Source organism: Streptomyces sp. NBC_01197 (genome assembly GCF_036010505.1).
Lineage (GTDB): Bacteria > Actinomycetota > Actinomycetes > Streptomycetales > Streptomycetaceae > Streptomyces.
Genome location: NZ_CP108569.1, coordinates 3,922,074 through 3,979,744, shown reverse-complemented (window position 1 = coordinate 3,979,744; position 57,671 = coordinate 3,922,074). Strand labels below are relative to the sequence as shown.

45 protein-coding genes, 8 tRNA genes, 1 other RNA gene and 2 pseudogenes (1 of these 56 only partly in view) are annotated in these 57,671 nt (G+C 69.7%); 31 read left to right on the top strand and 25 right to left on the bottom strand.

Annotated elements, in window-relative coordinates; all coding sequences use genetic code 11:
- Positions 1 to 509: 509 nt before the first annotated feature.
- Entirely contained in the window at positions 510 to 860 is a 351-nt protein-coding gene (locus OG452_RS18135; protein ID WP_327296617.1) for a metallopeptidase family protein, read from the bottom strand.
- A gap of 75 nt (positions 861 to 935) precedes the next feature.
- Between OG452_RS18135 and OG452_RS18130 the strand changes: the two genes are divergently transcribed.
- The 4 genes from OG452_RS18130 (at position 936) to OG452_RS18115 (ending at position 2,876) form a co-directional block, all read left to right on the top strand.
- Positions 936 to 2,480: a metallophosphoesterase family protein gene (locus OG452_RS18130; RefSeq protein WP_327296616.1), complete on the top strand. Its 1,545-nt coding sequence runs from the start codon at positions 936 to 938 to the stop codon at positions 2,478 to 2,480.
- Between the two features lie 80 nt (positions 2,481 to 2,560).
- A tRNA-Glu gene (locus OG452_RS18125) sits at positions 2,561 to 2,633 on the top strand.
- Positions 2,634 to 2,672: 39 nt separating this feature from the next.
- Positions 2,673 to 2,747, top strand: a tRNA-Asp gene (locus OG452_RS18120).
- A gap of 52 nt (positions 2,748 to 2,799) precedes the next feature.
- Positions 2,800 to 2,876 (top strand) — tRNA-Phe (locus OG452_RS18115).
- A gap of 63 nt (positions 2,877 to 2,939) precedes the next feature.
- On the opposite strand, the pseudogene OG452_RS18110 reads toward OG452_RS18115, so the two are convergent.
- Positions 2,940 to 4,006: pseudogene (locus tag OG452_RS18110) on the bottom strand (ABC transporter permease).
- 100 nt (positions 4,007 to 4,106) lie between these two features.
- On the opposite strand from OG452_RS18110, the gene hrpA reads away from it, so the two are divergent.
- The 3 genes from hrpA (at position 4,107) to OG452_RS18095 (ending at position 8,700) form a co-directional block, all read left to right on the top strand.
- Positions 4,107 to 8,051 (top strand): ATP-dependent RNA helicase HrpA, encoded by a 3,945-nt coding sequence (gene hrpA, locus OG452_RS18105; RefSeq protein WP_327296615.1) that lies wholly within the window; start codon positions 4,107 to 4,109, stop codon positions 8,049 to 8,051.
- Positions 8,052 to 8,208: 157 nt separating this feature from the next.
- Positions 8,209 to 8,283, top strand: a tRNA-Asp gene (locus tag OG452_RS18100).
- 213 nt (positions 8,284 to 8,496) lie between these two features.
- Positions 8,497 to 8,700 (top strand): DUF6274 family protein, encoded by a 204-nt coding sequence (locus tag OG452_RS18095; RefSeq protein WP_327296614.1) that lies wholly within the window; start codon positions 8,497 to 8,499, stop codon positions 8,698 to 8,700.
- A gap of 470 nt (positions 8,701 to 9,170) precedes the next feature.
- Here OG452_RS18095 and bldC read toward each other — a convergent pair whose 3' ends face one another.
- Together bldC and OG452_RS18085 are read right to left on the bottom strand one after the other, a co-directional pair.
- On the bottom strand, positions 9,171 to 9,377 hold the full coding sequence (gene bldC, locus OG452_RS18090) for a developmental transcriptional regulator BldC (protein ID WP_003949541.1): 207 nt from the start codon (positions 9,375 to 9,377) through the stop codon (positions 9,171 to 9,173).
- A 477-nt stretch (positions 9,378 to 9,854) separates the two neighbouring features.
- Positions 9,855 to 10,715: a hypothetical protein gene (locus OG452_RS18085; RefSeq protein WP_327296613.1), complete on the bottom strand. Its 861-nt coding sequence runs from the start codon at positions 10,713 to 10,715 to the stop codon at positions 9,855 to 9,857.
- A 155-nt stretch (positions 10,716 to 10,870) separates the two neighbouring features.
- Here OG452_RS18085 and OG452_RS18080 point away from each other — a divergent pair, with 155 nt between their 5' ends.
- Positions 10,871 to 11,995, top strand: coding sequence for a Leu/Phe/Val dehydrogenase (locus tag OG452_RS18080; protein WP_327299680.1), 1,125 nt, complete (start codon positions 10,871 to 10,873; stop codon positions 11,993 to 11,995).
- 279 nt (positions 11,996 to 12,274) lie between these two features.
- Positions 12,275 to 12,526 (top strand): DUF3073 domain-containing protein, encoded by a 252-nt coding sequence (locus tag OG452_RS18075; RefSeq protein WP_164263978.1) that lies wholly within the window; start codon positions 12,275 to 12,277, stop codon positions 12,524 to 12,526.
- 231 nt (positions 12,527 to 12,757) lie between these two features.
- Here the strand turns inward: OG452_RS18075 and purM are convergent, their stop codons facing one another.
- The 4 genes from purM to OG452_RS18055 form a co-directional block, all read right to left on the bottom strand.
- On the bottom strand, positions 12,758 to 13,858 hold the full coding sequence (gene purM, locus OG452_RS18070) for a phosphoribosylformylglycinamidine cyclo-ligase (RefSeq protein ID WP_327296612.1): 1,101 nt from the start codon (positions 13,856 to 13,858) through the stop codon (positions 12,758 to 12,760).
- A 32-nt stretch (positions 13,859 to 13,890) separates the two neighbouring features.
- Complete coding sequence (gene purF / locus OG452_RS18065) at positions 13,891 to 15,417, bottom strand: amidophosphoribosyltransferase (RefSeq protein WP_327296611.1); 1,527 nt, start codon at positions 15,415 to 15,417, stop codon at positions 13,891 to 13,893.
- A 79-nt stretch (positions 15,418 to 15,496) separates the two neighbouring features.
- Entirely contained in the window at positions 15,497 to 16,291 is a 795-nt protein-coding gene (locus OG452_RS18060) for an META domain-containing protein (RefSeq protein ID WP_327296610.1), read from the bottom strand.
- Between the two features lie 101 nt (positions 16,292 to 16,392).
- The gene (locus OG452_RS18055) at positions 16,393 to 17,184 is read right to left on the bottom strand and encodes a maleylpyruvate isomerase family mycothiol-dependent enzyme (protein ID WP_327296609.1); all 792 of its coding nucleotides are present in this window, start codon (positions 17,182 to 17,184) and stop codon (positions 16,393 to 16,395) included.
- Positions 17,185 to 17,345: 161 nt separating this feature from the next.
- Between OG452_RS18055 and OG452_RS18050 the strand changes: the two genes are divergently transcribed.
- Positions 17,346 to 17,702, top strand: a complete 357-nt coding sequence (locus tag OG452_RS18050; protein ID WP_327296608.1) for a DUF805 domain-containing protein — start codon at positions 17,346 to 17,348, stop codon at positions 17,700 to 17,702.
- 111 nt (positions 17,703 to 17,813) lie between these two features.
- Here OG452_RS18050 and purL read toward each other — a convergent pair whose 3' ends face one another.
- Genes purL through purS form a run of 3 tightly spaced genes read right to left on the bottom strand, consistent with a single transcriptional unit; the run spans position 17,814 to position 21,021 of the window.
- Entirely contained in the window at positions 17,814 to 20,096 is a 2,283-nt protein-coding gene (gene purL / locus OG452_RS18045; RefSeq protein ID WP_327296607.1) for a phosphoribosylformylglycinamidine synthase subunit PurL, read from the bottom strand.
- The gene (gene purQ / locus OG452_RS18040) at positions 20,093 to 20,773 is read right to left on the bottom strand and encodes a phosphoribosylformylglycinamidine synthase subunit PurQ (RefSeq protein WP_327296606.1); all 681 of its coding nucleotides are present in this window, start codon (positions 20,771 to 20,773) and stop codon (positions 20,093 to 20,095) included. The genes purL and purQ overlap by 4 nt, the downstream gene beginning before the upstream one ends.
- Entirely contained in the window at positions 20,770 to 21,021 is a 252-nt protein-coding gene (gene purS, locus OG452_RS18035) for a phosphoribosylformylglycinamidine synthase subunit PurS (protein WP_266855405.1), read from the bottom strand. Before purS ends, purQ begins: the two co-directional genes overlap by 4 nt.
- A 363-nt stretch (positions 21,022 to 21,384) precedes the next feature.
- Between purS and OG452_RS18030 the strand changes: the two genes are divergently transcribed.
- The 8 genes from OG452_RS18030 (at position 21,385) to OG452_RS17995 (ending at position 26,493) form a co-directional block, all read left to right on the top strand.
- Positions 21,385 to 21,702: a histone-like nucleoid-structuring protein Lsr2 gene (locus tag OG452_RS18030; RefSeq protein ID WP_266855404.1), complete on the top strand. Its 318-nt coding sequence runs from the start codon at positions 21,385 to 21,387 to the stop codon at positions 21,700 to 21,702.
- 221 nt (positions 21,703 to 21,923) lie between these two features.
- Positions 21,924 to 21,995: transfer RNA gene (locus OG452_RS18025), tRNA-Gly, on the top strand.
- 86 nt (positions 21,996 to 22,081) lie between these two features.
- A tRNA-Gly gene (locus OG452_RS18020) sits at positions 22,082 to 22,154 on the top strand.
- A 116-nt stretch (positions 22,155 to 22,270) separates the two neighbouring features.
- A complete protein-coding gene (locus OG452_RS18015; protein ID WP_327296605.1) occupies positions 22,271 to 23,179 on the top strand; it encodes an ABC transporter ATP-binding protein in 909 nt (302 codons plus the stop codon).
- Between the two features lie 152 nt (positions 23,180 to 23,331).
- Positions 23,332 to 24,075: an ABC transporter permease gene (locus OG452_RS18010; RefSeq protein ID WP_327299679.1), complete on the top strand. Its 744-nt coding sequence runs from the start codon at positions 23,332 to 23,334 to the stop codon at positions 24,073 to 24,075.
- A 135-nt stretch (positions 24,076 to 24,210) separates the two neighbouring features.
- The gene (locus tag OG452_RS18005) at positions 24,211 to 25,650 is read left to right on the top strand and encodes a sensor histidine kinase (protein ID WP_327296604.1); all 1,440 of its coding nucleotides are present in this window, start codon (positions 24,211 to 24,213) and stop codon (positions 25,648 to 25,650) included.
- On the top strand, positions 25,647 to 26,399 hold the full coding sequence (locus OG452_RS18000) for a response regulator transcription factor (protein WP_327296603.1): 753 nt from the start codon (positions 25,647 to 25,649) through the stop codon (positions 26,397 to 26,399). The genes OG452_RS18005 and OG452_RS18000 overlap by 4 nt, the downstream gene beginning before the upstream one ends.
- 21 nt (positions 26,400 to 26,420) lie before the next feature.
- Positions 26,421 to 26,493 (top strand) — tRNA-Gly (locus tag OG452_RS17995).
- A gap of 237 nt (positions 26,494 to 26,730) precedes the next feature.
- Here OG452_RS17995 and OG452_RS17990 read toward each other — a convergent pair.
- The 6 genes from OG452_RS17990 to ffs all read right to left on the bottom strand — a co-directional run bounded on the left by OG452_RS17990 (position 26,731) and on the right by ffs (position 35,391).
- Positions 26,731 to 27,630, bottom strand: a complete 900-nt coding sequence (locus OG452_RS17990; RefSeq protein WP_327296602.1) for a phosphoribosylaminoimidazolesuccinocarboxamide synthase — start codon at positions 27,628 to 27,630, stop codon at positions 26,731 to 26,733.
- A gap of 195 nt (positions 27,631 to 27,825) precedes the next feature.
- Positions 27,826 to 29,283 carry a N,N-dimethylformamidase beta subunit family domain-containing protein gene (locus OG452_RS17985; protein WP_327296601.1) on the bottom strand — a complete coding sequence of 486 codons (1,458 nt, stop codon included), beginning with the start codon at positions 29,281 to 29,283 and terminating at the stop codon, positions 27,826 to 27,828.
- 339 nt (positions 29,284 to 29,622) lie between these two features.
- Complete coding sequence (locus tag OG452_RS17980; protein WP_327296600.1) at positions 29,623 to 31,299, bottom strand: hypothetical protein; 1,677 nt, start codon at positions 31,297 to 31,299, stop codon at positions 29,623 to 29,625.
- Between the two features lie 233 nt (positions 31,300 to 31,532).
- Positions 31,533 to 32,783: a phosphoribosylamine--glycine ligase gene (gene purD / locus OG452_RS17975; RefSeq protein WP_327296599.1), complete on the bottom strand. Its 1,251-nt coding sequence runs from the start codon at positions 32,781 to 32,783 to the stop codon at positions 31,533 to 31,535.
- 131 nt (positions 32,784 to 32,914) lie between these two features.
- Complete coding sequence (locus tag OG452_RS17970) at positions 32,915 to 35,221, bottom strand: DNA polymerase III subunit gamma and tau (protein WP_327296598.1); 2,307 nt, start codon at positions 35,219 to 35,221, stop codon at positions 32,915 to 32,917.
- Between the two features lie 73 nt (positions 35,222 to 35,294).
- An RNA gene (gene ffs, locus OG452_RS17965) (signal recognition particle sRNA small type) lies at positions 35,295 to 35,391 on the bottom strand.
- Between the two features lie 73 nt (positions 35,392 to 35,464).
- On the opposite strand from ffs, the gene OG452_RS17960 reads away from it, so the two are divergent.
- Positions 35,465 to 35,549: transfer RNA gene (locus tag OG452_RS17960), tRNA-Ser, on the top strand.
- Positions 35,550 to 35,613: 64 nt separating this feature from the next.
- On the opposite strand, the gene OG452_RS17955 is transcribed toward OG452_RS17960, so the two are convergent.
- Complete coding sequence (locus tag OG452_RS17955; RefSeq protein WP_327296597.1) at positions 35,614 to 36,750, bottom strand: tyrosine-type recombinase/integrase; 1,137 nt, start codon at positions 36,748 to 36,750, stop codon at positions 35,614 to 35,616.
- A 264-nt stretch (positions 36,751 to 37,014) separates the two neighbouring features.
- Between OG452_RS17955 and OG452_RS17950 the strand changes: the two genes are divergently transcribed.
- Positions 37,015 to 37,710, top strand: a complete 696-nt coding sequence (locus OG452_RS17950; RefSeq protein WP_327296596.1) for an HAD family hydrolase — start codon at positions 37,015 to 37,017, stop codon at positions 37,708 to 37,710.
- A 444-nt stretch (positions 37,711 to 38,154) separates the two neighbouring features.
- On the opposite strand, the gene OG452_RS17945 is transcribed toward OG452_RS17950, so the two are convergent.
- Positions 38,155 to 39,069, bottom strand: coding sequence for a LysR family transcriptional regulator (locus OG452_RS17945; RefSeq protein ID WP_327296595.1), 915 nt, complete (start codon positions 39,067 to 39,069; stop codon positions 38,155 to 38,157).
- A 74-nt stretch (positions 39,070 to 39,143) separates the two neighbouring features.
- Here OG452_RS17945 and OG452_RS17940 point away from each other — a divergent pair, with 74 nt between their 5' ends.
- Both OG452_RS17940 and OG452_RS17935 read left to right on the top strand, forming a co-directional pair.
- Positions 39,144 to 39,902: a CTP synthase C-terminal region-related (seleno)protein gene (locus tag OG452_RS17940; RefSeq protein ID WP_327296594.1), complete on the top strand. Its 759-nt coding sequence runs from the start codon at positions 39,144 to 39,146 to the stop codon at positions 39,900 to 39,902.
- A gap of 97 nt (positions 39,903 to 39,999) precedes the next feature.
- Positions 40,000 to 41,013: a DMT family transporter gene (locus tag OG452_RS17935; protein ID WP_327296593.1), complete on the top strand. Its 1,014-nt coding sequence runs from the start codon at positions 40,000 to 40,002 to the stop codon at positions 41,011 to 41,013.
- A gap of 17 nt (positions 41,014 to 41,030) precedes the next feature.
- Here the strand turns inward: OG452_RS17935 and OG452_RS17930 are convergent, their stop codons facing one another.
- The 4 genes from OG452_RS17930 to OG452_RS17915 all read right to left on the bottom strand — a co-directional run bounded on the left by OG452_RS17930 (position 41,031) and on the right by OG452_RS17915 (position 44,948).
- Positions 41,031 to 42,149: a pyridoxal phosphate-dependent aminotransferase gene (locus OG452_RS17930; protein WP_327296592.1), complete on the bottom strand. Its 1,119-nt coding sequence runs from the start codon at positions 42,147 to 42,149 to the stop codon at positions 41,031 to 41,033.
- Entirely contained in the window at positions 42,146 to 43,126 is a 981-nt protein-coding gene (gene dapF / locus OG452_RS17925) for a diaminopimelate epimerase (RefSeq protein WP_327296591.1), read from the bottom strand. The genes OG452_RS17930 and dapF overlap by 4 nt, the downstream gene beginning before the upstream one ends.
- A gap of 126 nt (positions 43,127 to 43,252) precedes the next feature.
- Positions 43,253 to 43,957 carry a 2OG-Fe dioxygenase family protein gene (locus OG452_RS17920; RefSeq protein WP_266855370.1) on the bottom strand — a complete coding sequence of 235 codons (705 nt, stop codon included), beginning with the start codon at positions 43,955 to 43,957 and terminating at the stop codon, positions 43,253 to 43,255.
- 97 nt (positions 43,958 to 44,054) lie between these two features.
- Entirely contained in the window at positions 44,055 to 44,948 is an 894-nt protein-coding gene (locus OG452_RS17915; protein WP_266855369.1) for an iron-containing redox enzyme family protein, read from the bottom strand.
- Between the two features lie 436 nt (positions 44,949 to 45,384).
- Here OG452_RS17915 and OG452_RS17910 point away from each other — a divergent pair, with 436 nt between their 5' ends.
- The 4 genes and pseudogenes from OG452_RS17910 to OG452_RS17895 form a co-directional block, all read left to right on the top strand.
- Positions 45,385 to 47,193: an AfsR/SARP family transcriptional regulator gene (locus OG452_RS17910; protein WP_327296590.1), complete on the top strand. Its 1,809-nt coding sequence runs from the start codon at positions 45,385 to 45,387 to the stop codon at positions 47,191 to 47,193.
- Between the two features lie 7 nt (positions 47,194 to 47,200).
- Complete coding sequence (locus tag OG452_RS17905) at positions 47,201 to 47,440, top strand: hypothetical protein (RefSeq protein ID WP_327296589.1); 240 nt, start codon at positions 47,201 to 47,203, stop codon at positions 47,438 to 47,440.
- Between the two features lie 480 nt (positions 47,441 to 47,920).
- Complete coding sequence (locus tag OG452_RS17900) at positions 47,921 to 50,374, top strand: helicase-associated domain-containing protein (RefSeq protein WP_327296588.1); 2,454 nt, start codon at positions 47,921 to 47,923, stop codon at positions 50,372 to 50,374.
- 246 nt (positions 50,375 to 50,620) lie between these two features.
- Positions 50,621 to 50,902, top strand: a pseudogene (locus OG452_RS17895) (ATP-binding protein); the annotation flags it as partial.
- 818 nt (positions 50,903 to 51,720) lie between these two features.
- Here the strand turns inward: OG452_RS17895 and OG452_RS17890 are convergent.
- Entirely contained in the window at positions 51,721 to 52,299 is a 579-nt protein-coding gene (locus OG452_RS17890; protein ID WP_327296587.1) for a TetR/AcrR family transcriptional regulator, read from the bottom strand.
- 94 nt (positions 52,300 to 52,393) lie between these two features.
- Here OG452_RS17890 and OG452_RS17885 point away from each other — a divergent pair, with 94 nt between their 5' ends.
- The 5 genes from OG452_RS17885 to OG452_RS17865 all read left to right on the top strand — a co-directional run bounded on the left by OG452_RS17885 (position 52,394) and on the right by OG452_RS17865 (position 57,570).
- Entirely contained in the window at positions 52,394 to 53,275 is an 882-nt protein-coding gene (locus OG452_RS17885; protein WP_327299678.1) for an SDR family oxidoreductase, read from the top strand.
- A 330-nt stretch (positions 53,276 to 53,605) separates the two neighbouring features.
- The gene (locus tag OG452_RS17880) at positions 53,606 to 54,847 is read left to right on the top strand and encodes a metallophosphoesterase (RefSeq protein ID WP_442810044.1); all 1,242 of its coding nucleotides are present in this window, start codon (positions 53,606 to 53,608) and stop codon (positions 54,845 to 54,847) included.
- Between the two features lie 145 nt (positions 54,848 to 54,992).
- Entirely contained in the window at positions 54,993 to 55,532 is a 540-nt protein-coding gene (locus OG452_RS17875) for an HAD domain-containing protein (protein WP_327296586.1), read from the top strand.
- A gap of 268 nt (positions 55,533 to 55,800) precedes the next feature.
- On the top strand, positions 55,801 to 56,610 hold the full coding sequence (locus OG452_RS17870) for an isocitrate lyase/PEP mutase family protein (RefSeq protein WP_327296585.1): 810 nt from the start codon (positions 55,801 to 55,803) through the stop codon (positions 56,608 to 56,610).
- Between the two features lie 201 nt (positions 56,611 to 56,811).
- The gene (locus OG452_RS17865) at positions 56,812 to 57,570 is read left to right on the top strand and encodes a sensor domain-containing protein (RefSeq protein WP_327296584.1); all 759 of its coding nucleotides are present in this window, start codon (positions 56,812 to 56,814) and stop codon (positions 57,568 to 57,570) included.
- 59 nt (positions 57,571 to 57,629) lie between these two features.
- Here OG452_RS17865 and OG452_RS17860 read toward each other — a convergent pair whose 3' ends face one another.
- Positions 57,630 to 57,671 carry the 3' end of a VOC family protein gene (locus OG452_RS17860; protein ID WP_327296583.1) on the bottom strand. Its footprint extends 378 nt past the window's final position, so 42 of the gene's 420 nt are visible here — the last part of the coding sequence; its start codon lies beyond the right edge, outside the window; its stop codon occupies positions 57,630 to 57,632.

Below are 57,671 nucleotides of genomic sequence, written 5' to 3'. Positions count from 1 at the left end.
CCTCCTTCGCGGCCCTTCCCCGCGGTCACCCCCTTGCTCCCGCTCGCTGCCTTCCGGGCGGAATCCCCCTGCGCCGACTGTCCGTCAGGGTCCTCGTCACTCCCGCCGACCGCGCCACCGTGCACCCGGTCGCGCCCGCCGCTGTCGGGGGCGGCGCCGTCCGGCCGGGCGTCCGTGCGCTGCGTCCCCTTCGTGGCGGACGGCGCGGGCCTGCCGGGGTGGTCGGTGACGCTCATACAGCCCGCCGAAGCCGCCACCGTCATCACGGCGGCGATCAACCGGGCAGGGACAGGCAACTGGCGCACGGGGCGCACCTCCGGAGGGAGCGGACTTACGGGGAACGGACCGGGTGGGGCCGCCCTGCCCAACTCCCCTGCCCCCGGAAGGGACACGCCCGGCGGCGGTCCGTACACACGGTCACCCCCGCCCCCGCCCCCGGTAAGCCGTACCCCCGTGCGTGCAGCCCCTCGTCGCACCCCCGTACCCCCTTGCGCACAGCCCCTCGTCGCTCAGCCGTACCCCAGTGCGTGCAGCCGCTCGTCGTCGATCCCGAAGTGGTGCGCGACCTCGTGCACCACGGTGATCTCCGTCTCGGCCACCGCCGCCTCGCGCGAGGAGCACATCCGCAGCGTCGGCCCCCGGTAGACGGTGATCCGGTCCGGCAGGACACCCGCGTACCACTCGCCGCGCTCCGTCAGCGGTGTCCCCTCGTAGAGACCGAGCACCTCGGGGGCGTCGGACCGGGGCTCGTCCTCGACGAACACCGCGACGTTGTCCATCAGCCGGGTCAGCTCCGGCGGGATGCGGTCCAGCGCCTCGGCGACCAGTTCCTCGAACTCCTCACGCGTCATCTCCAGCACCCGCCCATTGTCCCGTAGTTCCCTCGTATGCGCCGGGTCCGCATGGGACTTGCGCCTCGTGGGCATACCGCACCAATGGCCGCCGCCGACCGACTACGGCAACTCCGGGCGCTGCGCACCGCCCGGGCACTGAGCGCGCGCCGCACCTCCCGCCCCGGCTCAGCGCCGCGCGAACTCTCCCTCGCCCCACGCCCGCGCCCCTGGCTCCGGGGGCCCGCCATGGTGGCCGTCGTGCTGCTCGGCGCCTGGCTGGGACTGCTGGTCGTGGGCAACGTCCGGTCGCAGGTCGGCCCCATGGACACCACCATGACGCTGCGCCCTTCCCTCACCGGTGGCACCAAGATCAATGTCTCGCCGCTGGGCGCGCTCGAACTCGACTCGCACACGGCTCCCATACGGCTCGACGTCGACGTGGACCGTCTCGACCCGGTCCGCTCCCGGGCCCTGGTGGAACACCCCGAGCGGATCTCCGGCCTCCAGACCGAGATCGCCCACGACGTCGAACACAGCACCTTCGACCTGGCCGCACGCTCCTGCGCCGCCGTGGTGATCGGCGCCACCGCGCTCGGCCTGGTCGTCTACCGGAGGCCGCGCCGCGCCCTGGCGGCCGGCGGGCTCGCGCTCGTACTGCTCGCGGCTTCGGGCGCCACCGCGTACGCGACGTGGAACCCCAAGTCTCTCCTTGAGCCGAAGTTCTCCGGGCTGCTCTCGTCCGCCCCGCAAGTGGTCGGCAACGCGCGCTCGATCGTCACCGACTTCAACGTCTACCAGGAGGAGTTGGCGCGCCTCGTCACCAACGTGACGAGGCTGTACGACGCCACGTCGACCCTCCCCGCGTACCAGCCGGACCCCGGCACGATCCGCGTGCTGCACGTCTCCGACATCCATCTCAACCCGGCGTCGTGGCAGATCATCGGCTCGCTCGTGACGCAGTACAAGATCGACGTGATCATCGACTCCGGCGACACGATGGACCACGGGAGCGCCGCCGAGAACACCTTCCTCGACCCGGTACCGGATCTCGGAGCGCCGTACGTATGGGTCCGCGGCAACCACGATTCGGCCACCACGCAGAAGTATCTGAAGCACCTCAGGAACGTGCATGTACTCGACAACGGCAGCGCCGTGAGCGTCGGCGGCCTGCGGATCGCGGGGACCGGTGATCCGCAGTTCACCCCGGACCGCTCAGTCGTACCCGGCGGTGACGCGGCGGAGCGGCTGGCCGGAATCCGGCTCGCCTCCGCCATCGAGGACCAGAAGCGGGCCGGCACCCCGGTCGACATCGCGGTCGCGCACGAGCCGCAGGCGGCCCGCGAGACGGACGGCACGGTCCCGCTGGTGCTCGCCGGGCATGTGCACCACCGCGAGAATCTGATGCTCCCCCTCGGCACCCGGCTGAAGGTGGAGGGCTCGACGGGCGGCGGCGGGCTGCGCGCCGTTCAGAACAAGCACCCCGAGAAGGTGCTCGCATCGGTGCTCTACCTGGACCGGTCGACCCGGCGTCTGCAGGCGTGGGACGAGATCACGCTGGGCGGCCTGGGCCTGACGACGGCCGAGGTCAGCAGGCATCTGCCGGACGGCAACCTGCCCGGAGCGAAGCCCTCGCCCACGTCGCGCTAAACCGTTTTGGCGAACCACGCCGCCATCCCATATGCTTCGGACGTCCCCGACGCGCTGCAAAGCGCCCAGGCGGGCCCTTAGCCCTCATCGTCTAGTGGCCCAGGACGCCGCCCTTTCAAGGCGGTAGCACGGGTTCGAATCCCGTTGGGGGCACGCACAACTGTGTGCGAGAATATTTCTCGCACATTGCTTGGTCCTGTGGAGCAGTTTGGAGTGCTCGCCACCCTGTCAAGGTGGAGGCCGCGGGTTCAAATCCCGTCAGGACCGCTGCAGCGTATGCGCTGCTTTCCCCAAGCTCTTGGAGCAAGGGGTACCGCAAGGCTGGGTAGCTCAGTTGGTACGAGCGATCGCCTGAAAAGCGATAGGTCGCCGGTTCGATCCCGGCCCCAGCCACCACTTCGAGAGCCCCGACCGCGCGTCGGGGCTTTTCGCATGTCAGGACCCGCTCCTGCCCCCTTTTCAAGCCCCCCGGCCGCCCAGCACCGTACGCCCGCCCGGGTGCCGGTGGCGCCAGGTCCAGAAGACGGCACACGACACCAGCGACCATCCTGCGAGCACCAGGAACGGGAAGGCGTGCTGGTAGCCGCGGAAGTAGACGGCGGTGTGCTGGGCGTTGACCGAGGCGCCCGGCGGCAGCCACTGCCCGATATGGCCCAGCGTCGAGGGAAGCAGCGGCCAGGACACCGCGCCGCCCGAGGACGGGTTTCCGAGCAGCACCATCAACCCCCAGGTGGGAAGCATCGCCCAGCGGCCGATGAGGGTGTTGAACATCGTGAAGACCATGCCGGACGTGAACATCGTGAAGGCCAGGATCAGCCACGACTCCACGAACGGCAGACGCAGCGCGCCCAGCAGCCAGTCGACGACGGCCGCGATGGCGAAGCCGCCGAGCAGCGCGTTGGCCACGATGTAGACGATGCGCTCCGCCGGGTTGAGACCGCGGGCGTGCACGGAGAGCTGGATCGCGCCGACGAAGCCGACGATCACCGCGGCCAGCGAGATGTAGAAGAGCGCGAGTCCGCGCGGATCGCCCTTCTGGAGTGGGTTGACGTCCTTCACCCGGACCGGGACACCGGTCGCCTTCGCCACCGCGGGCGCGGACTCCACGAGCACCTGCGCGACCGAGGCGCCGGACGCCCCGGACAGTCGAGCTGCACCTCGCTGCTCCGCACATGCACGATCGCGAAGACCTTCTGCTGGTTCACGGCCCGCCGCGCCTGGGCGTTCGTCTCGTACACCTGCAGCTTCAGGGAAGCGTCGAGTGCCTTCTCCATCCCGCCGATGAACCGCTGCCCGGTGGGCGATGTGTACGAGCCGACGACGGCGGTCGGCACGCGGTGCGGGGTCGGGTTCGCCATGAAGTACGTGTACGAACCGGCGAAGAGCCCGGCGGCGGCCGCCAGGATGAACAGCAGCACGGTCGCCGGCACGAAGGGCGACTTCCGGAACTCCTCCCACCGCTCGGCCCCGGTCGGATGCCTGCCGTGGGCGCCGGTGGCGCCGTGGTGTTCCGTCTCGTCGGGCATGGAACCAAGCTAAACCAAACATCTCGGACATACGCTCCCAGATCCGGGCAGCCAAATCCGTTCGCCAGCGGGTTGCACAGGGTGAGATCCTGGTTCAGGTATGTCTACTTCCTTCGCTGATATCCAGGCCACGCTCAACGAGCTGTCGCTGCGCGACGCGCACCGGCTCGGCCGACGCCTGGAGGGCGCCCGCCGTATACGTAAGCCAGAGGCCCGGCAGGCCGCGCTGGACCAGATCGCCGTCGACGCCGAGAAGTCCACCGCCCGCATGGCGCGCCGGGCTGCCCGGGTGCCCACCGTCAGCTACCCCGAGCAGCTTCCGGTCAGCCGGAAGAAGGACGAGATCGCCGAGGCGATACGGGATCACCAGGTGGTGATCGTCGCCGGTGAGACCGGGTCGGGCAAGACGACCCAGATCCCCAAGATCTGCCTGGAGCTGGGGCGCGGCGTCCGGGGCATGATCGGCCACACCCAGCCCCGCCGGATCGCGGCGCGCACGGTCGCCGAGCGCATCGCGGACGAGATGAGCACCCCGCTCGGCGAGGCGGTCGGCTGGAAGGTCCGCTTCACCGACCAGGTCGACCAGGAAGCCACCTTCATCAAGCTGATGACGGACGGCATCCTCCTCGCCGAGATCCAGACGGACCGCGAGCTGCGCGCGTACGACACGATCATCATCGACGAGGCGCACGAGCGGTCGCTCAACATCGACTTCCTGCTGGGGTACCTGGCCCAGCTGCTCCCCAAGCGGCCGGACCTCAAGGTCGTCATCACCTCGGCCACCATCGATCCGCAGCGCTTCGCCCGGCACTTCGGCGACGCCCCGGTGGTCGAGGTCAGCGGCCGTACGTACCCGGTCGAGGTGCGCTACCGCCCGCTTCTGGAGGAGGAGGGCGACGAAGGCGACCGGGACCAGATCACCGCTATCTGCGAAGCGGTCGACGAGCTCCAGGACGAGGGACCGGGCGATGTGCTGGTCTTCCTCTCCGGCGAGCGCGAGATCCGGGACACCGCCGACGCGCTGAACAAACGGAACCTGCGGCGCACCGAGGTGCTGCCGCTGTACGCGCGGCTTTCGCACGCCGAGCAGCACCGGGTGTTCCAGCGCCCGTCCGGCGGCGGCAGACGGGTGGTGCTTGCCACCAACGTCGCCGAGACCTCACTGACCGTCCCCGGCATCAAGTACGTGATCGACCCGGGCACCGCCCGTATCTCCCGCTACAGCCACCGCACCAAGGTCCAGCGGCTGCCCATCGAGCGGATCTCGCAGGCCAGCGCCAACCAGCGCAAGGGCCGCTGCGGCCGTACGTCGGACGGCATCTGCATCCGGCTGTACGCCGAGGACGACTTCCTCACCCGCCCGGAGTTCACCGACCCCGAGATCCTCCGTACGAACCTGGCGTCCGTCATCCTCCAGATGACCGCGGCCGGCCTCGGCGACATCGAGAAGTTCCCCTTCATCGACCCGCCGGACCACCGCAACATCCGCGACGGCGTCCAGTTGCTCCAGGAACTCGGCGCGCTGGACCCCAAGGAGAAGGACCCCAAGCGGCGGCTCACCCAGGAGGGGCGCAAGCTCAGCCAGCTGCCCGTCGACCCGAGGCTGGCCCGGATGGTCCTGGAGGCCGACCGGAACGGCTGCGTGAGCGAGGTGATGGTCATCGCCGCCGCGCTCTCCATCCAGGACCCGCGCGAGCGCCCGGCCGAGAAGCAGACGCAGGCCGACCAGCAGCACGCCCGCTTCAGGGACGAGACCTCCGACTTCCTGGCCTTCCTCAACCTCTGGCGCTACGTGCGCGACCAGCAGAAGGAGCGCGGCTCCTCCAGCTTCCGCCGGATGTGCAAGCAGGAGTATCTGAACTTCCTGCGGATCCGCGAGTGGCAGGACATCTACGCGCAGCTGCGCTCGGTCGCCAGGACCATGGGCATCCGGCTGAACGAGGAGGACGCGCCCGAACAGGCCGTGCACACCTCGCTCCTGGCCGGGCTGCTCTCGCACATCGGGCTCAAGGACACCGAGAAGAACGAGTATCTGGGCGCACGCAACGCGAAGTTCGCGATCTTCCCCGGCTCGGCGCTCTTCAAGAAGCAGCCGCGCTTCATCATGTCCGCCGAACTGGTGGAGACCTCACGGCTGTGGGCCAGGGTCAACGCCAAGGTCGAGCCGGAGTGGATCGAACCGCTCGCCCAGCACCTGGTGAAGCGCACCTACAGCGAGCCGCACTGGGAGAAGGACCAGGCGGCGGTGATGGCGTACGAGCGGGTCACGCTGTACGGCGTGCCGATCGTCGCCCAGCGCAAGATCAATTACGGCCGGATCGACCCGGAGACCAGCCGGGAGCTTTTCATTCGCAACGCACTGGTCGAGGGCGACTGGCGCACGCACCACAAGTTCTTCGCGGCCAACCGCAAGCTCCTCGCCGAGGTCGAGGAGCTGGAACACCGCGCGCGGCGCCGCGACATCCTGGTGGACGACGAGACGCTCTTCGACTTCTACGACGGACGGATCCCCGAACACGTCGTATCCGGCGCCCACTTCGACTCCTGGTGGAAGCAGAAGCGAGCCACCGAGGGAAGAGAGCCCGAGGCGCTCGACTTCGAGCGCTCGATGCTGATCACCGAGAAGGCCGGGGCCGTCACCAAGGACGACTACCCGGACTCCTGGCGGCAGGGGAAGCTCAAGTTCCGGGTGACGTACCAGTTCGAGCCCGGCGCGGACGCGGACGGCGTCACGGTCCACATCCCGCTCCAGGTGCTCAACCAGGTCACGCCCGAGGGCTTCGACTGGCAGATCCCGGGGCTGCGCGAGGAAGTGGTCACCGAGCTGATCCGCTCACTGCCCAAGCCGATCCGCCGCCACTACGTGCCCGCGCCTAACTACGCGGGCGCCTTCCTGGACCGTGCGGTGCCCCTCCAGGAGCCGCTGCCGCTGACGCTGGCCCGGGAGCTCCAGCGCATGGTCGGCGTCCCGGTCACCGCCGAGGACTTCGATCTCTCGCGGGTGCCGGACCACCTCAAGATCACCTTCCGGATCGTGGACGAGCGGCGCCGCAACGTGGCCGAGGACAAGGACCTCGAAGCGCTCAAGCTCCGGCTGCGCCCCAGGGCCCGCCAGGCGATCTCCAAGGCCGCAGCGGCGACTGCGGGCCCGGCCGGCGAGTCGGTCGAGCGGACCGGACTCACCGACTGGACGGTCGGCACCCTCTCCCGGGTCTTCGAGACCAGGCGGGCCGGCCAGCCGGTGCGCGCCTTCCCGGCGCTGGTCGACGCGGGCGACAGCGTGTCCGTACGGCTCTTCGACACCCAGGCCGAGCAGCAGCAGGCGATGTGGCGGGGCACCCGCAGGCTCATCCTGCTCAACATCCCGGTGAACCCGGCCAAGTTCGCGTCCGACCGGCTCAGCAACCAGGCGAAACTGGCTCTGTCCCGCAACCCGCACGGCTCGGTCCAGGCGCTCTTCGAGGACTGCGCCATGGCGGCGGCGGACCAGCTGATCGCCGACCACGGCGGGCCCGCCTGGGACGAGGAGTCGTACCGCAAGCTGTACGAGAAGGTGCGCGCCGACCTCGTCGAGACGACCATCAGGACAGTCGACCAGGTCCAGCAGATCCTGGCGGCCTGGCAGGCGGCCGAGCGCCGGCTGAAGTCCACCACCAGCCTGGTCCTCGTCGCCAACCTGGCGGATGTGCGGAGCCAGTTGGCGACGCTCGTCAAACCGGGCTTCGTCACCGCCACCGGGCTGCGCAGGCTGCCGGACCTGATGCGCTATCTGGTCGCGGCGGACCGCCGCCTCCAGCAGATGCCGACGGCCGTCCAGCGCGACACCACGCGGATGGAGAAGGTCCACGAGATGCAGGACGAGTACGCGTGGCTGCTTGAGCAGCTGCCGCAGGGGCGGCCGGTACCGAAGGAGGCGCTCGACATCCGCTGGATGATCGAGGAGCTGCGGGTGAGCTACTTCGCGCACGCCCTCGGCACGGCGCAGACGGTCTCCGACAAGCGCATCGTGAAGGCGATCGACGCGGTGGTCGCGGGGGTCCGCTGAGCGGCCCGCAGCCGGTCCTCAGCAGCGTCGGCAGCACCGTCCGCAGCACCGCCTGCCGCCAGTTCGACCGGGGGGCCCGACCTCCTGTACAGTCTGTCTCGCAGCCAAGCGGAAGCGACACCGTGCGAGATTCTCGTACAGCGGGGCTGCGCAACCTGGTCCTGTGGAGCAGTTTGGAGTGCTCGCCACCCTGTCAAGGTGGAGGCCGCGGGTTCAAATCCCGTCAGGACCGCAGTAGAACAACACAGCAGAAGGGCCCGCATCCTCGCCGGATGCGGGCCCTTCTGCTGTTCCGGCTCCACTGCCGCCCGCGCACGCGTCTTGACGGCGCGTCCCGCACGCGGGTACTCAGACAGCAGGGGTCCGCAGGGCGGCCAGGGTCCGTGGGGGCGGCCGAGGCCCACCGGGCGGCGAGGCTCTCCGGACGGCGGCAGGAGGTCGGCGCATGACGACGGCGACACGGCACGAGACGCGGGCGCTGCTGCGCGCCCACCTGGCGGCCGCTGTGGGCTGCCGCCACCTCACCCGGCACTGCGCGGTCTGCCACCGGCTGCTGCGGCTCGCCATGGAGCCGTCCACCGCCGATGAGGACCACGAGGACTACGAGGACCGCGAGGACCGCGAGGACCGCACACCGGCGCGCCGGTGAACCATGCGACCCGCCGGGTCTTTCCGTGACAGGCTCACGTTTGGCAAGTGCCCAGCCATGTGACGGGTGTCACGCAAAGAGTTTTGAAAAGTAGTGAACTTAACCCCTCCCTACAACCACCCAATTTAATATGTGCAATTGCACTGCTGTGCGAGACGTAACCGGCGGCACACGCTGAGCCTCCGGCACGGCACCGACAACGGGACGACAGGGCGGAATCGGACGCCCCTCAACAGACCCCGAGAGTCCGGCAGACGGCCCCGTACGAGCACCCGGCGGGCGGCCGACGGGCAGGCCACGGCGGCCCCTTACGGCACCGGGTGGGACAGAACACAAAAAGATCGCGCTGGACCCGGCGGAGTCCAGCGCGATCAAAAACGGATGCCCGTTGGGGCGGACAGCCGTCAAGTGGAGCTATAACGGGCCGAATCGGGTTGGGAGACCCGAAAACGCCCGATTTATTAGGGTGTTCAGGCCTCGCTGCGCTGCTGCGGAATGCCCGCGAGCAGAGCACGGACCTCTGCCTCGCGGTACCGGCGATGCCCACCCAGCGTTCGGATGGACGTGAGCTTGCCCGCCTTCGCCCAGCGAGTGACCGTCTTCGGGTCCACGCGGAACATCGTGGCAACCTCAGCCGGGGTCAGCAGCGGCTCGGCATCAGGGGTGCGAGCGGTCATGAGCGGCCTCCTCGGGAGAACCGAACCATCTCGGTTCTTTCCTCTAAATTCTGCACCTTGACCCGCGTTGCCCGAAATGGCGGACACGGGCCGAGTCGGTTATAGGACGAACGGCTTGTCTTCGGCACTACAACTACACCATCCGTCCAGCCACGTCGGCCAAACCGATGGAATTGCCCTCTCAGGTGCTCATCAGCGGCCGAAGCCCGATGGACCATGTCATAGCGGACAGTCACGCCCCAGTGACGATCAGTCACATGGTCATCAGGAGCCATCAGACCCCCCATAGAGTGCAATGCCGAGGAATCCGCCCTTACTTGGACGGACGGAGCCCTCCCCGGACTCCTTGTCCTATTTTGACACGAGGGTGGGGGATGGGCGCAAGGCCCCGGTTAGTGCGGTCCGTCACGCTTGACGTAAAGGCCCGGATCAGGACCTAGGTCCCCCGATCGATCGGTCCCCCGGACGAGCGACCCGTCAGTTCGCGGTCTGGCGCGCCCGGACAGCCCTCCAGCGGTCCGCCAGACGCTCGTACGCCGCGTCCGCGGTCTCCTCGTCACCCGCACGCAGCGCGGCCACCGCGGCCGCCACATCGGCGGCCGACCGGTCCTCCTCCAGCTGCTCGTCGGAGAGCGCGTGCACCAGGCCGCCGTAGTCGAGCTCGACCAGCGACCTCGGGTGGAAGTCCTCCAGCCACTTCCCGACGTCGACCAGCCCCTCGGTGAGCGGCCCCTCCTCGAAGTGCTCCCGCAGCGTCTTGAGCGACCGGGCCAGCCGGCGCCTCGCCTGCACCATCGGCGTCCGGTAGCGCAGGACCGGCGGCGGCCCGGCGGCCTCCCCTTCGGCGGGACCGGCCTTCTCGTACTCGCGCTCCTCGTCGTCGAAGAGCGTGAACCAGCGCACCGGGACATGCCAGACCGTCGTACGGATCCACGGCCGCGCGTCCGGGTTCCGCTCCAGCCAGCGCCCGTAGTCGGCGACGGCCTGCAGGCGCACCACGGGCGGGAGCACCACGTCGAGCACCGGCTCCGGGTACTGCCCCGCCATCGCCTCCAGTGCCTGCCAGCCGCGCAGCCTGGTCCGCCAGGGGCAGACGCAGACCACCCCGTCCAGCTCGGCCACGAACGCGTCGGCGCTCTCGTGCACCGGAACGGCGACGGGAGGCGTCGGCAGCAGATCGGCCAGCGAGCGCCGGAGTTCGTCCTGCGCCGTCGGCAGATCGCTGCGCCGCGCATAGCGGGCCCAGTGGTCGCGCTCGGCCTCCGGGAAGGCCGCCAAGGGCTCGTACACCCGCAGGTAGGACGTGTAGGGGACGATCACTGAGGACACCACCGCCATAAGCTGAATCGTCCCATGCCGTCGCGCCACGAGGGGGTGATCCTCGGCACTGCGCCTGATCCACGGACGCGCAGGGCCTAATCTGCTGCCATCCGGCCCTCTCCACCCGTAAGAGGGCCGCCGCCTCGTACTTGGGAGTCACCACCGTGACCGATATGACCGGCGTACTCGTCCCCGACGTCCCGGACGCTTCCGGCGGCCGTGCGGACGTGCTGCACACCCTGTTCCACTCGGAGCAGGGCGGGCACGAGCAGGTCGTCCTCTGCCAGGACCGCGCCTCCGGCCTCAAGGCCGTGATCGCCATCCACTCCACCGCCCTGGGCCCGGCCCTCGGAGGTACGCGCTTCTACCCGTACGCGAACGAGGAGGCAGCCGTCGCCGACGCGCTGAACCTCGCCCGCGGAATGTCGTACAAGAACGCCATGGCCGGCCTGGACCACGGCGGCGGCAAGGCCGTGATCATCGGCGACCCCGAGCTGATCAAGACGGAGGAACTCCTCCTGGCCTACGGCCGGTTCGTCGCCTCGCTCGGCGGGCGGTACGTGACGGCCTGCGACGTCGGCACCTATGTCGCGGACATGGACGTGGTGGCGCGTGAGTGCGCGTGGACCACCGGTCGCTCCCCCGAGAACGGCGGCGCAGGCGACTCGTCGGTGCTGACCGCCTTCGGCGTCTACCAGGGGATGCGGGCCAGCGCCCAGCACCTGTGGGGCGACCCGTCGCTGCGCGGCCGCAAGGTCGGCGTCGCGGGCGTCGGCAAGGTCGGCCACCACCTGGTCGGGCATCTGCTGGCCGAGGGCGCCGAGGTGGTGGTCACGGACGTACGGGAGGACTCCGTGCGCCGCGTCACCGGCAGCCACCCGGGCCGGGTCACCGCGGTCGGCGACACCGAGGCGCTGATCCGCACCGAAGGGCTCGACATCTACGCCCCGTGCGCGCTGGGCGGCGCCCTGAACGACGCCTCGGTGCCCGCGCTCACCGCGAAGGTGGTGTGCGGCGCGGCCAACAACCAGCTCGCGCACCCCGGTGTCGAGAAGGACCTCGCGGACCGGGGCATCCTCTACGCCCCCGACTACGTGGTGAACGCCGGCGGGGTGATCCAGGTCGCCGACGAACTGCACGGCTTCGACTTCGGCCGGTGCGAGAAGAAGGCGGCGAAGATCTTCGACACCACGCTGGCGATCTTCGCACGTGCGAATGACGACGGCATTCCGCCGGCCGCGGCGGCCGACCGGATCGCCGAGCAGCGCATGGCGACCGGCCGCCCCGTCAGTAACTGACCGCGCACCCCCAGTGACCCGCCGTTGGGGAGACGTGACTCACCCCCGTCGGCGGGTCGGCGGCCGAGAAGAGGTTAAAATCGCAGCTGACCAGCGAGGACGGGGCTCCTCGCCGGTTCTGTGAAGCGGCGCTACCTGCGGGCGGCGTACCGTAGGGCCGCGGAAGCAGGTACCGTTGAAGCCCTACGGACCGGACTCTTCACGGAGAGTCCGTTCCGAATCATGAACGGGTGTCAAGACTCTGGGGCCGTCGAGCCCCGTCACCGAGGGGGTCGAGCCATGGGGCGCGGCCGGGCAAAGGCCAAGCAGACGAAGGTCGCCCGCCAGCTGAAGTACAGCAGCGGCGGAACGGACCTGTCACGTCTGGCCAATGAGCTGGGCGCATCTCCTACGAGTCAGCCACCGAACGCGGAGCCGTTCGAGGACGACGAAGAGGAAGATGACCCGTACGCACAGTACGCGGATCGTTATAACGAGGATCAGGACGAGGACGACGAGTCCGGTCCTTCGTCTCAGCGCCGCGGCGCTTGACGTACAACACCTCACAGCATTTCCCGGCGCGGCCTCCGGCTGCGCTGACACACTGACCCGGTCCAGGGCCTGCGCCACGGGCCGGGTTCAGTGCTGTCCACACACTGCCCGCCGGTCTGCCGGTGCGGTACGGGCGGTCAGCCGCGTCCGCACCGACCCGGCGTGTGACCTGGTGCGCACTCCGGCGACCTGTCCCGGCCCGTCCCCCGGCCCCGACCTGTTCCCGGCCGCCTACTTGGCGTAGTTCCCGGTCAGCTCGGCGCCCGTGGCGTGATCGCCGCGGCCGGTGATCTCTCCCGCGACCCAGGCGTCCAGACCCCGGTCCTCGAAGGTCGCCAGCGCTGCGTCCACCGACTCCGCCGGGACGACGGCCATCATGCCGACCCCCATGTTCAGCGTCTTCTCAAGCTCCAGGCGCTCGACCTGTCCGGCCCTGCCGACGACGTCGAAGACCGCGCCCGGGGTCCAGGTCGAACGGTCCACCGTGGCGTGCAGGTGGTCCGGGATCACCCGGGCCAGGTTGTTGGCGAGGCCGCCGCCGGTGATGTGGCTGAAGCCGTGCACCTCGGTCGTGCGGGTCAGCGCCAGACAGTCCAGCGAGTAGATCCTGGTCGGCTCCAGCAGCTCCTCGCCGAGCGTCCTGCCGAACTCCGCGATCTCCCGGTCCAGCGTCCAGCCGGCCCGGTCGAAGACGACATGGCGCACCAGCGAGTACCCGTTCGAGTGAAGTCCGGACGAGGCCATCGCGATGACGGCGTCACCCTCGCGGATCCGCTCGGGGCCCAGCAGCCGGTCCGCCTCGACCACACCCGTACCGGCGCCCGCGACGTCGAAGTCGTCCTCGCCGAGGAGTCCGGGGTGTTCGGCGGTCTCGCCGCCGACCAGCGCGCAGCCGGCGAGCACACAGCCTTCGGCGATGCCCTTCACGATCGCGGCGACCCGCTCGGGAAAGACCTTGCCGACGCAGATGTAGTCGGTCATGAAGAGCGGCTCGGCACCGCAGACGACCAGATCGTCGACGACCATGCCCACGAGGTCGTGGCCGATGGTGTCGTACACGCCCATCTTGCGGGCGAGGTCGACCTTCGTACCGACGCCGTCGGTGGCGGAGGCGAGGAGCGGCCGCTCGTACCGCTTCAGGGCCGAGGCGTCGAAGAGGCCGGCGAATCCGCCGAGGCCGCCGAGGCCCGCGACCTCCGGGCGCTGCGTCTTCTTCACCCACTCCTTCATCAGCTCGACGGCGCGGTCACCGGCTTCGATGTCGACGCCGGCAGCCGCGTAGCTGGCACCGGCGGCCTGGTGCGGAGCGCGCTCGGAAGATTCAGCAGACATGGTTCTGGGACTTTCGTGTCGTCCTGCGGGGCTTACGGGCGACGGAGCGCTTCGGCGGCGGCGGTGCTCGCCGGTCCGGCCGCGAGCTCGGTCTCCAGCAGCTGTTTGCCGAGCAGCTCGGGGTCGGGCAGTTCCATCGGGTACACGCCGTCGAAGCAGGCGCCGCACAGGTTCGGCTTGTCGATGGTCGTCGCCTCGATCATGCCGTCGATGGAGATGTACGAGAGGGAGTCGGCGCCCATCGAGGTCGCGATCTCGTCCACGGACATGCCGTTGGCGATGAGCTCGGCCCGGGTGGCGAAGTCGATGCCGAAGAAGCACGGCCACTTCACGGGCGGAGAGGAGATCCGGATATGGATCTCGGCGGCGCCCGCCTCGCGGAGCATCTTGACCAGGGCGCGCTGGGTGTTTCCGCGGACGATCGAGTCGTCGACGACCACTAGGCGCTTCCCGCGGATGACTTCCTTGAGCGGGTTGAGCTTGAGGCGGATACCGAGCTGGCGGATCGTCTGGGACGGCTGGATGAAGGTCCGGCCGACATAGGCGTTCTTGACCAGGCCCGAGCCGTACGGAATCCCGCTGGCCTCGGCGTAACCGATCGCGGCGGGCGTGCCCGACTCGGGCGTCGCTATCACCAGATCGGCGTCCGCCGGAGCTTCGGCGGCCAGCTTCCGGCCCATCTCCACCCGCGAGAGGTAGACGTTCCGGCCGGCGATGTCCGTGTCGGGGCGCGCCAGATAGACGTACTCGAAGACACAGCCCTTGGGCTTCGCTTCTGCGAATCGAACGGTACGCAGACCGTTCTCGTCGATGGTGATCAGCTCGCCGGGCTCGACCTCGCGGACGAAGGAGGCGCCGCAGATGTCCAGGGCGGCGGACTCGGATGCCACCACCCAGCCGCGCTCCAGACGGCCGAGGACCAGCGGGCGGATGCCCTGCGGGTCGCGGGCCGCGTAGAGGGTGTGCTCATCCATGAAGACGAGCGAGAAGGCGCCCTTCACCGCGGGCAGCACCTTGGGGGCGGCTTCCTCGATCGTCAGGGGCTTGCCGTCGTCATCCGTCTGACCCGCGAGGAGCGCGGTGATCAGATCGGTGTCGTTGGTCGCGGCCAGCTGGGTGGAGCGGCCGTGCTCCTTGGGCAGCTCGGCGACCAGCGCGGACAGCTCGGCCGTATTGACCAGGTTGCCGTTGTGACCGAGCGCGATCGATCCGTGTGCGGTGGCACGGAAGGTCGGCTGCGCGTTCTCCCACACCGAGGCTCCGGTGGTGGAGTAGCGGGCATGACCCACCGCGATATGGCCCTGGAGAGAGCTGAGAGAGGTTTCGTCGAAGACTTGTGAGACCAGACCCATGTCCTTGAAGACCAGGATCTGGGACCCATTGCTCACTGCGATGCCCGCGGACTCCTGTCCACGGTGCTGCAGGGCATACAGTCCGAAATAGGTGAGCTTGGCGACCTCTTCGCCCGGAGCCCAGACACCGTAGACGCCACAAGCGTCCTGGGGGCCTTTCTCTCCGGGGAGCAGGTCGTGGTTGAGTCGTCCATCACCACGAGGCACGCCACCGAGTGTAGGCGAGATCGACCACTGGTCCGAATTGGGGATCCGCCCGGACGTCCCTTCTGACCGATACGCGGCGCTATGCGGTGGCGCGGATTCCGGTCCCGTCATGGGCCGTGAGCGTGAGCGCGCGGTGCTGGATTCCGTAGCGCACAGGGCCGTGCGCCACCCTGAGCAGCTGCCTCTCCAGGGCCATGGCGGGCGCCCCGCACATCATGCGGGTGGTGGTGAGAGGCCCGAAGGTGACGGTGCTCCCCGTGACCTTTGCCATACCGCTGACCCTGTTGCAGCCCAGGTTTCCGTGGACGGATCCGTCCTTGCCGAAGGTCAGCCGGGCCTTCCCCGCCGTGCCCCGCGGGAGGGTGGACATGCTCGCGCCGTCGGTCAGCGCGTCCACCTTCCACGCCGTCCCGACGAGCGGAGGGGTCCGCTCCGCGGGCTTCCGTGTGAGGGTCACGGAGTCGCCCCTCTCTGTACGCAGAGTGAGCTTCCCGCCGCTGAGGTGGACGGCGAGTTTGCCGGTGAGTGTCTTGCGGAGAGCCGTCTCGTAGCCCTGGAGGTTCTTCGGACAGCCGATGAGCGTGCTGGTGGCGGCGCCGACGGTGAGGGTGTCGTCCTTGACGGTGACCGGTGCGCTGAAGTGGTTGCAGCCGGACGAGCCGTTCACCCGTCCCTTCTCGAATGCGATGTCGGCACCCGCCGGGGCCTTCCGTACGGTGCCGCCCGCCGAGACGCTGTCGACGGTCCAGCCGGTCCCGGTGAGAGGGACGTCCGGGGCGGCCGGGTTACCCGAACCCGCCGATCCTTTTTCCGTGCCGCAGGCGGCCAGCGTGAAGAGGGCCAGGGCGGCGACGGCGGTACGTTGCGTGTGCATGGCGGTTGGACGGGGCGGGTGGGGTGTCCGGTTCCCCTTCCCCGCCCCAGCAGCTTCGCCCACAGCTCCTCCCAGGGCCTCTCAGGGCCTCTCAGCCCATGTCACCTCATGACGGGAAGCAGAGCCGAGAGGTCGGCGCGCTCGCCACTCGCCGCGACCTTCGCCCCCTCGACGGCCGTCTGCCACTCCGTACGCCCGGTGGCCAGCCGGATCCAGCTGAGCGGGTCGGTCTCTACGACGTTGGGCGGGGTGCCGCGGGTATGGCGGGGGCCCTCGATGCACTGGACGACGGCGTACGGCGGGACCCGCACCTCCGTCGACGCCCCCGGGGCCTTGACCGCGAGGGCATCCGCGAGGAGCCGGGTACAGGCGGCCAGGGCCTGGCGGTCGTACGGGATCTCCAGCCCGGCGGCCGCGTTCAGGTCGTCGGTGTGGACGACCAGTTCCACACAGCGCGAGACCAGGTAGTCGCAGAGCCGCATGGCGCCCACGCGGGTGGCGAGCAGCCGCTCGCCGTCGGCGCCGGGCAGCCGCTCGGCGATCCGGGCGGCGGTGCGGCTGAAAAGCTCTTCCAGGTTGGAGGCGGCGGCGAGCGCCCTGACGTCGTCGGAGATCTGGTCAGCGACCGAGGCGGTGGCGAACGGCCATTCCAGCAGGGCCAGTTCCTGGGCGGCCGGGGGCTCCAGGTCGAGACATCTGCTGATGCTCTCGACGGCCATGGCGCAATGCGCGGCCAGCTCGCGCACGGTCCAGTCTCCGAGCCGGGTGGGCAGCGCGAGCCGGTCGGGCGCGAGGTCGGTCACCGCGCTCCGCACATGCTCGAACTGGGCCAGCACAGCGGTGCGGGTCGTGACGGAGTCGTAGCGGCGGGCGCGCTTCTGGGACGGCGGCATGCAAGTGAGCCTAGAGGGTGAGTCCGACATCGCCCCGACCTCGCTCGGTCATCTGTGCGTCACACACGGCACCTTGACCCGTCCACATCAAGCCACATAGGTTCTGCGGTCCGGCACGTCAACCAAGACGGGCCGCTCGGCAGGACTTTGGGGGGACCGAAGTGAACTGGTATCTCGATGTGCTCAAGAACTACGTGGGCTTCAGCGGGCGCGCACGGCGCCAGGAGTACTGGATGTTCACGCTGTTCAGCATCATCATCAGCATCGTGCTGGCGATCATTTCCCTGGCTGTGCTCGACAGCAACTGGCTCAGTGGCCTCTACAGCCTCGCCGTCCTGCTGCCGACGCTCGCCGTGACCGTGCGCCGCCTGCACGACACCGGCAGGTCGGGCGGCTGGATATTCATCGTGATCGTCCCGCTCGTGGGCTGGATCATCCTGCTCGTCTTCCTCGCCTCCGAGGGCGAGCGGCAGAGCAACGCCCACGGGCCCGACCCGAAGGCGGCCGCCGGCTACTGATCCGGCCGGCCTGAGCACAGCACGGCCCCCCAGGACCTCGCCTTGAGTCCTGGGGGCCGATCCGTCATGCAAGCCCACTGTCACGCAGGCCCGGGCACCACACCACCGGCCTCAGGCGAACAGCGCCGGAACCGTGGCCTCGTGCGCGCTCCTCAGCTCGCTCAGCGCGATGCTGAACTCGCCCTGGACCTCGATCTCCTCGCCGTCCACCACACCGATACGGGTGACCGGCAGACCCCGCGCCCCGCACATGTCGTTGAAGCGGAGCTCCTCGCTGCGCGGAATCGAGACGACCGCGCGCCCCGCCGACTCCGAGAACAGGAAGGTGAACGCGGACAGACCGTCGGGGACGATCAGCCGCGCGCCCTTCCCGCCACGCAGGCAGGACTCGGTGACCGCCTGGATCAGACCGCCGTCGGAGAGGTCGTGCGCGGCGTCGATCATGCCGTCGCGCGACGCCGAGATCAGGATCTCCGCGAGCAGCTTCTCGCGCCCCAGGTCGACCCGGGGCGGCACCCCGCCGAGGTGGTCGTGGACCACCTGCGACCAGGCTGAACCGCCCAGCTCCTCGCGGGTGTCCCCGAGGAGGTAGAGCAGCTGACCCTCCTCCGCGAACGCCATCGGCGTACGGCGGTTGACGTCGTCGATCACACCGAGCACCGCGACGACCGGCGTCGGATGGATGGCCGCGTCGCCCGTCTGGTTGTAGAGCGACACATTGCCGCCGGTGACCGGCGTCCCCAGCTCCAGGCAGCCGTCCGCGAGACCGCGGGTGGCCTCGGCGAACTGCCACATGACGGCGGGGTCCTCGGGCGAGCCGAAGTTCAGGCAGTCGGAGATGGCCAGCGGCTTGGCACCGGTGGTGGCGACATTGCGGTACGCCTCGGCCAGCGCCAGCTGCGCACCCGCGTACGGGTCGAGCTTCGCGAACCGGCCGTTGCCGTCGGTCGCCATGGTCACGCCCAGATTCGACTCCTCGTCGATCCGGACCATGCCCGCGTCCTCGGGCATCGCGAGCACCGTGTTGCCCTGCACGAAACGGTCGTACTGGTCGGTGATCCACGCCTTGGACGCCTGGTTCGGCGACGCGACGAGCTTCAGGACCTGCTCGCGCAGCTCGGCCGAAGTGGCCGGCCGCGGGAGCTTGTTGGCGTCGTCGGCCTGGAGGGCGTCCTGCCACTCGGGCCGGGCGTAGGGCCGGTTGTACGTGGGCCCCTCATGGGCGACCGAACGCGGCGGCACATCCACGATCTGCTCGCCGTGCCAGAAGATCTCCAGCTGCGAGCCCTCGGTCACCTCACCGATGTCGGTGGCGATGACGTCCCACTTCTCGCAGATCTCCATGAACCGCTCGACGTGCTGCGGCTCGACGATCGCGCACATGCGCTCCTGCGACTCGCTCATGAGGATCTCCTCGGGCGAGAGCGAGGAGTCGCGCAGCGGAACGGTGTCCAGCTCGACGCGCATCCCGCCCGAACCGGCGCTCGCCAGCTCGGACGTCGCGCAGGAGAGCCCGGCGCCGCCGAGGTCCTGAATGCCCGCGACCAGCTTCTCCTTGAAGATCTCCAGGGTGCACTCGATGAGGAGCTTCTCCTGGAAGGGGTCGCCGACCTGAACCGCCGGACGCTTGGCGGGGCCGGTCGACTCGAAGGTCTCGGACGCGAGGACCGAGACGCCGCCGATGCCGTCGCCGCCGGTGCGGGCGCCGTACAGGATGACCTTGTTGCCGGTGCCGGAAGCCTTCGCGAGGTGGATGTCCTCGTGCTTCATCACACCGATGCAGCCCGCGTTGACCAGCGGATTGCCCTGGTAGCAGGCGTCGAAGACGACCTCGCCGCCGATGTTCGGCAGCCCCAGGCAGTTGCCGTAACCGCCGATGCCCGCGACCACACCCGGCAGTACCCGCCGGGTGTCGGGGTGGTCGGCCGCGCCGAACCGCAGCGGGTCGACGACCGCGACCGGGCGGGCCCCCATGGCGAGGATGTCGCGGACGATGCCGCCGACGCCGGTCGCCGCGCCCTGGTAGGGCTCGATGTACGAGGGGTGGTTGTGCGACTCGACCTTGAAGGTGACCGCGTAACCCTGGCCGACGTCCACGACACCGGCGTTCTCGCCGATGCCGACCAGCATCGCGTCGTTGACGGGGACCTTCTCGCCGAACTGCTTGAGGTGCACCTTGCTGCTCTTGTACGAGCAGTGCTCGGACCACATCACGGAGTACATGGCGAGCTCGGCGCCGGTCGGACGGCGGCCGAGGATCTCGCGGATCCGCGCGTACTCGTCCTCCTTGAGGCCGAGCTCCTTCCAGGGCTGCTCGGCTTCGGGGGTCTCGGCGGCGTGCTTGACGGTGTCGAGGCGGCCCTTGGCGGCGCTCTCGTTTCGTTCAGTCGTCATGCGTTGACCAGCTTCTTCAGGATCGAGGAGAAGAATCCGATGCCGTCGGTACGCCCCGTACCGATCAGCGGCTCCACGGCGTGCTCGGGGTGCGGCATCAGCCCGACCACGTTGCCTTCGGCGTTGGTGACACCGGCGATGTCGCGAAGCGAACCGTTCGGGTTGCCGTCGAGATACCGGAAAGCGACCCGCCCCTCGGCCTCCAGCTCGTCGAGCACCCGCTCGTCGGCCACGTAACGGCCGTCGATGTTCTTGAGGGGTACGGAGATCTCCTGGCCGGCGGTGTAGTCGGCGGTCCAGGCGGTCTCCGCGTTCTCGACGCGCAGCTTCTGATCGCGGCAGATGAAGTGGAGATGGTTGTTCCGGAGCATCGCGCCCGGCAGCAAATGCGACTCGGTGAGGATCTGGAAACCGTTGCAGATACCCAGGACCGGGAGACCGGCCTTCGCCTGCTCGATGATCGTCCCCATCACCGGCGAGAAGCGGGAGATGGCACCGGCCCGCAAATAGTCGCCGTACGAGAAACCACCCGCGAGGACGACCGCGTCGACCTGCTGGATGCCCTTGTCACGATGCCAGAGCGAAACGGGTTCGGCGCCCGCCAGCCGCACGGCGCGCAGAGCGTCCCGGTCGTCGAGCGTGCCAGGGAAGGTGACGACTCCGATACGAGCTGTCACTTCTCTGCCTCCACCTTCACGGTGAAGTTCTCGATGACGGTGTTGGCGAGGAACGTTTCGGCGAGCTCGTTGATACGGGCGAGGGCGGCGTCATCAACCGGCCCATCGACCTCCAGCTCGAAACGCTTTCCCTGACGGACGTCGGCGATTCCATCGAAACCGAGACGGGGCAGTGCACGCTGCACCGCCTGTCCCTGCGGGTCGAGGATCTCCGGCTTGAGCATGACGTCGACTACGACGCGTGCCACTGGCACTCCCGGTGTGTGGTGCGAAGGCGGTCCCATCACACTACCTGCCCACAGAATCTACGCGGGTAGATATCGGACCGGCCCGATCACGGTCGGATATCGGGCCGGACAAGGGATCGACAACCGACCGACAACGGACCGACAACACCGGCGGAAAATCCTCGAAAAAATCCGCCTACCGGATTGCACTCGGACACGCGCATGTAATTGGGTGGGCTTCACAATGCGACGCCTTCCGCTGTACAAAGGAATTGGCGTAACTAAAAATCAGCCGTAAGGCCGACATCACAGCACGTCAACACGGCGGCACGCCTGCGTGACCCCGGGCAGGCGCGGTGATGTCGAAGGAAAGGACCGAAGTCCGTGGCTCAGCGAGTAGTGGTCACGCTCTCCGACGACATCGACGGCGGAGAAGCGGCGGAAACGGTCACCTTCGGTCTCGACGGGAAGTCGTACGAGATCGACCTGAATACCGCCAATGCAAAGAAACTGCGCAAGTCACTGGCACCGTTCCTGGAGGCGGCTCGAAAGCAGTCGAAGTCGGGCAAGGCCTACCGGCACACCTCGGTGGCACCCGACCCGGCGGCGGTCCGCGCCTGGGCCCGGTCCAACAAGATGGAAGTCCCGGCCAGGGGTCGCATCCCGAAGAAGGTCTACGAGGCGTTCAACGCGGCCGGCTGACCCGCCCCGGGCCGGTCGGCGGGCGTGGCCGACCGGGGTCGACTCGCGGTCGGCTCCTCGCCGACTCTTGGCCGGCTCCTCCCTGACTCGTTGGCCGGCTCCTCGCCGACTCTTGGCCGACTCCCCCTCGGAGTGCCCGACTTGCATTCCACCCCTGCTGGTCAGCTAGAGTCTGGAGCACGCCGAAGGGCGAGGCCGAAAGGCCCCGTTCGAAGCAGCGTGCGGGTGTAGTTCAGTAGTAGAACATCCCCCTTCCAGGGGGAAGGCGCAGTGTGCAATTCCTGTCACCCGCTCTGCATCGCTCTCCGGACCGGTCCACTCGGACCGTCGGGTAGAGTGGTGTTCGCACCGCCCGGTGAAAGCCGGTCGGATGCAATCTGCGGACGTAGCTCAGTTGGTAGAGCGCAACCTTGCCAAGGTTGAGGTCGCCAGTTCGAACCTGGTCGTCCGCTCAGCAGCAGGACAGAGAAGCCCCCGGTCGGATTCCGACCGGGGACTTCTCTGTATGGTCGCGCTCTGATGACATATGTCATCGGGCAGGGGCCCGGGGCGGGGGCAGCCTGGACCTATGACAGATGTGATTGAGGTCGCAGACCTGCGGCGCAGCTATGCCGGTGGGTACGAGGCGGTGGCCGGCGTCTCCTTCTCGGTGGCCGCCGGGGAGCTGTTCGCGCTGCTGGGGACGAACGGCGCGGGGAAGACCTCCACGGTGGAGCTCCTGGAGGGCCTGGCGCCGCCGAGCGGGGGCCAGGTGCGTGTGCTGGGGCATGATCCGTACCGCGAGCGCGCCGCCATCCGGCCAAGAACCGGCGTAATGCTCCAGGAGGGCGGTTTCTCCCCCGAGCTGACCGTGGCCGAGACGGTCCGGATGTGGGCGGGCTGCACGAGCAGGGCTCGGCCGGTCGGTGAGGCCATGGAGATGGTGGGACTCGGCGGTAGGGCGGCCATACGGGTGAAGCAGCTGTCCGGCGGCGAGAAGCGGCGGCTGGACCTGGCGATGGCGCTTCTCGGCCGCCCCGAGGTGCTCTTCCTGGACGAGCCGACGACGGGCCTCGACGCCGAAGGACGCAGGGAGACCTGGGAGTTGGTGCGGGAGCTGCGCGACAGCGGTACGACGGTCCTGCTGACCACGCACTACCTGGAGGAGGCCGAAGTGCTGGCCGACCGGCTGGCGATCCTGCACGAGGGCCGGATAGCAGCCGAAGGCCGGGTGGACGAGGTGGTGGCCGCACAGCCCTCGCACATCTCCTTCTCCCTGCCCGAGGGGATGGCGGTCGGCGATCTGCCGCCGCTGGGGACGTACGTCCGTACGGGCGGTGACATCCGGCTGCGCACCGACGAACTGCAGCGGTCCGCCACCGAACTCCTGCTGTGGGCCAGGGAAAAGGAGGTCGAGCTGCGGGGGCTCGACGTCCGGTCGGCCTCGCTGGAAGAGGCATTTCTCGGAATCGCACAGAAGCAGGAGGTCACACGGTGAGCACGACGGGGGAACGCACGGCGGCCCAGCAGGCCACAAGGGAACACACGGCAGTGACCCGAACCGGGGCCGGGGCGATCTGGGCCAGGCTCGGGGCCGTCGGGGCCAGGGCCGGGGGTGGCGAGGGGGTGCGGACGCTCTCCACCGGCCGGATGCTCGCGCTCGCCCGCGCCGAGCTGACACTGCTGGGACGCAGCAAGGCCTCGCTCGTCACCATGCTGGTGGTGCCCATCGCGATGACCTTCATGATCTCGTCGACGACCGACCAGAAGGCCCTGGACAAGGCCGGACTGTCGGCCGGCGCTGTGCTGCTGCCCGGGGCCATCGCGTTCGGGCTGCTCTTCGCCCTGTACAACGGCGTGGTCGGGGTCATGGTGGTCCGCCGTGAGCAGCTGGTGCTCAAGCGGCTGCGTACGGGAGAGGCCCGGGACACAGAGATACTCGCCGGCGCCTCCCTGCCCTCGGTGGTCATCGCGCTGGGGCAGTGCACGGTCCTGGCAACGGGCTGTGCGGTGGTCTTCGACATGGGTCTGCCTCCCGCGCCGCAACTGCTGCTATTGGGCGTTGCCCTGGGGGTTGTGATGCTGACCGCCCTGGGAGCGGCGACGGCGGGCATCACCAAGTCCGCGGAGGCGGCCCAGCTGACGGTCATCCCGCTGATGCTGGTGTCGATGGCAGGGTCGGGGGTCTTCGTCCCGCTGGAGATATTCCCCGACCGGTTGGCGTCGGTGTGCGAACTGCTGCCTCTGACCCCGGTGGTGGAGCTGGTACGGGGCGCCTGGACCGGGTCGATGTCCGCGCACGACGCCTTCGGTCATGTCCTGACGGCGGTGGCCTGGACGATGCTCTCGGTGTTTGCTGTACGCCGGTGGTTCCGCTGGGAGCCACGCCGCTGACGATGGCGAAGGCGGGCCCGGGGCCGGAGGCTCAGGCGGGCGGATCCGGTAGGGGCAGGGCGGGGCAGGGTACGACCCGTCCGGGGCCAGCAGCCGGGGACGAGCGTGGACGACCGGGGGGACAAGGGGTGCGTGATGCAGTGGCTACGGGGATGGCGGAAACGGGGCGGGTTCGCACAGGCCGACCTCTACTCGCGCGCGACGATATACGCCCTGCTGTGGCTGGCCGTCGCCCTGCACGTGATGTTGAGCGTGACGCGCCCGGTCCGGCACTCCGGCGCGCCCGCCGCACTGATCGCCGCTTCCTGCCTGCTCGCGGTCGCACAGGGGGTGCACTGCACCTCGCTGTCCTCCGGTGGTCTGGCCGAGTATCTGGGCCAGACCACGCTCCCCCGGCGGATGTTGGCCTTCGGGGCCGGTCTGATGGTGATGGATCTCGTGGCTGTTCTGGTGCTCGCCTCTGATGTCGGGCTGCGGGACTTCCCCGCGGTGGCGGTGGTGCTGTGCACCACCGTGACGCCGTTCACGATGTCGCACAGCCTGATCGTTCGGAAGCGCGTGTCGGCCCTGGTGCAGCTGGGCGCCCTGGCCGCGGTGTGCGGGGCGGTCCTGCTGCTCGGCGGCGGCCGGCAGCTGGTCGGTGCCTGCATGGCCTGCATGGTGTGCGGACCCGCGTGGTACGCCATCACCACCCGCTGCTCCGCCTGGCATCTGGGCGTGATGTGGAAACTGCACGAGGCCAAGGACGTGGAGGCGCGGCTGGCGGTCGCGGAGGAGCGACTGCGGTTCGGCCGGGATCTGCACGATGTGATGGGGCGCAATCTCGCCGTGATCGCGCTGAAGAGCGAGCTGGCGGTGCAGCTGGCCCGGCGGGGGCGGCCGGAGGCAGTGGACCAGATGACCGAGGTGCAGCGCATGGCCCACGAAGCGCAGCGGGAGGTACGTGAAGTGGTGCGGGGGTACCGAGGAGCGGACCTGGCCACGGAACTGGGCGGAGCCCAGGGCGTGTTGGAGGCGGCCGGTATCGAGTGCACCGTCACCGGTCCGCCGGACGGGCTTCCGGCGGATGTTCAGTCGGCGCTCGGCTGGGTCGTCCGGGAAGCCGCGACGAATGTCCTGCGCCATGGGGACGCCCGGCGCTGCACCATCGCGGTGGCCGGATCGGCATCCGAGGCGACTCTGACCGTCGAGAACGACGGAGCGGCCGGCGGGAGCGGCAGCAGCGCCTCACCGGGCACCGGCCTCGCCGGGCTGCGGGAGCGACTGACCGCTGTGGACGGGACACTTACGGCGGGCCCGGCCCCTGGCGGGAGATTCCGCCTCACCGCGGAGGTACCACTGACCGACACCGACAAGGCGGGGGCTCCGCTGCCCGACCGCCCGGCAGTACCGCCCGCCGACAGACCGGGGCGACCGGAGACCGGACCGCAGCCGCCCGCCGGCACTCGCACCACCGATCGCCTGCCGCCCTCCGCACTCCCGCCCGCGCTCAGCCCCACGCCCACCTCCACGGCGGCTCCCACCTCCGCCCCGCCGACCTCCACCGCAGAGGCAACCGAAGAGGCAACCGCATGACCGACCCGCCACCGGTGCCCGCGCCTGGGGCCACACCCGTACCGGCGCCCGTGCCGACGTCCACATCCGCGTCCCTGCCCGCGCCCGTATCCGCGTCCCTGCCTGCGTCCGTCTCTCCGCCGGTTCCCGCGCCCGTATCCGTGCCCATACGCGTGCTGCTCGCGGATGACGAGCACCTCATCCGGGGAGCGCTCGCCGCGCTGCTCGGGCTGGAGGACGACCTGATGGTCGTGGCCGAGGCCGCGTCCGGTCCCGAAGCGCTCGCCATGGCGCGGGCACACCGGCCCGATGTGGCGGTGCTCGACCTTCAGATGCCGGGGGCCGACGGTGTGAGCGTGGCCACATCCCTTCGTACCGTGCTTCCCGAGTGCCGCTGCATGATCGTCACCAGCCATGGGCGGCCCGGCCACCTCAAACGGGCGCTCTCCGCCGGAGTGAAGGGGTTCGTTCCGAAGACCGTTTCCGCACAACGACTGGCCGAGATCATCCGGACGGTGCGGGCTGGAGGGCGTTATGTGGACCCGGAGTTGGCAGCCGACGCGATCTCCGCGGGGGACTCGCCCCTCACGGCCCGGGAGGTGGAGGTGCTTGAGCTGGCGGCGGACGGCGCCCCGATCGCGGAGATCGCCGAACGGGCCTCGCTGTCGCAGGGGACAGTGCGGAACTATCTGTCGTCGGCCGCGTCGAAGCTGGGAGCGGAGAACCGTCATACCGCGGTGCGTCTCGCACGGGAGCGAGGTTGGGTATAGTGGACCCCGCGCACAGCGCATGCGGACGTAGCTCAGTTGGTAGAGCGCAACCTTGCCAAGGTTGAGGTCGCCAGTTCGAACCTGGTCGTCCGCTCAGCAGCAGGAAAGAGAAGCCCCCAGCCGGATTCCGGACGGGGGCTTCTCCGCGTGCGGGGCCCGCCCGGTCCGGGAGCGTACGAAGGGCCCTGGAAACCGCCGGCCGGCCAGCCGGCTTCGGGCCCTTCGCGCTGAAGCGCACCAGCGGTGCTGCCCGGGCCGGCCGGCCACGGGGCACGGCCACGACGCAGCTGCGGCAAGACCGAGACGCGGCCACAGCGCGGCTGAGACGCGGCTACGACCAGGGGGTCCCGGTCAGCAGCTCGTACGCCTCCACATACTTCGCCCGGGTCGCGTCCACGATCTTCTGGGGGAGTGCGGGCGGCGGCAGTTCGGCCTTCCGGTCCCAGCCGGAAGCGTCCGACGTCAGCCAGTCGCGCACGAACTGCTTGTCGTACGAGGGCTGAGCATGGCCCGGCTCCCAGTCGGCAGCGGGCCAGAAGCGGGACGAGTCCGGAGTCAGTACCTCGTCGGCGATGACGAGTTGGTCGCCGTCGTAACCGAACTCGAACTTCGTGTCGGCGAGGATGATGCCCCGCTCGCGCGCGATGCCGCGGGCCCGCTCATACACGTCGAGGGTCGTCCGGCGAAGATCGAAGGCGGTCTCCGCGCCGGTCTGACGGGCGACTTCCTCGTAGCTCACGTTCTCGTCGTGGTCGCCGACGGCCGCCTTGGTGGCCGGCGTGAAGATCGGCGCGGGGAGTTCGGAACCGTCGGTCAGCCCCTCCGGCAGCGCGAGACCGCAGACGGTGCGATGGGCCTCGTACTCCAGCAGGCCCGACCCGGTGAGGTAGCCACGGGCCACGCACTCCACGGGGACCATCCGCAGCGACTTGCAGACCAGGGTGCGCCCCGCCCAGTCGGCGGGGGCACCGGCCGGCAGGTCGGTGGAGATGACGTGGTGCGGTACGAGATCGGCGAGCTGGTCGAACCACCACAGCGACAGCTGGGTGAGCACCCGGCCCTTGTCGGGGATCTCGGTGGGCAGCACCCAGTCGTACGCGGACAGACGGTCGCTGGCGACCATCACGAGGTCGCCCGCCTCGTTCTGGTACAGATCGCGCACCTTGCCGGTGTGCAGGTGTACCAGGCCCGGCACTTCGAGCGGCTCGGGCTTTTCTACGAATCCGGACACGGTTCCTCCCCGTGGTTCTGTCCAAGCGGTGGGGTCGGTGTTGATTCTCCCGTATGCGCTGCGGGAGGGCCCCGCCAGGGTCGGTCCGCAGCCCGGGAGCGTTACCGGACAGGGTTGTCGGACGGAGTTGCGGCCAGGGTTGCCTGCCAGGTTCGGTGGCCGGCCTGTCGCCTGATCGGCGGGTCGGTCGTCTGATCAGTCGCGCTTGCAGATGCGGTCGAGGAGGTTGGCTGTCGCGCGCTGGATCCGGGAGTCCACGTGGCCGGGGCGGTCCAGCGCAGGTGACCACGCGAAGGTGCCCGAGGCGAAGACGAGCGAACCGGAAGGGGCGCGGTACAGGGATGTCTCCTGGTGCCGCATGGTCCCCTCGCTGTCCTCGTACGGCGAGTGGGCGAGCAGGATCCGGCTCTCGTGCTGCGGGAGCGCGGTACGCGGGAAGTAGCGGTCGGCCTCGCCCGCGACCAGACCGTCGAGCTCGTCGCCCTCGCCCGCTCCGGTCGCGTCCCAGAGCCAGTGCTCGGCGTTCCGTACGACCAGCGGGCTCGGGTCGGGGACCCGGCCGGCGTACTGGATGCCGAGGAGCTGCTGTTCCGGCCGGTCGATCTCGCGCCACAGGGTGGGCTTCCCGGGGCCGCGACGTTTTCGGCAGGTGAGGAGCCGGTCCGGGACACCGGACGGGGAGGGGGCCAGGTCGACCTGCCAGTACATCGTGTTGGCCGAGAGGAAGACGAGGGAGGTGCCGTGTTCGCGGGCGGCCTCCGTCGTACGCCGCATGGGGACCGACCAGTACTCGTCGTGGCCGGGGAAGACCAGGCCGCGGTAGCGGGTGGGGTCGATGCGCCCGGCGTGCAGGTCGCGGGCGTCGGCGTAGGCGAGGTCGTATCCGTAACGCTCCGCCCAGCGGATGAAGTCGTAGGCGTGGCCGACGTGCAGGGGCAGGCCGGCGCCCGCGTAGGGCCGGTCGAAGGAGACCGTGGTGGCGGCGTCCTCCTCGCCGAGGAGACGGCCCACGCCGTCCCACGCGTGGTAGAGGCTGGCGCCGGTGTGCCCGTCCTCCGGGTAGAGGTTGTAGGCCTGCCAGGTCACGTCGGGCAGGAGGAGCAGCAGATCCGCCGGGTGGCTGTCCCGGACGGTGAAGGGGATGTGGGAGCGGTAGCCGTCGACCGTGGTCAGCACGGCGACATAGGCCCCGATCGACCAGTACGACGGGATCTGCAGCCGCCAGGAGAGCCACCAGTGGTGGCAGGAGACCGTGCGGTCGGCAGTGAGCGGGGGCGGCTGCACGATCCCGGAGATCCACGGGCTGGTGGTGATCTTCGCCGCGCCGTCGCCGCCGTAGTGACCGATGCGGTAGATGTCGACGGAGAACTGCTGGGGCGGATCGACCGTGACATGGAAGTCGATGGCCTCGCCCGGGGCGGCCGCGCCGTTCGAAGCGAATCCCTTGATCTGCTTCTTCACGTCGTCGGCGGTGCGCGGACCGCTGGAGCGGTGGTGCGGGGCGTCCGGGGCGTACCACGGGACGACATGACCCGTGTCGTCCAAGTAGTGCTCGCTCCCGCGAAGCCATGGCAGCGGGCCCTGCCCGAACGGATCCGAGACGGCGTGCGCGAGGGCCCCCGATTCCCATCGCCGGATCTGCTCCGCCCCCATGCGGCTCCCCTTCCCTCGGCCGCTCAGGCACAACAGTGATGCACCGACTGTCAGCGACCGGCCCCAGCACATCACATAAGGCACTCACTCCGTCACTGTTCGTCGCGAATTGGCGAGCAGAGTGCCGAATTCGTGGAATGATCCAGGGAAGACTCCCGGGAAGTTCCGGACACGGGTCGGGCCGGGTGCGGGCAGGTTCCGGGTGCGGCTCCGGACAGGTTCCCGGCGCCGGCCCGGACAAGTTCTCAGCGGGTCAAGCGAGTTCAGGCAAGATCATCTGGAATGCGGGCCCCGGATGGCGGGCCATCACCGCCCGCCCCACGTCGGGCTCGCCCCCACTCACACCAGCCGCACCGGCTTCTCCGCGCGCACCCCCACGGCCGTCAGCCACCCTCGCAACGGCTCCCCGTCCCCGTCCTCCACCAGGCTCATCACGTGCCCGCCCAGGTCCGCGCTGCGCTCGCCGCCCACCAGCAGCGCGGGCCCGTCCAGCCAGTCCAGGCCGGGCGCCGCCCCGGCCGTGTCCACCGCCGCGCAGCAGACCATCGCGGTGACATGGTCGGCCAGCAGATCCCGCCCGATTCGGGGCGGCTGGAGCGGGAAGAGCGGGATCGCCCCGGTGTCCCAGAGCTCCTCGCCCTCCAGGATGCCGCCCGGCACAGGGGCCGGTGCTGCGGCCTCCTCACGGGCGACCTCGGCGGTGACGGCGGCCGCCAGCGCCTCCGTGTCGTCGGCGGCGAGATGGTCCAGGACGCGGGCCAGCGTCGGGCCGCCCGGCTCCTCCGCGGCCGGACCCGCTTCGGCCGTGCGGCGCACGCCCAGCTGGTCAAGGACGCGGTGCAGCCTGGCCGCCTCCGTACGCCATTTCCGGTCGGTGACCTCTTCCGGGTACTGCTGCCAGTCCACCGGGGACCAGCCGGGGCCGTTGTCGGCCGGGCCGCCGTGGAAGAGTCTGGCCGCGAGGAGGGAGGTGGCCGCGTCGACCGCGCCCGGCTCTTCCAGCAGGTCACAGGCAGGCCGTTCACCCAGCCGGGAGGTGAAGCCCTCGGCCAGCCGGTCCCGGCGCGACAGCTCGGTGAGCGCGGAGACCACTCCGGCGTCGAGACGGGAGGGCCAGCGGCCCATCCGCCAGGCGGGCAGCGCGACCCGGGTCAGCAGCCGGTCCCAGCCCGCGTAGGCCAGGCCCACCTGCTCCTGGGCGACGATCCGCAGCCCGTAGTCCACAGCCTGTGCGCGGTCCGAAGCGGCAGCCGCGACGCCGCGCTCCATCTCGGCCACATGGCCGCGGCAACTGCGCAGCAGCAACCGCGCGGTCCAGCCGATGAAGCCGTACGCGATCCGCCGCACCGGGCCGAGCCCGGCCCGGGACGAGACGGCGACCGCCGCGTCCAGGCCCCGTACGAACCGGCGCGAGGCCGCGATATCGGGGTGCGCCGAGGGCCCCGTACCGGCGATCACCGGCGCGAGGAGGGCCCGCAGCTCGGCCACCCGCATCCACCACAGGAAGGGTGAGCCGATGACCAGCACGGGGGCGTCCGCCACCCGGCGCGAACGTATCGACCGTATGCCGCGCACGGCACCCAGCGGTCCGTCGGATATGGACTGCGCGGCGGGGTGCGAACGGTCCTCCAGCCAGCTGTCGCAGTCGGGCGTCAGCGCTATGGCCGACGGGGCAGGCACTTCGAGCCGGTCCGCGAGGTCCCGCACCATCCGGTGCAGGTCGGGCGCGGATGACTCGGTGAGCGCCACCGTCGGGCTGACCGCGGGCCCGGCCCTGGCGATCACGGCTCCCACCCCGGCGGCCACCACGAGCACCACCAGCGCGAACCCCGTCACCACCCATCGCGCCACGTCCCAGCTTCCGCCGCTGAGACGGCCCATGGCGCCGCCCGCCAGCAGCACGACCGCGACCGCGGCCGGCAGCAGCGCGACGGCCAGCGCCCTGCCCCGGACCGCCAGAACGGCCAGCGCATGGGCGCGTGCGCCCCGCGCACCCCGCCTACCACGCGAATTCACACGCGCATCACTCGTACGGTTGTCGGACACGGCTGGACGTCACCCCCCTCTGCCCCTGCGACGGCTTTGCTCACTCCCCCACTGTGGCACCCGCCACTGACATCGCAATGCCGGTGGGCCAAGTGCCGGAATGCCTGCGCCGCAGACTAGTTGGGGTCCCGGCAAGCGTCATCCGGATGGGGCAGTCGTCACTCGATGGAATGGCTTTGGGTAAAGGTGCTGACGAAAAGCGGTCAGACGCCTGCGGCTTTCGCAGCGATGTCCGTACGATGCTGCGCCCCTTCGAGCCGCACCCTGCCCAGCGCGGTGTACGCGCGCTGACGGGCCTCCCCCAGATCGGCGCCGGTGGCGGTCACCGAGAGCACCCGGCCGCCCGCGCTCACCACCGCGTCGCCGTCCTGCCTGGTACCGGCGTGCAGAACGTACGCATGGGGCGCATCCTGGGCCGCCACCTCGTCGAGCCCGCCGATGGGGTCACCCGTGCGCGGAGTGTCCGGGTAGTTGTGCGAGGCGATGACGACGGTCACGGCAGCCTCGTCGCGCCAGTTCAGCGGGGGGACCGTGTCGAGGGTGCCGTTGGCCGCGTTCAGCAGGACACCGGCCAGCGGGGTCTTCAGCCTGGCCAGCACCACCTGGGTCTCGGGGTCGCCGAACCGGGCGTTGAACTCGATGACCCGCACCCCGCGTGAGGTGATCGCGAGGCCCGCGTACAGCAGCCCCGCGAAGGGCGTACCCCGGCGGCGCAGCTCGTCGACGGTCGGCTGGAGCACGGTCTGCATGACCTCGTCGACCAGCTTGGGGTCGGCCCAGGGGAGCGGGGAGTACGCGCCCATGCCGCCGGTGTTGGGCCCCTCGTCGCCGTCGAGCGCGCGCTTGAAGTCCTGCGCGGGCTGGAGCGGGAGGACGGTCACCCCGTCCGAGATCGCGAAGAGCGAGACCTCCGGGCCGTCCAGGAACTCCTCGATGACCACACGGCCGCAGGCCAGCGCATGGGCGCGGGCGGCCGCGACGTCCTCGGTCACGACGACGCCCTTGCCGGCGGCCAGACCGTCGTCCTTCACCACGTACGGGGCGCCGAAGGCGTCGAGCGCCGTGTCGATCTCCGCCGGGGTGGTGCAGACATAGGCACGGGCGGTGGGGACGTTCGCCCCCGCCATCACGTCCTTGGCGAAGGCCTTGGAGCCCTCCAGCTGCGCGGCTTCGCGGCTCGGACCGAAGCACGGGATACCAGCGTCCCGTACGGCGTCGGCGACACCGGCGACCAGGGGCGCCTCGGGGCCGACGACGACGAGTCCGGCGCCGAGGCGGACGGCGAGCCGGGCGACGTCCGCGCCGTCCAGCGCGTCCACCGCGTGCAGCTCGGCCACTTCCGCGATGCCCGCGTTGCCGGGGGCACAGTGCAGGGAGGTGACCTCGGGGTCGAGGGAAAGAGAGCGGCACAGGGCGTGTTCGCGGGCGCCGCCGCCGATGACAAGGACCTTCACGGTGCGAAGCCTAGCCCGCGCACCGGGGCCGGCCCGGCGCGGGCCTTGTGCGGGCCACCGAAAGCGGCGGACGCACGTGTTCGTAGCTTCCTCCACGTACGTGACGCGGCCGGTTACTCGTTCTGATCGGTCTACTCGTTCGTGTACTCCTCGACCACGGTCGCCCCCAGCTCGCGCACGATCAGATCGTGGCCGGAGAGCGCCGAGTCGACCAGGTCGGGGTCGTCGTCCTCGGGGGTGTCGTCCTCCAGCGAGACGGGCGGCGGACCGTCCGGCACCGGCGGCTCGGGCTCCCGGAAGGCCTGCGGCCGCTGGCGCGGCGGGGGTTCAGGGGCGGGCGGCTGCTGGACCGGTCCGGACGCGGCGGAACCGCCTCCGGCCTGGGGCGCCGGGCGCGGCGGCGCGGGGGAGGAACCGCCGGGGCCGGGGTGATTGCTGCCGCCCGGAGGCTGCGTACCGCCGGAGGGGTCGACGATCGCGTCGACTCTCCACTGGACGTGGAACTGGTCGGCGAGGACCTGCTTCAGTACGTCCTCGCTGCCGCTGGACGCGAAGTTGTCCCGGGCGCCCGAATTGGGGAAGCCGAGCTGGAGGGTGGTCCCGTCGAAACCGGCGACCTGGGCGTTCTGACTGAGCAGGATCCAGGTAAAGCGGCGCCGGTTCTTGACGGCCTCAAGGATGTCGGGCCACATGTTCCGCACCTGGGCCGCCCCCTGTGCCATGCCGGGGGCGGGCGCGGCGGGGGGCGCGGACGGCGGGGCGGCGGACGCAGCCGGAGGGGCCGCCTGCGCGGGCTGCCCCTGCCCCGGAGCAGTGGCCGACGGCCAACTGCCCGCCGGGCGCTGCGACTGAGGCTGGGTCTGCGACTGGGCCGCGGGGGCGGCAGCACCGGGCCAGGCTCCGGGCTGCCGTGCGGCGGAGGCCGGGGCGGGAGGCTGCGCGGGAGCGGCGGGCTGAGCGGACGTAGCGGCCGGAGCGGCCGAGGGGGCATTCGCAGCCTCAGCGGAAGGCCCGGCCGGAGCAGGGGGGGCACCCGCAGGACCTGCGCCGGGCGCCGCACCACCGCCGGCCCCGGCACCCGGGCTGTCCCCCCGGGCAGCGGCGCGGGCGGCGGCGGGCCCCGTGCCGGGCGCAACCGTCATGCCGGGCCCGGAAGGGCCCCCAGTCCCAACAGGCCCACCCGGCCCGCCAGTCGTCGCGGCGGGCGCAGCCATCGTCGGATGCGCCTCGGCGCCCGGTACGTACCCCATGGCGGGCCCCTGCCCGCCGGGCACAAAGGCGCCGCCGCGCTCCAGGCGGTCCAGCCGGGCCTGCAGGGAGCGCTCGTCGTCGAAGGCGGCCGGGAGCAGCACCCGCGCACAGATCAGTTCGAGCTGGAGCCGCGGGGAGGTGGCACCGCGCATCTCGGTGAGCCCGGTGTTGACCAGGTCCGCCGCGCGGCTCAGCTCGGCGGCGCCGAAGACGGAGGCCTGCGCCTGCATCCGCGCGACGACATCCGCCGGAGCGTCGATCAGCCCCTTCTCCCCCGCGTCCGGCACGGCGGCCAGGATCACCAGGTCGCGCAGCCGCTCCAGGAGGTCGGCCACGAACCGGCGTGGATCATTGCCGCGCTCGATGACCTGGTCGACGAGCTCGAAGGCGGCGGCTCCGTCCGAGGAGGCGAAGGCATCGATGACGGAGTCGAGGAGCGTCCCGTCCGTGTAGCCGAGGAGGGCGGTGGCCATGGCATACGTCACACCTTCCTCGCCCGCGCCTGCCAGCAACTGGTCCATGACGGACATAGAGTCCCGCACGGACCCCGCCCCGGCCCGCACGACGAGGGGCAGCACGCCGTCCGCGACCTGGGCGCCCTCCTGCCCGCACACCTCGCCGAGGTAGTCGCGCAGGGTGCTGGGCGGCACAAGCCGGAAGGGGTAGTGGTGCGTACGCGACCGGATGGTACCGATGACCTTCTCGGGTTCGGTGGTCGCGAAGATGAACTTGAGATGCTCCGGGGGCTCCTCGACCACCTTCAGCAGGGCGTTGAACCCCGCCGACGTGACCATGTGCGCCTCGTCGATGATGTAGATCTTGTAACGACTGCTCGCCGGCCCGAAGAACGCCTTCTCGCGCAGATCACGGGCGTCGTCCACGCCACCGTGCGAAGCCGCGTCGATCTCGATGACATCGATCGACCCCGGCCCGTTGCGCGCGAGGTCCTGGCAGGACTGGCACTCACCGCACGGCGTGGGAGTGGGCCCCTGCTCACAGTTCAGACAGCGGGCGAGGATCCGCGCACTGGTGGTCTTGCCACAGCCGCGCGGCCCGCTGAACAGATACGCGTGGTTGACCCGGTTGTTCCGCAGAGCCTGCTGCAACGGGGCAGTGACGTGCTCCTGCCCGATGACCTCGGCGAACGATTCGGGACGGTAGCGGCGGTAGAGCGCAAGGGACGACACATGTACGAGGTTATCGGGGCCCACTGACAACCCACGCCCCGAGCGACCCACACCCGGAGAACGCCCCGGGAACGCAAAGGGCCCCCCACGCACCCGCCAGAGCCAACCTACCCTTGCTGCCTTCCGGCCCTGGGGGAGTTCAGTCAGATAGCGCCACGTGAGGGGCTGACCCACACCCTAGCTGATCCACCGGGGTGGAATCGAGTTCGCTAGCACTCCTCAACGTCTTGTATTGTTTGCCGCGGAGGATTCGCCTAGTGGCCTAGGGCGCACGCTTGGAAAGCGTGTTGGGGGCAACCCCTCACGAGTTCGAATCTCGTATCCTCCGCAGCTAGAAGGCCCGGACCGTTCACACGGTCCGGGCCTTCTGCTTGTGCAGTCTCAACCACAGCTCAACGAGGCTGTTCGGGGGCCTCCTTCGATGTTCCCTCGTCGCTCTTCGCGATCTCCCAGATGAGTCCACCAACCTGCTTGGCCGCGTCTTGCAGGATGCCGCCGGTCACGTGCTGGTAGCGGGCCGCCATCGCCGTGGACGACCAGCCCATGATCTGCATCACTACGCGCTCCGGGACTCCCAGGATGAGCAGCACCGTGGCGGCGGTGTGCCGGGCATCGTGCAAGCGCCCGTCGCGCACCTTGGCATCGATGAGCAACTGCTTCCACGCGTCGTAGTCAGTACTCGGCACCAAGGGGGCGCCGACGGGTGAGGTGAAGACGAACCCCCGTCTCGCACCACTCCTGAGCGGCCCGACGGCGCTCCTGATCCTGTTCCTTGCGGTGCAGCTCCAGGAGACGGACCAGTTCGTCCGGCACGCCGATGGCCCGGCGCCCGGCACGGACTTCGTGTTGGCCGTGTCCTCGTTCTTCCTGACGCGCTGCTTGCAGTAGCCGGGCTTGCTTCCGCACTCTCCCCCGCAGCCGTGCAGGTACTTGGGCCGCAGACGGTTCTTGCGGACCCGCAGGATTCCTGCCGGGAGGTCCACGTCCGACCAGCGCAGCTCCAGTGCTTCGCCCTGACGGAGGCCGAGGGCGAGCGCGATGGACCAGCGTGCGCTGTTCCGTAGCTTGGCCGCTTCGGAGAGGAGTTGCTGCACCTCTTCGATGTCGTACGGCTCCACCTCTTCGTCTTCGATGCGGGGCGGGACGGCGAGCGTGGCGACGTTCCGGGTGACGTGGCCGCGCCTCATGGCGTGGTTGAGCGCTGTTCGGATGGTGCGGTGAGCCTGGTGGGCGGTTGCGGGCTTACTGCCGTTGGCCAGCATCTTCGTGTAGAAGCGCTCCAGGTGTTCCGGCTCCAGCTTGTCGAGGCGATGAGCACCGAGACCGGGAGTCAGGTGGACTCTGACGGCAATCTCGTACCCGGCATAGGTGTTCTCCCGCACCGACGGTTCGGCGATCTCCTCCACCCAGTGCTGAAGCCATGTCTTGACGGCCCACACCCGCCCCGGCTTCCGGACCTTTCCCGCGTCTCCCTGCTTCTCCAGCTCGCGAACCTTCTTGATGACCTCCCCTTCATTGAGCTTGCTCATGACATGGCGTCGGTCCTCGCCGGCCGGCACCTCACCCCTGCTGCTCCGGGGCCACTGCGTGATCTGTCGCAAGCCGGTGTCCCGTGTCATCGAACCTTGAGTGATGTCACCGAAGGTTGAGCGGTGTGCTCGCTTGCCTCGTCTGCTCGGTCAGGTCAGAGCCTGTTTCTGATCCTGGGAGCGGTCTCGCGGTCTTGACGCTCGACAGTGAACTGTCGCCAGGGTCCTGACGCTCGACGGTGTGCTGCGGCTAGGGTCGCGATCATGACGATTAAGGGTGTGTTGTTCGACGCGTCCGGGACCCTGCTGCGGATTGAGTCAGCCCAGAGCTGGCTGCGCGGGGTGCTCGACGATCGCGGCATCGAGGCATCTGACGAGGAAGTACGGCTGTATGGGGAGCGGCTCGACGCCGCGGGGGCCGTACCCGGTGGCACGCCGCCACGGGTGGTGCCGGATCAGCTGGCCGCGGTGTGGCGGGCGCGCGACAGCAGCGAGGAGGCGCACCGTGCGGCGTTCACCGGTCTGGCGCGGCGGGCGGACCTGCCCTGGGAGGGCCTGTACGACGCGCTGTATGAGCGGACGTTCCAGCCGGCCGCATGGCGGCTCTACCCGGACGCCCTCGACGTGCTGCGCGGGCTGCGCGAGCGGGGTGTGCGGATCGCGGTCGTGAGCAACGTCGGCTGGGACTGGCGGCCGGTTTTCGACGCGCTCGGCCTCACGCCGTACATCGACGCAAACATATTCTCGTACGAGGTGGGGATGGACAAACCCGATCCACGGATCTTCCGGCTCGCCTGCGACCAGCTGGGCGTCAACCCCGCCGAAGCACTGATGGTCGGTGACGAGCGGCAGAAGGATGGCGGGGCCGAGACGGTCGGGTGCCGCTACCTGCCGGTGGAGCACCTTCCGGTAGAGAGCCGGCCGGACGGGCTGCAGGCTGTGCTCGGGATGGTGGCGTGACGCTGCCGCTCCGCTCGCCAGCTTCAGAAAGGACCAGGTTCTGACCGGAGAGACCGTCCAGATGCGTTCGCGATGCGGTCACTGTGACTTTCGCCGAACGTTCTTCCGCCGCCAGGCCCTCACTCACCCCTGCCGACGGCGGTACTGCCACACTCAACCTTCGATGACACGAACCTATCGATCACCAACCTTCGGTGACAATGCTCAAGGTTCGATGACACGGGACAGCCGGTGCTCGACGTTCACGGCCGCGTGTCCGAAGACATCCACGCCGTGACCATTGAGACGTCGGGACACCTGGACGAACATTTGGAAAGCATGTTGGGGGCAACCCCCTCACAAGTTCGGATCTCGTATCCTCCGCAGGCAGAAGGCCCGGACCGTGCAAACGGTTCGGGCCTTCGTCTTTTCCTGTCCTCCTTCAGCTTCTTTTCCTGTCCTCCTTCAGCTTCGCGGCTGGATCTCGGTGCCGACGGGCTCGGTGAGCGATGCGACCAGGTCGTCCACCACCGGTGGGCCGCCCGTGACGCGCAGGGCCTCGACGCGGTGGGACAGCTCCGGCTGTGTCAGTGGGATGCCGACCAGGTCCTGCCGCCCGGCGAGCGCGAAGCGTGGGAGGAGGCCCAGGCCCTGTCCTCCGGCAAGCAGCTCGGTGTACGTACGCACGTCGTGGCCGTCGTATCGCAGGGCCACCCGCAGATGGGGGCTGTCTCCGACCACGGCGGACAGGTCCGCCAGGGGGGCGCTCACGCCCGGAGCGTCGATCCACCGGGCGTCGATCAGGTCCGCCAGCCGCAGACCCGTGCGGTGTGCCAGGGGGTGGTGGGGCGGCAGGGCCACCACCACCGGCTCCCGGCAGACCGGTGCGCCGTGCAGCCCGGCCACCCTGGGCGGGCGCAGGGGGTCATCGGACAGAGCGAAGCCGTCGACCAGGCCGAGGTCCAGTTCGCCGGTGGCGACGCCCTCGGCGACGGCCTGGCGCGGCAGCGTACGTACCGTCAGCTCGTGCACGCCGACCCGCCGGGCCACCTCACCGATGATGCGCAGTGCGTGTGCCGTGGCCGCCAGTGGACAGATGCCGACGGTCAGCCGCCCGGTGGTTCCGCCCTTCACCCTCTGGACTTCCGCGCGTGCGGCGTCGATGCGCAGGAGGATCGAGGCCACGTGGTCCATCAGCCGGGTACCGGCCTCCGTCGGGCCGACCGGCCGTCGACGGACCAACTCGACGCCCAGCTCCCCTTCCAGTGAGGCGATCTGCTGGGACACCGCGGACTGGGTGTAGCCCAGCTCCCTGGCGGCGTCGGAGAAGGAGCCGTGCGTGATGACGGCCGAGAAGGTCTTGAGCAGGCGTGGGTCCACCAGATCAGCATCACTTATCGAGGAATCAGAAGCTATCGTTTGTCCTTTTGCCATGGCTACTGGATGATTCCGGCGTGCCCACCACCGTCGCACCACACCCCCAGGCCGACCCGGACCTTTCGCGCACCCGGCCCGCCCGGATCGCGCTCGTCGGCGAGCGGTCGGCGGGCGTGCCCGCGCACACCCGCTATGCGCCGATGCTGGAGAGGCTATGGCGCCGCGAACGGCTGTTGGTGGACGCCTACTGGGTGTCGACCGCGCAGCTCGACGGCCCCCGGGACCTGGCCGGGTTCGACGGCATCTGGCTGGTGCCGGGCAGCCCCTACCTGAGCGAGGCCGGAGCGGTGAGCGCTGTGCGCACGGCGCGCGAGCGGGACATCCCCTTGCTGGCGACCTGCGGCGGCTTCCTGCACGTCCTCCTGGAATTCGCCCGCCACGTCTGCGCGCTGGACGGTGCCGCACACGCCGAGAACTCCCCCGGCAGCCCGCTTCCGCTGATCGTGCCGCTGTCGCGCGACCTCGCGGGCCATGAGGGGACCGTCCGCATCGAGCCCGGCTCACTGGCCGAGGAAGCGCTCGGCGCGCGTACGACCGTGGAGCGCTACCAGTGCACGCACGCTCTGGACCCCCGGTACGCCGGCACTCTGCGCGACCACGGGTTGCGCTTCACCGGCCACGACGACGACGGCCACCCCCGCATCGCCGAACTGCCGGGGCACCCGTTCTTCCTGTCCACCCTGTTCCAGCCCGAACTGGCCGACGACACCTCCCGGCCCCATCCCCTGGTGCGCGCCTTCGCCTCGGCGGCGGTCGGGCGCAGCACGGAGACGTGATCGAGGGGCACAGGTCCGCCCCCGTGAAACGCACGACAAGAAACACACGACAAGAAACGCGCGACAAGAAACGCACGGCAAATCGAAAGGACCCGAAGTGGCAAGCTCCGTAGACGCCTTATCCGCTGTACCGGCCAAGTCGTGGGTACCTCAGTTCGTCATCTGCTCGATGATCTGGGGGTCTGGGTTCGCGCTCATCAAGATCGGTGTCGAAGCCGGTATCGAACCGGGTTGGGTCGCCTTCTGGCGGTGCTTCTTCGGAGCACTGGTGCTGTGGGGCCTGGTACTGGTGCGGCGGCTGGGGGTGCCGCGTGACCTGCGAGTATGGGGGCACGCCCTGGTGGTGGGGACGGTGCTCAATGCCTTCCCCTTCACCCTGTTCGCCTGGGGCGAGAAGTACATCACCTCCGTCACGGCCGGGGTGTGGAACTCCACCATTCCCCTGTTCACCCTGGTCTGGGTAGTGGTCATGCTGCCGGACGAGAAACCGACCCTGCGGCGGCTGCTCGGCATCGCCACCGGCCTGGTCGGCGCCCTGGTGGTGCTCGGCGTGTGGTCGGGCGGGCAGTCCTCGCTGATGAAGGGGAGTGTGATCTGCCTGGTCGCCACCGCCTCGTACGGGCTGGGCTACACCTACACCCGCCGGTTCCTGTCCGGCGGAGATATCCCCGCGATCACCCTGACCGCCATCCAGGTCAGCTGGGCGGCCCTCGAACTCGCTGTGTGCGCACCGATGTTGAGCGGCACACCACACTGGGCCGGGACGGGGCCGATGGCCGGCATGGTGGTGCTCGGCGCCGTGGGCACCGGGCTCGCGTACATGTGGAACCTGTCGGTGATCCGCGCCGTCGGCTCGACGGTCGCCTCCACGGTTGCGTATCTGACCCCGCTGTGGGCGGCGATCGTCGGGGTGTTCTTCCTGAACGAGTCGCTGGGCTGGAACACCGTGGTGGGCGCGGTGCTGATCGTCAGTGGCGTACTGCTGACCCGCACCGCGCCGTCACGTCCGGTGGCCGGGGCCGGAGCCGGGACCGCGGACGAAGCCGAAGCCGTACCCCGGCCACCCGAGGAGGAGAAGGAAGAGGAGACCGGCCAACCGGCGCGATCCTGAGGGAGGCCGGTACGCCCTCAACCGCCGGACGGCCTGTCCCCGCCGGACGGCCCGTCCGGCAGCAGTACGGTGTCCAGCCGCCGCAGGCCCTCGGTCACCGTGTCGACCTCGCGGGCGAAGCCGAGCCGGAAGCCTTCGTCTGAGCCCATGGTCTCCCCGGGGGTCAGCAACAGACCGGCCTCCAGCGCCCGGCGGCACAGCGCCAAGGAGGTCTCGCCGGTACGCAGTTGTATCCAGGCGAAGGGCGTGCCCTGTGGCGGCGCCAGCCGGACGGCATCCGGGTGGCGGGCCGCCCACTCCTCGACGAGCCGCAGGCCCGGGGCGCACAGCCGGTGGTACTCCCGCGCGTAGTCCTCGTGCCGGTCCAGCGCCGAGCAGGCCAGGGCCTCGCACAGCACGGAGTTGGCGATCGAGGTGAGGAACTTGCGCTCCGCGCAGGCTTCCGCCACCTGCGGCGCGCCGTACACCCAGCCTGTGCGCAGACCCGGCAGGCCGTAGGTCTTGGACAGACCGGAGACCGAGATCACCCGGTCCTGGCCGACGGCCGGGGAGCGCGACAGATCGATCGCGTACTCCTCGTCGACCAGCAGATAGGCGTCCCGCTCAGCCACCAGCGCCACCAGCGCCCGAAGTTCCTCCTCCTCGACCCGGCGGCCTGTGGGGTTGCAGGGCGAGTTCAGCGCGATCAGCCGCAGGTTCTCACCGGCCGCCGCGGTCACGGCGGCGGCGTCCACGGACAGATCCGGTCCGTACGGCAGGACCGTCACGCTCGCGCCGAGCCGGGGCGGCAGGTCCAGCAGCGGCTGCCATCCGGGGTTGAACGCGATCACCTCGTCGCCGGGCCGCAGCAGCACGTCGAACAACAGGAACAGCGCCTCCTGCGCGCCGTGCGTGACGGTGACCGACTCCGGCCGGCCGCCGTACAGTCCGGCGATCCGGTCGCGCAGTTCCGTGGTGCCCCGGTCGGTCCCGTAGCCGAGCTCAAGGTCCGCGGGGACGCTCAGGTCGGACAGTCTGCGGCTCGGTACGTAGCTGTTGCCGAGGTCGATGTCGTAGCGCCCGGCGGAGTCGACGAACGTCCAACGGGCGATGGAGTAGAACGGCTTCGCGGCGATGCCGGCGTCGAGGGACGTCATGCGGCAGTCCCCTGCCCGGCCGGGGCACCGGCGGTCGGCCTGCTGGTGTCCGTGTCCGGTGCGGGCGGGCCTGTTACCGGCGTGTCCGGTGCGGCCGTGTCCAGTGCGGCGGGCAGTCCGAGACGGGCGCGGAGTCGCGGTGCCAGGAATCCGGCCGCGACCTGCTCCGAAGCGCCGGACAGGGTGACCGCGCCCTGCGCGTCGATGGCGGTCTCGAAGGCGCCGCCGGGCATCCGCACCCGTACCGCGGGGTCCACCAGGCCCAGGGCATGAGCGGCGCTGGCCGCGGCGCAGGCGCTGCTGCCGGAGGCCAGAGCGTAGCCCGCGCCGCGCTCCCAGATCTCGATCTCCACCGTCTCGCGGTCGAGCACGCGCATGAACTGCACGTTGGTCCGCTCGGGGAAGGCCGGATGGCCCGCGATCAGCGGCCCCACCTCATGTGCCAGCGCGGCGGACACTTCGGGGAGCGGGACGACGGTGTGCGGGTTGCCGTTGTTCAGACAGATCACCTGGAGCTGTCGCCCTGCCACGTCCAGCGGCCGGGCCACGACGGGGCCGGGCAGGTCCTGCGCCGGAATGTCCGCCGCCTCGAAGGTGGGGCGGCCCATCTCCACCCGGGCGATGCCCTCGTCGAGGTCCTCGATCCGCACCGCGGTGTCGCCCGCGAGCGTACGGATGACGACGTCCCGCGCTCCCTGGTGGTACTGGTAAAGGTAGAGGGCGAATATTCGCAGTCCGTTGGCGCTCCTGCCACAGACGCTGCCGTCGGAGTTGAAGGCGCGCAGGACGACCGGCTCGCCATCTCTCACCGCGCCGACCGGTCCCAGCAGGACCCCGTCAGCACCGATGCCGAAGTGCCGGTCGCACAGCAGGCGGGCGGCCTGCGCGGTGGACGGCAACTCCAGCAGGTCGATCCGCTGCGGATCGATGACCAAGTAGTCGTTGCCCAGTGCTTGGTACTTCACGAAGTCGTACATGTGCCACCTGCTTCCGGGAGTCGTGACGGTGCCCGACCGGTCGCCCGACCGCTCGGGGGTCGTACACCGACGAGAGATGCTCGTACGGTGTGCGACCCCCGGCGGTCCGGACCCAGAACCGCGCCCCTACATCCCCGACGGCTCCGGCACGTCGTCCAGGGCCGCCTCGTCGTGCTGGTCGCCGTACCACTTCTCGCTCCAGCGGGAGAAGGCGACGATGAGGATGTCGCGGTGCCCCGGACCGCCGTCGGCGGAGAGCACGTCCGTGACGTCGTGTGCGAGCGCCCGGTCGTCGAGCAGCACAGCCTGACCGGCATCCAGGGTGCCGGCCCAGAACGGCTCCTCCGCGCCGGGCTCCCACAGCCGGGTCAGACCGCCCCCGACGTTGTTGCGCCGCAGGACGGCGATCATGACGAATTCGTGCCCGTCGTGGTGCACGCCCTCCGGCGTCAGCGGGCCGGGCTTCTCACCGGTGGCCCGGGTGCGGTTCTGATGGACGTTGATCTGCCATTCGTCCTTGGTGTCCAGGGGGAACCCCTCGGCCCCGGCCCGGATGAGAGGCGTGAAATCCACCTCGATCGGCAGATACCCCCGGCGGATACCACCGGCGACGTTATTGAACTTCTTGAACGTGGTGTAGTCCCGGTGCGGCAGGAGTTCAAAACCCCAACCGGCACTCTCCGTGAAGCTCATGCGGTACTGCGAGAACCGTTTGTACCGGGTGCCGTTGCCCATGTACTCGTCTACCGGGCAGTTGTCATAGCTGGCCAGCACATTCGGCTGGACCGCCGGGATGTCGATGATCGAGAAACGCTGGTCGGTCAGTGGCATATGACTCGCCTTTCATTCCGTGAGGCTTGTTCCACGAGGTGCTTCCGGCCGGGTCCGGGTGCAGGCCCGCGTCCGGCGGACGGGGCTCCGCGCCACGTCATCCGGTGACGAGCGCGGTGGTCTCCGCGGCGACGCGGTCCTCCGCCTTCTCACCGGCCACCCGTCCGGGCACCTCGGCCAGCCGTTCGTCCAGATAGCGCGCCGAGGAGTTGAGCCGCCACAACGCCCCGCGGGCGATTCCCAGTCGCATGTACTCCGACGGCGCGGCCGGTTTCACGATGTTGTGGAACCAGCCCGCGGCGTGCTGGGAGTCGATGGTGATGTGCAGACGGTGGTAGACGATTCCCACGTCCGGCAGGCCGAGTCGTTCCCACGCGCTCACCACCTGCACGAAGCGGTCCGGCACCAGCCATTCCGTCATGCCCAGGAAACCGACGGCCTCCGGATACCGGTGCCGGTACCGGCTGAGGAGCACTGCGAGATTTCCACTCAGGAGTGCGGTGGCGGTCAGCGTCTCCTCCAGCTCCGTCTCGGACACCTCGAACACGTCGAATATCTGGTTGAAGAGAGTGGTGTGGACCTCTTCGGGCTTTCCATTCCCCATCTCGTCCCAGAAGTTGGACGCGATCTCCATCTTCGCGGCACCGCTGGTGCCCACCTGCATCAGAGCCAGCAGGTCGTCGAACCGACCGTCGACCACGGACTCCTGGATCATGTACGTGCGCACGTCCGCCGCGGTGGCGTGGTTGCGGATGAAGTCCGTGTAGTACGGGTGCTTGAAAACGCGGTGCTGCCTGGCCTGCCCCTTGAGCCAGGAAAGGAACTCACCGGGGTCGGAGGGCAGGCCCTCCAGGAGCGCGGCGTCCAGCTGCCGGTCCTCGCCGAGCAGCGTCGCCTGCTCCAGCAGCCGGGTCACCTCATGGACCGCGAGCGAGCCCTCTGCTGTCTCCGCATCCGGGATACGCGTGATCAGGTGGTAGATACGGGACAACAGGAGCTGTTGGTGATAAAAGCTCTCCGGATCTCCGGACAAGGCATTTTCGTTCAGCTCGGCAACTGCCGCCCTTATCCTGTCACGTTCCGATCCTGTGAATTGTCGATCCACCTCGTCGGCGGGCCTTGACAACCAGTCGGAGATCTCCTTGACCAGCATGGATGAGTCGTACACGCCCACTCCTTCGTTTTCCTGCGTGAGGTTCCTGAGGGCACCTGCGGCAATTCTCGGCCACTCGGCCGTTGCCGTTACAGAATGACCGAGAAACAACTTGCATCGAACGCGGACCTCGTCCGCACAAAGAATCTCAGGCAACTGTGGCGTCTCAGTGGCTGGACGGTGGCGCCAGCGCCTGGCAGCATGAATTTGCTCGGCCTCCTATGCGCCAATAAAAAGCCCGCTCCGCGCCGCACAGCGGCACAGGGGCCCGTAGATGGGACGCGAGATGGTGACGCAGGAAAGCAACCTAAGCTTCCAATTACTTGGGCCATTGCGTGTGCTGCGCGGGGAGCGAGAAGTGCCCGTACCGGCGGCGAAGTTAAGAATCTTACTGGCGTCGATGCTGCTGCGTGCCAATCAAACGGTTTCCATGGATGAATTGGCCGCATATCTATGGGGTGAAAATCCACCCGAAGGCGCCCATACGACGCTGCGCTCCTATGTCATGAGATTGCGCCGGATACTGAGCCCATCCTCCGACGAGCGGCTGGAGCCGATCCGTACCCTTCCGGGCGGCTATCTCATGACCGCGGACGACTCCCAGCTGGACCTGCTGCGTTTCCGCAGCACGCTGACAATGGCCCAGCGCATGGCTGCCGACCGGGACCACCGAAGGGAAAGCGCACTGCTGCGCGAGGCGCTGGGCCTGTGGCGGGGGCCCGCACTGTCGAATGTGCCCTCGGACGTCCTGCACCGCGATTTCGTCCCGGGGCTCACCGAACGCCGCTACTGCGCGCTGGAGCAGCGCATCGACCTCGATCTGGAACGCGGGGCGCATCGCGAGGTCGTCGTCGAACTCCGCGACGAGGTGCGCACGTGCCCGTGGCGGGAGCACTTCTGGGCACAGCTGATGCTGGCGCTCTACCGGCAGGGCCGCCAGGCCGAAGCACTCGACGCGTTCCGGCAGGTCAGCGAACGGCTGCGGGGTGAGCTCGGAATTGCCGTCGGTTCGGAACTCAGGCTTCTGCACCAGCAGATCCTCACCAACGACCCGACGCTGAACCTGCCCCTCCGCTCCACCTCGACGACACTCGCGGCGAAGGCCCGTGTCGCTGTTCCCGACGAACTCCCCCCGGGTACAGGCGACTTCATCGGGCGTCAGGAGGAGCTGAGCCAACTGCGCGACCTGCTGTCGCAGCGGGTGTCCCGGACGACGGTCTGCGTGGTGGACGGTCTGGCGGGCATAGGCAAGACCGCCTTCGCGGTGCACCTCGCCCATCAGCTCGCCCCCCGCTTTCCGGACGGCCAGCTCTTCGTCGACCTCCGGGGTTTCGCGCAGCCCAAGCGCCCCGTCGAACCGGCCACCGCGTTGGAACTCGTACTGCGTTCACTGAGTGTGCCGGGCTCTGAGATACCGCCGCACGAGCGCGCACGCGCGGCGCTCTTCCGCAGTCTGACGCGGGACCGGCGGATGCTGCTGGTACTGGATGACGCAGCGGACGAGGCGCAGGTCCAGCCGCTGCTGCCGACCGCGCCCGGCTGCCGGGTCATCGTCACCAGCCGCCGACGACTGGCCCGCCTGGACCAGGCGCGGCTGCTGACCCTGGACGTACTGGACCAGGCCGAGGCCGCCCAACTGCTGACTGCTGTCGTCGGTCCGCACCGCGTCGAAGCCGAGCCCGTCCAGCTGGTCGAATCGGTCGTCCATCACTGCGGACACCTGCCTCTGGCTGTCAAACTCGCCGGTGCCTGGCTGCGGGGCCACCCGGGCCGGAGCCTGAACCAGCTGGCGGAGCGCCTCTCCTCGGGCCGTTCCATCGACGCCTACGGAGTCGCCCCGTCCCTCCAGCTCTCCTATCTGCGCCTGTCCGTCCCGCAGCGGCGCATGCTGCGCGTCCTAGGGCTGCGCCAGGTCCCCGACATCGACGTTCAGACCGCCGCGACCCTCGCCGGCGTCACACCCCGCGAGGCCGAGACCTACATGGAGAGCCTCGCCGACGCCAACCTCCTCCAGGAGCCGGTCCCCGGCCGTTACTTCCTGCACAACCTGGTCCGGGCCTTCGCCGCAGGCCAGACAGCCTGAGGAGCCAGTGAGGGCGACAGGCGCCCGCCGCAACGAGTTCCTGCTGCTGCGCTGGATCGGCACGACCGGCCGACAGCTACGGGCGATACTGCGCGAGGAGACGCTGCCGGCGGTGGCGCTGGGCACGGGAGTGGCGTACGCGACGCTCTCGGCCAATGCCACGCGGATGACTTTCCGCCCCGTACGCCCCGCCGCTCACGTACCTGACGCTCCTGCAGGCGTACGCCACGGTTCGGCAATCATGTAGCCGCTGGCCGCGCCGCAGGTCAGGACGCCAGTCGGCGGGCGTGGTCGGTGAGCCATGCGGGGGCAACTATTTCGGCGTTGCCGTTGAGCAAGTCGGCCGCGCAGGTCAGGACGTCCCCGCACCTCCCCGAACCCCAGACGAACATTTGGAAAGCGTGTTGGGGGGCAGCCCCTCACGAGTTCGAATCTCGTATCCTCCGCAGGCGCCTGAACAGGCGAAACGAGAAGCCGAGCTGCGATCGCAGCTCGGCTTCTCGGCGTGCACTGATTGCATCTCCAATTGCCTTTACAAGTACCCATTTCGGTCATTTCTTCGACCTGCGGCCCCTCTCGCGCGACAGGGCTGGGGCGGCCCACGAGCCGCTGGCACCCACCGAGAGGGAACCTGTCCCTCATGCAGCATCCTCGGATCACGGGGATACGCCATCCTTGAACCGACCCCGCTGTTTGAAGCTCCCTGGCCCGACGAGGTGTACGCCGCATGAAGTCCCCATCAACGCTGGCTACATGGCTCGGCAGCCTCGACGCCTCTCGTCTGGCGCGCGTGCTCGGGGCACGGCCGGACGCCGTGTCCCTTCCGGAGCCGCGCTCGGTGGGAGAACTGGCAGATCGCCTTCAACGCCCGGGATCGGTGGCACTGGTCCTGCCGCGGCTCGCCCTGCCGCACCTCCAAGTGGCCGAGGCGCTGGCAGCGCTGGGGGCGCCCACATCGCGCGATGACCTGGTAGAGCTGCTGGGCGCAGGGGAGGGCGCGACCACGCGCGAACTGGACGCCGTGCTGGAGGTGCTGGCCGATCACGCTCTCGTCTGGCCGGACAGCGCGGGGCGGCTCCGAATGACCGGACCGCTGCGGCAGACGTGGGACGCGCCCCTGGGGCTGGATGCTCCGGTGGAAGGACTGCTGGCGGGCACAACCTCCGACGAACTGCGCGGCATACTGGTGACACTGGGCGTCAAGCCGCCAGGCACCAAGCCGCAGCGTCTGGCCGCCCTGGTGGAGCACCACAGCGACTCGGAGCAGATCGCCTCCATGCTCGCGAAGGCCCCTGCGGCAGCACGGAAACTACTCGAACGCCGAGCGCAGGGTGAGCCGGGGCAGCCACAGTTCGTCATGTTCGGAACTCCCGGACCCGACCTCGAACCAGGCGCCCGATGGGCGCTGGACCGGGGGCTGCTGATCCAGGACCGTCACCGATTCGGCCGGGCCCGTATGCCCGCCGAGGTGGCACGCGCGCTGCGCGGACCCGACTGGCACGCTCCATTCACTCCTGTACCTCCTTCCGCGCGACTGGCATCCGTCACTCCGGCAGAGGTGGATCGCGAAGCATCGGCCGCGGCACCGGCCTTCGTATCCGATGCCGCCTCGGTCCTGATGGCCTGCTCGGCAACTCCACCGGCCCGGCTGAAGTCCGGCGGGATCGGCGCCCGTGAACTGGCCCGGATCTGCAAGACCACCCAGACCGATGACGCTGTCGTCCGCCTCACTCTCGAGGCCGCGTACGCGGCTGGGCTCCTGGGCCGGGACGGCAATCGCATGGCACCCACCGATGCTTACGATGCCTGGGCGCAACAGGAACCGTCGGAGCAGTTCGCCGTACTGCTTCAGGCATGGCGGGACCTGCCGCTCTCCCCCACCCGAGCCCGCGACGAGGACAACAAGGCGCTCCCCGCACTCGTCGGCGCACCGCCCTGCAACGGCTGTCTACAGGCCCGCGACGGGCTGTTGGCCGCAGCCGCACAGCTCCCAACAGGACAAGGTGTGAGGGCCGTCTCGGATCTGGGGCCCCTCATCGCCTGGCATCGCCCGCTCGCCGACTGGGCGCCGCAGGACGGAATGCCGTTCGCCGGCGTGATCCATGAGGCCGAACTGCTCGGCGTACTCGCGCGCGGAGCCCTGTCCTCCCTTGGCGTCATCCTGAGGGCCGGCGACATGGAGGTGCTGCGCATCGAGTGCCGCCGGTTGCTGCCCCCAGCCACCGCCACGGCCCGGATCGGCGCCGACCTGACCGCCGTCGTCACTGGTACGCCCACCACACAGCTCGCCGCACTGCTTGACTCTGTCGCCGAGCGGGAAACCAGCGGCAGGGCATCGGTGTGGCGGTTCAGCGCCGGCAGCATCCGCCGGGCCCTGGACGCCGGCTGTATCCCCGGCGACATCACGGCCGACCTGACCGCTGTCGCCACCGGGCCCCTGCCGCAGCCGCTGTCGTATCTGATCGCCGACACCGCGCGCGGCCACGGACGCATCCGTATCGCCCCCGCCGCCTGCGTCATCCACGGCGAGGAGCCCACGCTCCTGGCCGAGCTCGCCGCCCACCGAGGGCTCGCCAAGCTCGGACTACGGCAGCTGGCTCCGACTGTGCTGGTCAGCCGCAGCTCGATCGACACGACCCTCGGCGCGCTCCGAGCCCACGGATACGCTCCTGTCGCCGAGGCTGCCGACGGCACGGTAAGCATCGAGAAAACCCGGCCGCGGCGGGCCGCTCCCGTTCCGGCTCCGCGGGGCGCCGGCGCGAGGGACAGAGCCCGAATCGCTGCGACACGCACGGAGGTACCCGCCGCCGACCCGACCGCCTTGGCCACGCAACTGCTGGCCGCCCCGTCGACATCCCCCACTCTCGGCTTCGCTCGAGCGGGAGGACCCCCATCCGAACCCGCGCCGTTCGACGGAGGAACGCCCTTCGCGACGGACACTGAGGAGATCGTCGCAGGATGGGCGAAGCGCCTGCCGTACAGCGACGTCCGTCAGCTCGCCCACGCCATCGATGCCGGCCAGGCCATCACCGTCGAGTATGTCGCCACCTCGGGCAACCGGACGGTGCGCACCCTCAGCCGCCTCATGCTCGACCCGCCCTACCTCGAAGCCTGGTGCCACCTGCGGGATGCAGAGCGCGTTTTCACCCTTTCCCGCGTCCACGGCGTCATGCCGGAGTGAAAAGGAAGATGTATCGATAGGAATAGTGTCTTTACCGATACCACCGTCCACGGGCGGTTTGCCATGCGACGCTTCATCGGGCGGGATCACGCTGCACATGCTCGGCAACGCCTTAGGGCTGTCCCGCAATTCCCGGCGGGCGCGCGACGACAGCTACGGCACCTCGCCGCGTTGCCGGAACGTCCACATACATCCAGTATGCGGACGTCCCTCCGCCTTGCGATGCACCGCATCTGACGCCGCGCGCTGATCCACCAGGAATTGCGGGACAGCCCTTTGCAGGCGGTTCACGATGCCGTCGGGTCGACGAAACCAGGCCGGTGCATCCTCATCCGCGGTCGGCGGCGCGTCGGCAAGTCCAGCCTCGTCGAGGAGTTCCTCCGGCGCACCGAGACGCCACACTGCTTCTTCACCGCGGCAGGCGGTACGGCGGAGGACGAACTGACCGAACTGCTCGATACTGTCGCCCGGTCCACCTTGCCGGAGCGGGGACTCTACTCGGAGGAAGCCCCGGACCAGTGGAACGCGCTCGGTGAAGTAGCCGAAGAGGCTGGTGACGGCTTCGGCGGCGACGAGCGGGTCGCCCAGCGCGTTGGCCTCGACGATGACGTGGGTCCAGCCGTCGAAGTGGGCGCGGTCGTGTTCGGGGACGCCGAGATAGCGGCCGACGACGTAGCTGGGCAACGGTCTGAAGAGTTCGGCGACGATGTCGCAGTTGCCGCCGAGATCGGCGATGTGGTCCAGGCGGGACCGGACGAAGGCGCGGACGTGCGGCTCGATGTCGGCGACCCGGCGCGGGGTGTAGCCGCGGGTGACCAACCGGCGGAACTCGGTGTGCTCGGGCGGGTCCAGCATCACCATCGGGGCGGCGTCGGTGATGCCGAGGCGTTCGCGCTCGCCGTAGGTGATCGTCAGGCCGTCGGCGGAGGAGTAGCGGTCCGTGTCGCGGGCGGCGGCGAGCACCTCCGCGTAGCGGGTCAGGACCCAGTAGTCGCCGTCGGTGACGTAGTGGAGGGGGTGCGCGTCGCGCAGTGTCGCGTACATCTCCCACGGCGAGCGCCAGCTCTCGCCGGCGCACGGAGCGAACGGAGCCTGATGAGATGCGGTCATGCCGGGAGGGTGCGGGCGGCGCCTGCAAGAGTCAATGGCGCCTGCGGAGCGACGCCCTGGAGGGATCCTCCCGGGCGGAGAGGATCCCTGGACGAATCCTCTCCGCCCGGGGAAGAGCCCTGGACGAATCCTCCGGACGGGGAAGCTCCCGCGGCACACGCCGCAGAACATAGCCACGGCGCGCCCGTGCCGGCACATCAGCTCTCCGCCGATGAGCGCCTGAGGTTTTTGGCCTGTCAGCCCAGCGACGCGCTCGCCGCGCGCAGTTCGTCCAGGGCCGCCAGGGTGTATCCGGTGAGCTCGTCCTTGGCATCACGGTCGCCATCGGACCATGCGGCGAAGCCTCGTTTGAAGGCGAGGACGCCCAGCTCACCCGCGAGAGCCGCAGTCGGATCGGGTACGCCGCGGGCGACCAGAGCCGTTGTCATCGCGGCCGCGAGGCTGACGCCCTTGAGGGCGTCACGCTCCTGGAGTTCGGCGCTGGCGGCGACGGCCGCCTTCAGCCGGGGGGCGAGCTCGCGGTTCATGGGGCCCATCGCTGCCGAAGCTCGCTCAAGACCGGCAGCGACCGCCCCCAGCGGACTCGCGTTACCGGGCGCCTCGGCTATCCCCTCGGTCAGCAGCCGGCTCAGCGCCTCCTGCCCGGCCACCAGCAGTTCGCGCTTATCGGGGAAGTGCCGGAAGAAAGTGCTTTTGGTGACGCCGGCGCGCTCGGCGATCTGCGCGACCGTCGTGCCGTCGTACCCCTGCTCGGTGAACAGGTCGACAGCAGCCACGACGAGACGTTCGCGCGCCCCTGGTTCCCATCGGCTCATGGATCCATCATAGGTGACGGGACTCTTGTCCCATCCCTCCAGTAGAGTGACGGGACAGGAGTCCCATCACTTGAGGGAGAGTTCCATGAGTCCCATGCGCGTCTTTGTCACCGGTGGCACCGGTCTGATCGGATCCGCCGTCGTCGCCGAACTGCTCGGGAACGGCCACACGGTCCTCGCACTCGCCCGCTCCGACGCGTCCGCGCTCGCCGCCGACGCCGCCGGCGCCGAGCCGCTGCGGGGAGCTCTCGCCGATCTGGACGTCCTCCGCGCCGGCGTCGCCCAGGCCGACGGGGTGATCCACCTGGCATTCGCCAATGACTTCAGCAGCCCCGACGCCCTCGCCAACGCGGTCGCCGAGGAGAGCGCCGCCATCGCGGCCCTCGGCGAGGAACTCATCGGCAGCGACCGTCCCTTCGTCACCGTCTCGGGTACGCCCTCCGTACCGGGCCGCGTCTCCACCGAGGCCGACCCACTGTCGACCGAAGGGGTGGTCGGTGGCCGTGGTCGCGCGGTCACGGCGGCCCTGGGCCTGGCCTCGCGCGGTGTCCGGAGCGCGGCCGTACGTCTGCCGCGCACGGTTCACAACCAGGGCACGGGCGGGTTCGCCGGGATGCTGACCGGCATCGCCCGCCGGACCGGAGTGTCCGGCTACCCGGGGGACGGCGCCCAGCGCTGGCCGGCCGTGCACGCGCTCGACGCGGCAGTCCTCTTCCGGCTCGCCCTGGAACATGCGGAATCCGGTACCTCCTGGCACGCCGTGGCCGACGAGGGAGACCAGGTGCGTGACATCGCCGCGGTCATCGGCCGACAGCTGAATATGCCGGTCGAGTCGGTGCCGTCGGAGACCTACGGCCCTCTCGGTGAGGTGTTCGCGAGCGACCAGCCCTCGTCCAGCGCCCACACCCGGAAGGCGCTCGGCTGGGAGCCGAAGCACCCCGGCCTTCTGGAGGACCTGGCGAACATCCGGCCCTGACCAGCAGAGGAAGACAGGGGAGACAAGACCGGGGAGGAAGACCGGACCGGCCCGCGGTCGGCACCAACCCAACACCAGGGCCTGCACGGAAACGGGGCGCTCCCCCATTCCCTGGGACGCCGTGTGCCGGATGATGGAGACCGACGGTGGGGCAGCGGATACGGGACAGCTGGTATGAGGGGCGGCGCAGTGGCAGACAGCGAATCCAACCGGGGCGGATCCATTCGGAGCGGATCCACCCCGGGCGAATCCATCGGGAGCGGATCCAACCGGAGCGAATCCAACCGGTCGGAGTCGGACCTTGGTCCGGCCGGTGGGGCGTCGGAGTCCGTGGTGGCCGTTTCCCGATCCGAGACCGAGGCCGGGTCGGCGCCCGAGCCGGGTGCCCAGGGCGCGAGCGCGAACCCCCAGCGGTCCCTGCGCCGACGGCTGGGCGGGGCCGTTGTCCTCCTCGTCCTCGCGGTGCTGTTCTTCCTGCCCTGGTGGACGCTGTTCGCGTCCGGTGTCGACTGGCCGTTCCCGGTTACCCTGGCCGGCACGCTCGTCTTCGCCGCCTGGCTGGTCGTCTTCCCCTTCTTGATGGTCGCGGGCCACGGGCAACGGCGGGCCGACCGGGCGGCTCGCGTCGCGGACAGCACCCTCGGGGTGATCTGGGTGCTGTTCACCTGGTCCGTGCTGGGCGGCCTGGTGCACCTCGTACTGATCGGGCTCGACGTCGGCGGCGCCGACCGGGCCAGGATCGTCGCCGTGGCCGTCGCCGTGGTCTCGGCCGGGCTGCTGGTGTGGGGGCACCATGAGGCCATGCGCGTCCCCCGGGTAAGGCGGCTGGAAGTCCACGTCCCGCGGCTCGGGGCCGGTCTGGACGGGACTCATGTCGTCGTGCTGGCCGACACCCACTATGGGCCGATCGACCGGGCCGGCTGGTCGGCGCGGGTCGCCGAGGCGGTCAACGCGCTCGACGCGGACGTCGTGGTCCACGCCGGCGACATCGCCGACGGCACACCCACCCAGCGCCGTGAGCAGTCCGCCCCGCTCGGGACGATCCGGTCACGGCTGGCGAAGGTCTACGTCACGGGGAACCACGAGTACTTCGGGGAAGCACAGGGCTGGCTGGACCGCATGGCGGAACTGGGCTGGGAACCGCTGCACAACACCCATGTCGTAGTGGAGCGCGGCGGGGACTCGCTCGTACTCGCGGGCGTGGACGACGTGACAGCTGAGTCCTCCGGGCTGGCCGGGCACCGTACGAACCTGGCCGGTGCGCTCGCCGGGGCAGACCCGGACCAGCCGGTCCTGCTCGTCGCCCACCAGCCCAAGTACGTCCGACAGGCGGCTGCCGCCGGCATCGACCTGCAGGTTTCCGGGCACACCCATGGCGGCCAGATCTGGCCGTTCAACTTCCTCGTCCGGATCGACCAGCCGGTGGTGCACGGCCTGAGCCGGCACGGGGAGCGGACCCAGCTGTACACCAGCCGGGGCGCCGGCTTCTGGGGGCCGCCCTTCCGGGTGTTCGCGCCGAGCGAGATCACACTGCTCACCCTGCGGTCGCGTGGCGGTCCGGCCACTGCATAGCGCCCCGGAGCCACGATCGCGGACAGCACGGCGAGCACGGATGTCGACGAGAGTCGACCGGTTCTGGTTCTGGTTTTGATTCCAGTTCCAGTTCTGGTTCTGGTTCTGGTTCTGGATAGTCCTGTACGGCCGTTACGGTGCAGCCGTGACCGGTTCCCCGCTGCGGCTGCGGCCTCTCCTCTTCCTGGATGTCGACGGGGCGCTCATCCCCTTCGGGGCGACACCGGAGCAGTATCCGGACGGCTACCCGACCTACATGCGGCAGGAAGTCGGAGCGCATCCGCTGCTGGCCAGGGTCAACCCCACGCTCGGGCCCAGGCTGATGGCGCTGCCGTGCGAGCTGGTCTGGGTCACCACCTGGGAGACCGAGGCCAACAAATATCTCGCCCCGCTCCTGGGCCTGCCACAGCTCCCCGTAGTCACCTGGCCGGAGCCGTCCCGCGCCTCCCGCGAGGACGAGCGCGGCGGGCTCCACTGGAAGACTCGTGCCCTTGTCGACTGGTCCGACGGCCGCCCCTTCGCATGGCTCGACGACGAGAACACCGACACCGACCGGGCCTGGACGGAGGCCCACCACCCCGCCCGAACCCTCCTCCGCCGCGTCGACCCCCGACAGGGCCTCACCGACGCGGACTTCGCCGCTCTCGATGAGTGGCTGCGCGCAGGCGACGTTTCCCGCCCCTGACAGACCGGCGTACGGCGGATCTCACCAGTACCGCGGCAGCAGGCCGGATCCGCTGCGTCCACAGCCCGCGGCCGACGTCCCTGCGGCTCCCCGGGATGGACCGAGGGACGAGGGGTCGGAGAACCGGCGGTTCGACGGGCGCTGAACAGCCAGGGGCCTACGGTGGAAACAACCCGTACCGCGCCTCGCCCACAACCACCCACATCCGCCTACACCTCCCTCCGCACCCCGCACCCCGCACCCCGCACCCGGCGTAAGGAAGCGTCCGATGAACCCCTTCGAAGAGTTCCGCGCCCTGCACCAGCCCACCACCGAGGGGCCGCTCGTACTGCCCAACGCCTGGGACCATGCCTCCGCCGCCGCGCTCGCCGAGGCCGGGTTCCGCGCCATCGGGACGACCAGTCTCGGGGTAGCGGCAGCGGCGGGAAAGCCGGACGCGACCGGCGACGCCCGCGCGGAGACCGTTCAGCTCGCGCTGGGACTCGTCCGGCTTGACGCCCTCATCAGCGTGGACATCGAAGGCGGATTCAGCACCGACCCGGACGAAGTAGGTCGGCTTGCAGCCAAGTTGGCGGACGCGGGCGTCGTCGGAGTCAACATCGAGGACGGGCGGGCCGACGGCACGCTCGCAGATAAGGACCTGCAGTGCGAGGTCATCCGGGCGGTGAAGGACGCGGCGCCCCAGCTCTTCGTGAACGCCCGTACGGACACCTACTGGCTCCCGGGGCACACGGAAGAGACCGCGCGCCGAGCGGATGCCTACCAACGCGCGGGCGCCGACGGCCTGTTCGTCCCGGGTCTCCAGGACGGACATGCCATCAGCGCGCTGATCCGGGACCTCGCCGTTCCGCTCAACATCCTGGTGTCGCCCGGCGGGCCCTCCGCCGAAGGGCTCGCCGCGCTGGGGGTGGGCCGGATCAGCTGCGGTTCCCTGCTGTTCCGCGCGGCCCTGCACGCAGCGGTCAACACCGCCAGGGCCGTGGCGGACAGCACAGCGCTCCCCGCCGGGACCTCCGGCATCCCTTCGTACGCGGCGGCGCATGCCCTCTCCGAACGATTCGACAGAACCGACAACTGAGGCGAGCGGCCCGCCCAACTGAACGGAGTCGTTGGGCTTCCGGCCCGCTGCGGCCGCCGAGATCCGCTGTGGCCCGCTGCGATGGGGGTGCTGGCACCACCCCCAAGAGGGCAGTTCGCACCATCCCGCTGGGCACCTGGATCCGGGATCGTCAAGGGCATCAGGACGGCACGTCCCGACCGCGATGATCCGAGGACCACGATGAGCACCAGCACCCTTCCGTACGCGACGAAGACCACCCCACCCGTCACCCCACCCGTCAACCCCGACGGCACAGGCGGCACAGGCGGCACAGGCGGCACAGGCGGCACAGGCGGCACAGGATTCTGGCGGGCGCCCTTCTCCTCCCGGACGTTCCGGGAGGTCGGATACACCTTCACGTCACTGCCGGTCGCCATCGTCGGATTCGCCTTCGCGGTGGCGATGTTCTCGCTGAGCGCGGGCCTGGCGGTGACGGTGCTCGGACTGCCGGTGGCCGCCACCATGCTTGCCGGGGCACGGGCGCTCGGAACCGCCGAGCGGGGCCGGGCCCGAAGACAGCTCGGTCTGGAGGTCGCCGCCCCCGCCCCCGTCCGGGCCTCGGCGCACTCCGGCCGGTGGCCCGCACTGCTGACCCGCCTGAGAGACGCTGCGGGATGGAAAGCGCTGCTGTTTCAGGTCCTCGTGTTCCCGTGGCGGGTGGCGAGCTTCGTCCTCTCGCTGACCTTCCTGGTCACCGGCTGGACAGTAGCGCTCTATCCGGCCTACCAATGGGTCTTTCCGCACTACGTGGGCTGGCCCGGCTACCGGCTGTACGACTACACGTCCAACGGCGTGCACCACCAGCACTACCTCACGTCACCGCTCCAGATAGGCGCGTTTTCCCTGCTGGGCCTGGTGCTCGTCGTCCTCACCCCGCAGCTCGTACGAGGCCTGACAAACGTCGACCGCGCAGCGATCCGTGCCCTGCTCGGCAAGTGACGCTGCCCGACCGGTCGCGCCACTCAGCGCCGGCCGGCCCTGCCAATGGCTCTGTTCCGTCAGGCGTCCTGCGGGTACCAGCGCAGTTCGACGGTGTTCCC

Bases quoted from the DNA above. Each gene is read 5' to 3' on its own strand.
- OG452_RS17930 (WP_327296592.1), bottom strand. From the start codon at position 42,149: ATGACGTCCCTCGACGCCGGCATCGCCGCGAAGCCGTTCTACTCCATC.
- OG452_RS17870 (WP_327296585.1), top strand. From the start codon at position 55,801: ATGAACCCCTTCGAAGAGTTCCGCGCCCTGCACCAGCCCACCACCGAG.
- OG452_RS17900 (WP_327296588.1), top strand. From the start codon at position 47,921: ATGAAGTCCCCATCAACGCTGGCTACATGGCTCGGCAGCCTCGACGCC.
- OG452_RS17890 (WP_327296587.1), bottom strand. From the start codon at position 52,299: ATGAGCCGATGGGAACCAGGGGCGCGCGAACGTCTCGTCGTGGCTGCT.
- OG452_RS17885 (WP_327299678.1), top strand. From the start codon at position 52,394: ATGCGCGTCTTTGTCACCGGTGGCACCGGTCTGATCGGATCCGCCGTC.
- bldC (WP_003949541.1), bottom strand. From the start codon at position 9,377: ATGACCGCTCGCACCCCTGATGCCGAGCCGCTGCTGACCCCGGCTGAG.
- OG452_RS18060 (WP_327296610.1), bottom strand. From the start codon at position 16,291: ATGCACACGCAACGTACCGCCGTCGCCGCCCTGGCCCTCTTCACGCTG.
- OG452_RS18005 (WP_327296604.1), top strand. From the start codon at position 24,211: ATGCAGTGGCTACGGGGATGGCGGAAACGGGGCGGGTTCGCACAGGCC.
- hrpA (WP_327296615.1), top strand. From the start codon at position 4,107: ATGTCTACTTCCTTCGCTGATATCCAGGCCACGCTCAACGAGCTGTCG.
- OG452_RS18075 (WP_164263978.1), top strand. From the start codon at position 12,275: ATGGGGCGCGGCCGGGCAAAGGCCAAGCAGACGAAGGTCGCCCGCCAG.
- OG452_RS18080 (WP_327299680.1), top strand. From the start codon at position 10,871: ATGACCGGCGTACTCGTCCCCGACGTCCCGGACGCTTCCGGCGGCCGT.
- OG452_RS18095 (WP_327296614.1), top strand. From the start codon at position 8,497: ATGACGACGGCGACACGGCACGAGACGCGGGCGCTGCTGCGCGCCCAC.
- OG452_RS18085 (WP_327296613.1), bottom strand. From the start codon at position 10,715: ATGGCGGTGGTGTCCTCAGTGATCGTCCCCTACACGTCCTACCTGCGG.
- OG452_RS18015 (WP_327296605.1), top strand. From the start codon at position 22,271: ATGACAGATGTGATTGAGGTCGCAGACCTGCGGCGCAGCTATGCCGGT.
- OG452_RS17910 (WP_327296590.1), top strand. From the start codon at position 45,385: ATGGGACGCGAGATGGTGACGCAGGAAAGCAACCTAAGCTTCCAATTA.
- OG452_RS17985 (WP_327296601.1), bottom strand. From the start codon at position 29,283: ATGGGGGCGGAGCAGATCCGGCGATGGGAATCGGGGGCCCTCGCGCAC.
- OG452_RS17950 (WP_327296596.1), top strand. From the start codon at position 37,015: ATGACGATTAAGGGTGTGTTGTTCGACGCGTCCGGGACCCTGCTGCGG.
- OG452_RS18000 (WP_327296603.1), top strand. From the start codon at position 25,647: ATGACCGACCCGCCACCGGTGCCCGCGCCTGGGGCCACACCCGTACCG.
- OG452_RS17865 (WP_327296584.1), top strand. From the start codon at position 56,812: ATGAGCACCAGCACCCTTCCGTACGCGACGAAGACCACCCCACCCGTC.
- OG452_RS18010 (WP_327299679.1), top strand. From the start codon at position 23,332: ATGCTCGCGCTCGCCCGCGCCGAGCTGACACTGCTGGGACGCAGCAAG.
- OG452_RS17955 (WP_327296597.1), bottom strand. From the start codon at position 36,750: ATGAGCAAGCTCAATGAAGGGGAGGTCATCAAGAAGGTTCGCGAGCTG.
- OG452_RS17920 (WP_266855370.1), bottom strand. From the start codon at position 43,957: ATGCCACTGACCGACCAGCGTTTCTCGATCATCGACATCCCGGCGGTC.
- dapF (WP_327296591.1), bottom strand. From the start codon at position 43,126: ATGTACGACTTCGTGAAGTACCAAGCACTGGGCAACGACTACTTGGTC.
- OG452_RS18055 (WP_327296609.1), bottom strand. From the start codon at position 17,184: ATGCCGCCGTCCCAGAAGCGCGCCCGCCGCTACGACTCCGTCACGACC.
- OG452_RS18130 (WP_327296616.1), top strand. From the start codon at position 936: ATGGCCGCCGCCGACCGACTACGGCAACTCCGGGCGCTGCGCACCGCC.
- purM (WP_327296612.1), bottom strand. From the start codon at position 13,858: ATGTCTGCTGAATCTTCCGAGCGCGCTCCGCACCAGGCCGCCGGTGCC.
- purL (WP_327296607.1), bottom strand. From the start codon at position 20,096: ATGACGACTGAACGAAACGAGAGCGCCGCCAAGGGCCGCCTCGACACC.